At 59.4% G+C, this 57671-nt stretch carries 47 protein-coding genes and 1 pseudogene (1 of these 48 running past the window's edge); 18 read left to right on the plus strand and 30 right to left on the minus strand.

Features of this window, described 5'->3' with window-relative positions:
* Positions 1–133: pseudogene (locus MHM84_RS13630) on the minus strand (tripartite tricarboxylate transporter TctB family protein); the annotation flags it as partial.
* A complete protein-coding gene (locus MHM84_RS13635; protein WP_239266912.1) occupies positions 133–1119 on the minus strand; it encodes a tripartite tricarboxylate transporter substrate-binding protein in 987 nt (328 codons plus the stop codon). The gene MHM84_RS13635 and the pseudogene MHM84_RS13630, both read right to left, overlap by 1 nt.
* Before the next feature lie 220 nt (positions 1120–1339).
* Between MHM84_RS13635 and MHM84_RS13640 the strand changes: the two genes are divergently transcribed.
* From MHM84_RS13640 to MHM84_RS13660, 5 genes are read left to right on the plus strand one after another with little or no spacing between them, the layout of a single operon-like run.
* Entirely contained in the window at positions 1340–1936 is a 597-nt protein-coding gene (locus MHM84_RS13640) for a helix-turn-helix domain-containing protein (protein ID WP_239266913.1), read from the plus strand.
* Positions 1937–1948: 12 nt separating this feature from the next.
* On the plus strand, positions 1949–2611 hold the full coding sequence (locus tag MHM84_RS13645) for a response regulator transcription factor (RefSeq protein ID WP_239266914.1): 663 nt from the start codon (positions 1949–1951) through the stop codon (positions 2609–2611).
* Positions 2608–3972: a sensor histidine kinase gene (locus MHM84_RS13650; protein WP_239266915.1), complete on the plus strand. Its 1365-nt coding sequence runs from the start codon at positions 2608–2610 to the stop codon at positions 3970–3972. The genes MHM84_RS13645 and MHM84_RS13650 overlap by 4 nt, the downstream gene beginning before the upstream one ends.
* A complete protein-coding gene (locus MHM84_RS13655) occupies positions 3969–5099 on the plus strand; it encodes an ABC transporter substrate-binding protein (RefSeq protein ID WP_239266916.1) in 1131 nt (376 codons plus the stop codon). The genes MHM84_RS13650 and MHM84_RS13655 overlap by 4 nt, the downstream gene beginning before the upstream one ends.
* Positions 5096–5872, plus strand: coding sequence for a TlyA family RNA methyltransferase (locus MHM84_RS13660; protein WP_239266917.1), 777 nt, complete (start codon positions 5096–5098; stop codon positions 5870–5872). Before MHM84_RS13655 ends, MHM84_RS13660 begins: the two co-directional genes overlap by 4 nt.
* Before the next feature lie 7 nt (positions 5873–5879).
* Here MHM84_RS13660 and mscK read toward each other — a convergent pair whose 3' ends face one another.
* A complete protein-coding gene (gene mscK, locus MHM84_RS13665) occupies positions 5880–9161 on the minus strand; it encodes a mechanosensitive channel MscK (RefSeq protein ID WP_343218290.1) in 3282 nt (1093 codons plus the stop codon).
* 186 nt (positions 9162–9347) lie between these two features.
* Here mscK and MHM84_RS13670 point away from each other — a divergent pair, with 186 nt between their 5' ends.
* Complete coding sequence (locus tag MHM84_RS13670; RefSeq protein WP_239266918.1) at positions 9348–10298, plus strand: phospholipase A; 951 nt, start codon at positions 9348–9350, stop codon at positions 10296–10298.
* 68 nt (positions 10299–10366) lie between these two features.
* Here the strand turns inward: MHM84_RS13670 and egtD are convergent, their stop codons facing one another.
* The 3 genes from egtD to MHM84_RS13685 all read right to left on the minus strand — a co-directional run bounded on the left by egtD (position 10367) and on the right by MHM84_RS13685 (position 13241).
* A complete protein-coding gene (gene egtD / locus MHM84_RS13675; RefSeq protein ID WP_239266919.1) occupies positions 10367–11347 on the minus strand; it encodes an L-histidine N(alpha)-methyltransferase in 981 nt (326 codons plus the stop codon).
* Position 11348: 1 nt separating this feature from the next.
* Complete coding sequence (egtB, locus tag MHM84_RS13680; protein WP_239266920.1) at positions 11349–12647, minus strand: ergothioneine biosynthesis protein EgtB; 1299 nt, start codon at positions 12645–12647, stop codon at positions 11349–11351.
* A 123-nt stretch (positions 12648–12770) separates the two neighbouring features.
* On the minus strand, positions 12771–13241 hold the full coding sequence (locus MHM84_RS13685) for a tetratricopeptide repeat protein (RefSeq protein WP_239266921.1): 471 nt from the start codon (positions 13239–13241) through the stop codon (positions 12771–12773).
* Between the two features lie 239 nt (positions 13242–13480).
* On the opposite strand from MHM84_RS13685, the gene MHM84_RS13690 reads away from it, so the two are divergent.
* The 4 genes from MHM84_RS13690 to cydC are packed head-to-tail and all read left to right on the plus strand — an operon-like array spanning position 13481 to position 19469.
* Positions 13481–14887, plus strand: a complete 1407-nt coding sequence (locus tag MHM84_RS13690; RefSeq protein ID WP_239266922.1) for a cytochrome ubiquinol oxidase subunit I — start codon at positions 13481–13483, stop codon at positions 14885–14887.
* A gap of 49 nt (positions 14888–14936) precedes the next feature.
* Positions 14937–15935 carry a cytochrome d ubiquinol oxidase subunit II gene (gene cydB / locus MHM84_RS13695; protein ID WP_239266923.1) on the plus strand — a complete coding sequence of 333 codons (999 nt, stop codon included), beginning with the start codon at positions 14937–14939 and terminating at the stop codon, positions 15933–15935.
* Positions 15932–17707, plus strand: a complete 1776-nt coding sequence (cydD, locus tag MHM84_RS13700) for a thiol reductant ABC exporter subunit CydD (protein WP_239266924.1) — start codon at positions 15932–15934, stop codon at positions 17705–17707. Before cydB ends, cydD begins: the two co-directional genes overlap by 4 nt.
* Positions 17700–19469: a thiol reductant ABC exporter subunit CydC gene (gene cydC / locus MHM84_RS13705; RefSeq protein ID WP_239266925.1), complete on the plus strand. Its 1770-nt coding sequence runs from the start codon at positions 17700–17702 to the stop codon at positions 19467–19469. The genes cydD and cydC overlap by 8 nt, the downstream gene beginning before the upstream one ends.
* Positions 19470–19527: 58 nt before the next feature.
* On the opposite strand, the gene MHM84_RS13710 is transcribed toward cydC, so the two are convergent.
* The 3 genes from MHM84_RS13710 to MHM84_RS13720 form a co-directional block, all read right to left on the minus strand.
* Positions 19528–19983 (minus strand): fasciclin domain-containing protein, encoded by a 456-nt coding sequence (locus MHM84_RS13710; protein WP_239266926.1) that lies wholly within the window; start codon positions 19981–19983, stop codon positions 19528–19530.
* 224 nt (positions 19984–20207) lie between these two features.
* A complete protein-coding gene (locus MHM84_RS13715; RefSeq protein ID WP_239266927.1) occupies positions 20208–21140 on the minus strand; it encodes a manganese catalase family protein in 933 nt (310 codons plus the stop codon).
* 302 nt (positions 21141–21442) lie between these two features.
* A complete protein-coding gene (locus tag MHM84_RS13720) occupies positions 21443–22624 on the minus strand; it encodes an NAD(P)/FAD-dependent oxidoreductase (RefSeq protein ID WP_239266928.1) in 1182 nt (393 codons plus the stop codon).
* Positions 22625–22799: 175 nt separating this feature from the next.
* Between MHM84_RS13720 and MHM84_RS13725 the strand changes: the two genes are divergently transcribed.
* From MHM84_RS13725 to MHM84_RS13735, 3 genes are all read left to right on the plus strand, one after another.
* Positions 22800–23912 (plus strand): efflux RND transporter periplasmic adaptor subunit, encoded by a 1113-nt coding sequence (locus MHM84_RS13725; RefSeq protein ID WP_239266929.1) that lies wholly within the window; start codon positions 22800–22802, stop codon positions 23910–23912.
* On the plus strand, positions 23912–27052 hold the full coding sequence (locus MHM84_RS13730) for an efflux RND transporter permease subunit (protein ID WP_239266930.1): 3141 nt from the start codon (positions 23912–23914) through the stop codon (positions 27050–27052). The genes MHM84_RS13725 and MHM84_RS13730 overlap by 1 nt, the downstream gene beginning before the upstream one ends.
* Before the next feature lie 193 nt (positions 27053–27245).
* Positions 27246–28919 carry a BCCT family transporter gene (locus MHM84_RS13735; RefSeq protein WP_239266931.1) on the plus strand — a complete coding sequence of 558 codons (1674 nt, stop codon included), beginning with the start codon at positions 27246–27248 and terminating at the stop codon, positions 28917–28919.
* A 70-nt stretch (positions 28920–28989) separates the two neighbouring features.
* On the opposite strand, the gene MHM84_RS13740 is transcribed toward MHM84_RS13735, so the two are convergent.
* From MHM84_RS13740 to MHM84_RS13770, 7 genes are all read right to left on the minus strand, one after another.
* Entirely contained in the window at positions 28990–29712 is a 723-nt protein-coding gene (locus MHM84_RS13740; protein ID WP_239266932.1) for a 3'-5' exonuclease, read from the minus strand.
* 5 nt (positions 29713–29717) lie between these two features.
* Positions 29718–31631 (minus strand): DUF294 nucleotidyltransferase-like domain-containing protein, encoded by a 1914-nt coding sequence (locus MHM84_RS13745; protein ID WP_239266933.1) that lies wholly within the window; start codon positions 31629–31631, stop codon positions 29718–29720.
* A gap of 85 nt (positions 31632–31716) precedes the next feature.
* On the minus strand, positions 31717–32094 hold the full coding sequence (locus MHM84_RS13750; RefSeq protein ID WP_239266934.1) for a sensory rhodopsin transducer: 378 nt from the start codon (positions 32092–32094) through the stop codon (positions 31717–31719).
* A gap of 22 nt (positions 32095–32116) precedes the next feature.
* Positions 32117–33166 carry an SDR family oxidoreductase gene (locus MHM84_RS13755; protein WP_239266935.1) on the minus strand — a complete coding sequence of 350 codons (1050 nt, stop codon included), beginning with the start codon at positions 33164–33166 and terminating at the stop codon, positions 32117–32119.
* A 29-nt stretch (positions 33167–33195) separates the two neighbouring features.
* A complete protein-coding gene (locus tag MHM84_RS13760) occupies positions 33196–36309 on the minus strand; it encodes an FAD-binding and (Fe-S)-binding domain-containing protein (protein WP_239266936.1) in 3114 nt (1037 codons plus the stop codon).
* Between the two features lie 59 nt (positions 36310–36368).
* A complete protein-coding gene (locus MHM84_RS13765) occupies positions 36369–37463 on the minus strand; it encodes an enolase C-terminal domain-like protein (RefSeq protein ID WP_239266937.1) in 1095 nt (364 codons plus the stop codon).
* A gap of 12 nt (positions 37464–37475) precedes the next feature.
* Positions 37476–39272 (minus strand): thiamine pyrophosphate-requiring protein, encoded by a 1797-nt coding sequence (locus tag MHM84_RS13770; RefSeq protein WP_239266938.1) that lies wholly within the window; start codon positions 39270–39272, stop codon positions 37476–37478.
* A gap of 404 nt (positions 39273–39676) precedes the next feature.
* Here MHM84_RS13770 and MHM84_RS13775 point away from each other — a divergent pair, with 404 nt between their 5' ends.
* The 3 genes from MHM84_RS13775 to MHM84_RS13785 all read left to right on the plus strand — a co-directional run bounded on the left by MHM84_RS13775 (position 39677) and on the right by MHM84_RS13785 (position 43183).
* Complete coding sequence (locus MHM84_RS13775; RefSeq protein ID WP_239266939.1) at positions 39677–41497, plus strand: glycoside hydrolase family 15 protein; 1821 nt, start codon at positions 39677–39679, stop codon at positions 41495–41497.
* 65 nt (positions 41498–41562) lie between these two features.
* The gene (locus MHM84_RS13780; protein ID WP_239266940.1) at positions 41563–42000 is read left to right on the plus strand and encodes an STAS/SEC14 domain-containing protein; all 438 of its coding nucleotides are present in this window, start codon (positions 41563–41565) and stop codon (positions 41998–42000) included.
* A 301-nt stretch (positions 42001–42301) separates the two neighbouring features.
* The gene (locus MHM84_RS13785; protein WP_239266941.1) at positions 42302–43183 is read left to right on the plus strand and encodes a DMT family transporter; all 882 of its coding nucleotides are present in this window, start codon (positions 42302–42304) and stop codon (positions 43181–43183) included.
* 68 nt (positions 43184–43251) lie between these two features.
* On the opposite strand, the gene MHM84_RS13790 is transcribed toward MHM84_RS13785, so the two are convergent.
* Positions 43252–44973, minus strand: a complete 1722-nt coding sequence (locus tag MHM84_RS13790) for a catalase (protein WP_275445777.1) — start codon at positions 44971–44973, stop codon at positions 43252–43254.
* Positions 44974–45560: 587 nt separating this feature from the next.
* On the opposite strand from MHM84_RS13790, the gene MHM84_RS13795 reads away from it, so the two are divergent.
* Together MHM84_RS13795 and MHM84_RS13800 are read left to right on the plus strand one after the other, a co-directional pair.
* On the plus strand, positions 45561–45866 hold the full coding sequence (locus tag MHM84_RS13795; RefSeq protein ID WP_239266942.1) for a hypothetical protein: 306 nt from the start codon (positions 45561–45563) through the stop codon (positions 45864–45866).
* A gap of 164 nt (positions 45867–46030) precedes the next feature.
* The gene (locus tag MHM84_RS13800) at positions 46031–46564 is read left to right on the plus strand and encodes a hypothetical protein (RefSeq protein WP_239266943.1); all 534 of its coding nucleotides are present in this window, start codon (positions 46031–46033) and stop codon (positions 46562–46564) included.
* A gap of 988 nt (positions 46565–47552) precedes the next feature.
* Here the strand turns inward: MHM84_RS13800 and MHM84_RS13805 are convergent.
* The 13 genes from MHM84_RS13805 to MHM84_RS13870 all read right to left on the minus strand — a co-directional run.
* The gene (locus tag MHM84_RS13805; RefSeq protein ID WP_239266944.1) at positions 47553–48296 is read right to left on the minus strand and encodes a Crp/Fnr family transcriptional regulator; all 744 of its coding nucleotides are present in this window, start codon (positions 48294–48296) and stop codon (positions 47553–47555) included.
* A 192-nt stretch (positions 48297–48488) separates the two neighbouring features.
* Positions 48489–49145 (minus strand): SOS response-associated peptidase, encoded by a 657-nt coding sequence (locus MHM84_RS13810; RefSeq protein ID WP_239266945.1) that lies wholly within the window; start codon positions 49143–49145, stop codon positions 48489–48491.
* A 312-nt stretch (positions 49146–49457) separates the two neighbouring features.
* Positions 49458–49712, minus strand: a complete 255-nt coding sequence (locus MHM84_RS13815; protein ID WP_239266946.1) for a hypothetical protein — start codon at positions 49710–49712, stop codon at positions 49458–49460.
* Complete coding sequence (locus MHM84_RS13820) at positions 49661–50179, minus strand: LysR substrate-binding domain-containing protein (RefSeq protein WP_275445778.1); 519 nt, start codon at positions 50177–50179, stop codon at positions 49661–49663. Before MHM84_RS13820 ends, MHM84_RS13815 begins: the two co-directional genes overlap by 52 nt.
* Positions 50180–50352: 173 nt before the next feature.
* Positions 50353–51255: a DMT family transporter gene (locus MHM84_RS13830; protein ID WP_343218289.1), complete on the minus strand. Its 903-nt coding sequence runs from the start codon at positions 51253–51255 to the stop codon at positions 50353–50355.
* A 183-nt stretch (positions 51256–51438) separates the two neighbouring features.
* Positions 51439–51852 carry a DUF6691 family protein gene (locus MHM84_RS13835; protein ID WP_239266947.1) on the minus strand — a complete coding sequence of 138 codons (414 nt, stop codon included), beginning with the start codon at positions 51850–51852 and terminating at the stop codon, positions 51439–51441.
* Positions 51849–52310, minus strand: a complete 462-nt coding sequence (locus tag MHM84_RS13840; RefSeq protein ID WP_239266948.1) for a YeeE/YedE family protein — start codon at positions 52308–52310, stop codon at positions 51849–51851. Before MHM84_RS13840 ends, MHM84_RS13835 begins: the two co-directional genes overlap by 4 nt.
* A gap of 335 nt (positions 52311–52645) precedes the next feature.
* On the minus strand, positions 52646–52903 hold the full coding sequence (locus MHM84_RS13845) for a sulfur transferase domain-containing protein (protein ID WP_239266949.1): 258 nt from the start codon (positions 52901–52903) through the stop codon (positions 52646–52648).
* A 23-nt stretch (positions 52904–52926) separates the two neighbouring features.
* Positions 52927–53076 carry a sulfur transferase domain-containing protein gene (locus MHM84_RS13850; protein ID WP_239266950.1) on the minus strand — a complete coding sequence of 50 codons (150 nt, stop codon included), beginning with the start codon at positions 53074–53076 and terminating at the stop codon, positions 52927–52929.
* Positions 53077–53097: 21 nt separating this feature from the next.
* The gene (locus tag MHM84_RS13855) at positions 53098–54009 is read right to left on the minus strand and encodes an MBL fold metallo-hydrolase (RefSeq protein ID WP_239266951.1); all 912 of its coding nucleotides are present in this window, start codon (positions 54007–54009) and stop codon (positions 53098–53100) included.
* A 334-nt stretch (positions 54010–54343) separates the two neighbouring features.
* On the minus strand, positions 54344–55744 hold the full coding sequence (locus MHM84_RS13860; protein ID WP_239266952.1) for an MBL fold metallo-hydrolase: 1401 nt from the start codon (positions 55742–55744) through the stop codon (positions 54344–54346).
* A gap of 103 nt (positions 55745–55847) precedes the next feature.
* Entirely contained in the window at positions 55848–56564 is a 717-nt protein-coding gene (locus MHM84_RS13865; protein WP_239266953.1) for a DUF2238 domain-containing protein, read from the minus strand.
* A 14-nt stretch (positions 56565–56578) separates the two neighbouring features.
* Positions 56579–57671, minus strand: partial view of a cation-transporting P-type ATPase gene (locus tag MHM84_RS13870; RefSeq protein ID WP_239266954.1) — the 3' portion only. It continues 1643 nt past the right edge of the window; 1093 of the gene's 2736 nt are visible here — the last part of the coding sequence; the start codon falls outside the window, past its right edge — the gene reads right to left on this strand; it ends in the stop codon at positions 56579–56581.

Here is a 57671-nt window from a genome sequence, read left to right on the forward strand (position 1 = left end):
TTACCTTGGGAAAGGTTTCGGGGCCGACCGACTCGGCCCCACCGAACGGTTCCGGGAACTGAGTGGCGCCCCAGCCGTACGCGACGGCCAGGACGAGCATCAGTATGCCGAAGATGCGGTCGTTGAGTGTCATTACTTGATCAACCCGATTTCTTTGGACAGCGACTCGATATCATTGATCTGCGTCTTGACGAACTCTTCGAACTCGGCACCGCTGACATGGAAGGGCATCAGACCGTTGCTTTGCATAACGTTCTTCCACTCTTCGCTCTGGTAGACGGTATCCATGGCATTGATCCAGTACTGCTTGGCATCGTCGGAGATATCCGCCGGCATGTAGAAGCCGCGCCAGTTGGGACCTACGGCATCGATGCCCTGCTCCTTGGCGGTGGGGATATCGCTGAACTCGCCGGGCAGACGCTCGTCGGCGAGTACCGCCAACACGCGCAGGTCACCGGATTCCATGAAGCCCTGGGCTTCGGTGATATCGCCGGTGAAGGCATCGACGTGGCCGCCGACGACCTGGGTCATGGCCTCGCCGCCGTTGTTGTACGACAGGTAGGGAATGCGCGGCAGGTTATCGACACCAGCGGACTTGGCAGCGATCAGGACTTTCAGATGGTCCCAGCCACCCTTGGCGCTGCCGCCGGCAAACTTGACGCTACGCGGATCCTCCTCCAGTGCGCTCATCAGCGACGGCAGATCCTGGTATTCGGAATCCTTGGACACGGCGATGATGCCGTAGTCGGCACCCAGCGCACCGACCCAGTTGACCATGTCGGCATCCAGACCCTGGAACTGGCCCTGAGCAAGACGCGTGGTGGTCGCGGTGGAGGCCGCGATCAACAGCTGCTCGGCCCCCGCACGCTTGCTGACGGTGTGAGCATAGGCGACACCGCCACCGGCACCGGCCATGTTGATGGTCTGGACACTGCCCGGAACCAGATCGAGCTCTTCCAGCACGTTGCCCACACTACGGCAGGTGAAATCCCAGCCGCCACCCGGATCGGACGGAGCGATACATTCGACCTTGCCTTCCGGCTCGAAAGCCATGGCCATGCTGGTGCCGAGCGTCAAGGTCGCTGCGGCCAGGAATTTGAGTGGCGTTTTCATTGACATTGTCGTTCCCCGATTTGCGAAGTGTGTTGCAACGAAACGATGGCAAAACGCTTGGCTTGCCAGGAACTGGCAGCAACCTTACAATTCTGTAAGGCAGAACTCCGTTCCTTGGAGTGGAAACTAGGCATGTTGCCTACCGGCGTCAACGCCTAATAAGTCCGCTTAGACCAAAGTTGAATGACGTTACCGCCCCGTCTTTTTCGTTACTGAGGCCCTAAAAATGGCGCAGGATCGCGTGGAATCCGTGGAGCGTGCACTCACCGTCCTCGACGTTTTCGATTCGCCGCAGGATCGTTTTACGCTAGCTGAACTGGCCAATGCGACGGGCTACTACAAGAGCACCCTGCTGCGTTTGCTGAGTTCGCTGGAACGCTTCGACTATGTGCAGCGTGGCCAGGATGGCCGTTTTCGTCTGGGGCACGCCCCGGTGCGCCTGGCTCGCAGACACTTGCCCAGTCGTCAGCTCGAGGTCTGGATCCAGCCGGTGCTGGAGTCGCTGACGCTGGCCAGCGGGGAGACCGCCGCTCTGATCGAAGTCACGGGCAAGTATGCCGAATGCCGGCTGGCCTCGGTGCCCGACAGCTCGCTGCGCCACGAGTTGCGTCCCGGTGAACGCTGGCGGATCGAACATGCAGGCTCTCCTGCTCGGGACTTCCCGGGTGGTATCATGGTGTGCCGTCAGATCACCTACCCCGAAGAGACGTCACTGCGTTGGCTAGCTCTTTCGGGGCCGAGTAGCCGGCTCACGACGGCCCTGGCCGACAAGCACTTGGATGCTGCCCAGGCCGAACTGGAGCGGCGCCCGACCGAGCGCTAAACGAGGTCCCCCATGCGACTGCTACTCGTCGAAGACGATACGCTGCTTGCCGAAACCCTGTCCGACGTCCTGCGTCTGGATAATCATCACGTTACGGCGATCGCCGAGGGCGACGAGGCACGCCGGCTGTTGAGCGCGCCCGATCACGGCCAGGACCTGGTCCTGCTCGATCTCAATCTACCTGGGTGCAACGGCCTGGAAGTGCTTGCCGCGTTACGCCAGCACGACAAGGAAACGCCGGTATTGATCCTGACGGCGCGCGGCGCCATCGAGGATCGGGTGCAGGGCCTCGACCTCGGCGCCGACGATTATCTGGCCAAACCGTTCGCGCTGGACGAGCTCGAAGCGCGCGTGCGCGCCCTGCTACGCCGGCATACACGCAGCACGGCCCTGCAAGTCGGCAATCTGGATTTCGACAGCCTGTCCCAACGCTTCACTTTGGTGGGTGAGACGCTCAATCTCCCGCCCCGCGAACAGCGCCTGCTCGGCTATTTGATGCGCCACGCAGGCGAGCCCATCGACAAGACACGTCTCGCGGAGGAAGCCTTTGCCGGCGAAGCCCTGGGCGACAATGCCATCGAGGTCTACGTGCACCGGTTGCGCCGTCGCCTGAGCGGCAGCGGCGTCGAATTGCGCACGATTCGCGGCCTGGGTTATCTGCTGGAGTCGGTGTGAACGCCCAGGACAGCCTCTATCGACGCTTGCTGGCCTGGTTGTTCCTGCCGCTATTAGGCCTGGGTGCATTGATGCTGGTCCAAGCCTACCTGGGCGCCCGCGATACCGCCGACCGTGCGTTCGATCGCCTGTTGGAAGCCTCATCGTTGGCGATCGCCGAACAGGTCAAATGGCAGGACGAAAAACTGTGGCTCGACCTGGCACCTGCAGCGCTCGAAATGCTGGCGACCGATGCTCAGGAGCGCGTCTTCTACGCACTGTACAACGCCCAGGGTGACTTCATTACCGGCAATGCCGACCTACCCGGCTTGAACGCCGGCGAGAAACGCTCGCTGTATTACGACGATGTGACCTGGAATGGCCAGCGCTTGCGCGTCGGCGTCCGCGAAACCCGCCTCGAGGGCTGGAGCCAGCGGGAGCGCTTCGAGGTTCGCGTTGCGCATACCCGCGAAGGCCGTGAACACCTGACCCGGAGTCTCTTCCAGGGCAGCCTGGTACGCATTGCCATCATGGTCCTATTGGCCGCCTGCATCCTCGTGCTGACCATTCGCTCCGCCTTGTCGCCCCTGACCCGGCTACGGCGTGCCATCCGCGAGCGCGACCCGCGCACCCTGGCGCCGCTGGAACTGGACCTGCCACGCGAACTCGCCGAGTTGCGCGAGACCCTGAACGATCTCCTGGCCCGCATGCGCCGGGTACGCGCCAACCAGGAACGCTTCATCGGCGATGCCTCACACCAGCTGCGCACGCCGCTGGCCGGGCTTTCGGCCCGCGCCGAACTCGCCCTGCGCCAGGAAAATCCGCGCCTCTGGCGCGATGCCCTGCAGGCCATGCAGACCACCAGTGCGAGTACGGCCCGCCTGGCAGTACAGTTGCTATCGATGACGCGTCTCAACAATCCCGAGGCAAGCCCCGAGCTCGTCCCTCTGGACCTGAACCAAGTGGCACGCACCGCTACGCTGGGAGCGCTGGGCGCCTGTCACCGCGACGGCATTGACCTCGGCGTGGAAACGCCCGATGAGGCAACCTGCGTCGATGGCGTCGGCTGGCAGTTGGAAGAGTGTCTGGTCAACCTGATCGACAATGCACGCCGCTATGGGGCCAGCCAAATCACCGTCCGCGTGCTGGCCGATCCTCCCACGCTGGAAGTGGAGGACAATGGCCCGGGCATCGCTCCCGATCTGCGCTTGATGGTGCTGCGTCCTTTCTTTCGAGGCCAGGATAGCGGCGAAGGGTCGGGCCTGGGCCTGGCCATCGTCGACAGCATTGCACGTGCCCATCATGCCCGCCTGTCGCTGCACGATGCCCGCAACGGGCACGGCCTGCGCGTGGCGATGCGCTTCATGGGAGATCGTTCATGATACTGATACTGAGACGTCTACTCACGCTGAGCGTCGCACTCGGCTTGGTCTTTGCACTGCAGCAAACGGTCCTGGCGGCCCAACTGCTGCACTACCCTGCCCAGCCCGGCGCCACGGACGTTTCTCAGCTGGATATTTCCGGAGCCCTGGATACGCCACTCATTGCCCCCGTGCTCGAGGACTTCCATCGACGGAACCCCGACATAGCCCTCACCTACCGTAATCTCACCACGTTGGAAGTCTACCGGACCTTCATCGCCGGCAATGAAAATCCACAGGCCGATGTCGTCATGTCATCGGCCATGCCCTGGCAGTATCAGTTGGCCAACAATGGCTACGCCCGTTCCCTCGACCTGGCTAACGCCGAGCGTTGGCCGGCCTGGGCCCGCTGGCGCCAGGAACTGTTCGGCATCACCTTCGAGCCGGTGGTCATCGTCTATCGCAAGGCGCTGGCCGAACGCTATGGCGACATCGGCAGCCATGCCGAACTATTGTCGCTACTCGAACGCGAACGCGAGGCTCTGCGAGGGCGCGTGGTGACCTACGATCCGGCCCGTAGCGGCGCTGGCTACACGTATGCGGTCGAAGAAGCGCGACTCTCTCCCCGATACTGGGAACTGGTCGCCGCCTTGGGTGGTGTCGAAGCCGATCTGGTGGGCACGACCCAGGAAATGCTCGATGGCCTGGCCGAGGGACGTTACCTGATTGGCTACAATCTGCTGGGTAGCTACGCCCAAGGCTTCGCAGAAGATCACCCGGAGCTGGAAGTCGTCATACCGAGCGATTACGCCTTGGTGATGCAACGCCTGGCGTTTTTGCCACGTTCGGCAGACAACCCCGAGGCGGCGCGGCGCTTTTTCGATTATCTGCTCAGCGAACAGGGCCAACGCGTCATCAGCGAACGGACTCCGCTCGGTGCCGTTCACCCGGCGCTGGAAGGGCCCGGCAGTGCGAGCGCCTTGCGCAATCGGCTAGGCGAGGCGTTACGTCCGATCCGCCTGGGCCCGGGGTTGCTGGCGACACTCGACAGGCTAAAGCGCGAAGCGCTGCTAGCCCGCTGGAACCGTGAGTTTCGGCGCCCCACGACACCCGCCGATTCATCGACACCAGAAGAGACAATGCCATGATGCGACTCGACCAACTGCTGGTCGCCCGGGGCCTGGTACGGTCGCGGACCCGCGCCCAGCGACTCATCCGCCATGGCCGGGTGAGTCTGGCCGATGCCCCGAGCCACAGGCTGACCAAGCCTGGAGAGAAACTCCCCCAGGACGCACCGCTTATCGTTGCCGACGATGCCGAAGAGCGCTATGTGTCACGGGCAGGGCTCAAGCTGGAAGCGTTACTCGACACCCTCCAGTTGCGGCTGGATGACCGGCTGGTGCTCGACGTAGGGCAGTCCACCGGCGGCTTTACCGATTGCGCGCTACGCTATGGTGCGGCCCACGTCATCGGCATCGAGGTCGGGCATGGCCAACTCGATGCCGAGCTGCGCCAGGACCCGCGGGTTACCTGCCTGGAAGGGCTCAATGCACGCGCCATGGCCGACGATCCGCATCTGCAGGCGGCAATCGGCGCTCACATGCCAACCCCGGTTTCGGTGGCGGTCATGGACGTCTCGTTCATTTCCCAAACCCTGATCCTGCCCGAACTGGGCCGCCTGCTTGCCCCGGGCGCCGAGCTGCTATCGTTGGTCAAACCCCAGTTCGAGGTGGGGCCCGGCAAGGTGGACCCACGCGGGATCGTCAGCGACCCGAGCCTTTATCGCGACGTGGAGCGACGTATCCGCACGCGCTGTGTCGAATGTGGCTTCGAGGTCCTGGCCTGGCAAGACAGCCCGATCCTGGGCGGCGACGGCAACCACGAATTTCTGCTCTTTGCGCGCAAACGTTCGGGCGGTTAGCGGGCGGCTAGGTAGCGCCGCCCATCGACTTGTTCCCGGCCTGCGACAGCACCTTCGTTGCCTGACCATCGGCGTTGTGTAGCCAAACGTCCATCTGATTGAAGGCGATACGAATGCCATGCTCGCGAAACAGCGCATCGAGTCGCCGGTTGATCTCATCGGCGGCATACAATCGATCGAGCAAGTCGTTGACGAAGATACGTAGCTCGAAGTTGAAGGCTGTCGCCCCGTAGCTGGTGCAGAAGACTTGCGGTTCGGGGTCCTTGAGCACCCGCGGGTTGCTTTCGGCGGCATCGCGCAAGAGCCGGTGCACGGCATCCAGGTCGGAGCCATGGGACACGCCATAGTTGAGCACGACCCGCGTGATATTGTCCGACAGCGACCAGTTGATGAGTTGATCGGTGACGAAGGTCTTGTTGGGAATGATGATTTCCTTGCGGTCGAAGTCGGTCACGGTCGTGGCGCGAATGCGGATGCGGCTGACGGTGCCGTGCAAATTGCCAAGCGTGATGGTGTCACCGATGCGTATCGGACGCTCGAACAGGATGATCAGGCCCGAAATGAAGTTGGCAAAGATTTCCTGAAGACCGAAGCCCAGCCCCACACCCAATGCCGCCACGAGCCACTGCAATTTGCCCCACGAGACCCCTAGCGTGCCCAGCGATACCACGATGCCGACTCCCACGATGGTGTACGACAACAAAGAAGAAATGGCATAGGCGCTCCCCTGCTTGAGCGACAGCCTCGACAGCACCATGACCTCGAGTAGCCCCGGCAGGTTGCGGGCCATCACGAATGTCAGCACCACGATAGCCAGGCCCGTCATGAGATCGGCGACGGTGATCGGTGCCTGGGTCAGGCTCTCGCCCTCGCCCCGGGTAATCGACCATACCTTGACGTTATCGAGATACGAGAGCACCGCCAGCAGGTCCGCCCAGACCAGGTACAGAACCAGCGAGAAACCCAAAAACAGAATCAGCTTGGAAAGGCGCAACGATTGCTGGTTGACCTGGTCGAGATCCAGCGGCGGCTCCTCGACGACCTCCAGCCCGCCTTCCGCGCCTTCCTGTACCTGGGCACGGCGCCGTGCAACGGCACGCCGATAGGCCAGGCGCCGGGCAGCCACTGCCAGTCCACGTACGACCGCGGCCTCGATGAGTATCCACGCGCCGAAGATATACAGGCTGATCACGAAACGATTGATCAGTTGCAGGGCGGTATATTCATAGCCCACCACGATCAATACGCTCAACGTCAGCGTTGCCGCCGACAAGGCCAGACCCAGTGCCAAACGGAAGGGATTGGTTCCGAAATGCGGAATGTGCGCCATGATCAGACGGGCGATGAGCACACTCATCGACAGCAGGCCGCCCAGCAACAGCAATAGCGAAAGCGGTCGTTCCGCCAGGGAGGGGCCGTCACCTCGCGCAATGGTGCCGATCGTCAGGACAGGTATCAGAGCGATCCCCAACCACCACAGCAGTTGACGTAACCGCATGGCGTAGGCTGTCGGCCAATGAAAATGCCGAATTGCCACACCATCGGGCACCAGCAGGCGCCGGGCCAACGCCACCACGCCCCAGGCCAGCGCCAGCTGCAGCAATGCCCCGCCGAAAATGGCCACAAGGCCCTGCCATCCCATCGACAAGGCCATGCCCGCCGCCGTCAGAACCAACGGACCGGGCGCTGCCAATAGCGCATTGAGCAGAATGGCACGTGGCGTATGCATCTGGGTATCGCGCTTGAGGCGGCCGATCTGCTCATGCAGGATGAGCAGATGCGCTTTGATGCGCCGGCGGCGTAACAGCAGCCCCGAGGCCAGCAGCAACGGCAATAGCGACCACAGCGCGGCTGGCTGGGGCGTCTGCCCCAGACCGGTGGCGATCCGGCGCCATTCGCCCTCGGTAAGTTGCGTCATGGTCAGAGAAGGCAGCTGGCGTAACCACGCCAGGTCCAGTGGGCGCCGATTGGCGACCCAGAACAGCTGCTCCTCGATGGTAGCGCGCAGGCTCTTGCTGATATCCAGCAATTGCTGCTGGTTGAGCTGAAGATCGATGGCCGTCGTGAGTAGCTCACCGTACTCCTGCTCCAGTTGGTCCACCTGGTCCCGGCGTGAGCGATATAGACGAGTCAGCGAGTCGAGCAAGGCCGGTGTCGCCTCGACATCGGCCTCGGCGAGTCGAGACGTGGCCAACTGATCGAGATCGCGCAGATCTTCACGCTGACGCCCCAGGTCGAACTGCTTGAGCCGGAGGTCGGCAATCTCTTCCTGGAGTCCCTTGACTGCGTCGACCTTGGGTAGCGCACTGCGCTGCTCGCGAAGAATCCGTGAAAGCAGTAGGCTGCCACGTATCGCCTCGATCTGCTCGTTGAGGGTACGCTGGACCTGACGCACCCGGTCCAGTTGCGTACGCACCTTGATGCCTTCGCGTTCCAGGGCATTGTTACGGTCGATGATACGCAGCAACTCGGAGTTCAGCTCACGGTTGATGGACTGCGCACGCGCCACCACCGGATGGCCGGAAGCCATGGCGTCCTGGCGTGTCGAGTCGTTGACGGCATCCTCGAGCTTTTCGCGACGTTTCTGGTCGAGTACCGCCTGCATCAGGGTCAGCCGATCCTGAACGTTGTCGATTCGACCGGTCAAAACATCGCGTTCCAGTTTGGCTAGTTCATACAGGCGCGTATTGGTCGCCAACTGACGACGCTTCAGAGCCAGCCGGCTCTCGGCCAGTTGCAGTTGGCTGAGCAACTCCCAGTAGGCCGGGGCATCCTCGGCACCGGAATAATCATCCAAGGCGGCGCGCAGCTCCTCGATACGCGTCAACGCTTGCGTGATATCCGCCTGAGCCCGCTCGGGTAACGTCTGCGCTTCGATCAGTTGCGAGTTGGTCGCTGCGAGACGATCCTGGAGCGACTTCAACTCATTGAGCGCTTCGCTCACCCGTTCTTCGAGTTCGTCCTGACCGATGTTCTCGAGCGTCGCTGCACTGGGAATTTCGTCGCCTTCGGCGTACTGGCGCGCTTGTCGCTCGAAGCGCTGCATCTCCTCGGGTGCCTGCTCGAGACGCTGTTCCAGTTCGCTACGCTGTTTTTCGATCCCGGCCAGTTTCTCGATCGTCTCGAGCGTGGCGCGGAGCGTATCGATTTCCTCTTTCTGGCTGGCGTCGGGCTTCTCGATGGATGTCAACGTCTCCAGGCGCTGACTGAGTGAGTCCTTGTCGGGTAGCGATTCCTGTGCCAGGGCCGGCATGGCAGCCATCGTTATCCACAGCCATACCAACGTGATCGACCACCAGGCTTTCCCTGTTCGTGCCACTGCCACCACCCTCGTACCGTTCCGTTTACACAGCGCAACTTAGCCGCGCATTGTGGGCCTGGCCCGCCGCGTTGGCAATCTCCGCCCAGAGACGATTTGACTTAGCCGGGCGGCATGGTAGAAAGACACGTTTGCGGCCCTCTATAGGATGCTGATATGGCATTGCCCACCCCCTTGCGTGTGATGCGTTTAAGTCTCTGTTCATTGGCGCTGGTCGCCGTCCAGGCCCAGGCCCAGGATGAAAGTCTCGGCCTGACCGCCCGTGACGAGGCGGCGCAGGCAGCCGTCGAGCAGGCCGATACACGGCGCGAACTGGAACGAGACTCGGAAAGCAATCCACTGGCGATAACGGTATACCGTCGCAACTACCTGTTGCCCTGGACCTACAACACCAACCCCAACCAGGCGGATTTCGACGGCATCACCAACGATGGCGATGCCGACAAGGCAGAGCTCAAGTTCCAGATCAGTCTCAAGGTCAACGTCCTCGACAATCTGGTGGGTAACAACGGTGACCTGTATTTCGCCTATACCCAGCGCAGTTGGTGGCAGGCTTACAATTCCGAAGCGTCATCGCCGTTTCGCGAGACCAACTACGAACCCGAGGCCTTCATCAGCTTCGATAACCGTTACACCTTCCTCGGCTGGACCAATACCCAGAACCGTATTGGCTATGCCCACCAGTCCAACGGACAGTCCGAACCGTTATCGCGCAGTTGGAACCGGCTCTATGCCGATTTTCTGTTCCAGCGTGGCGACTGGGCCGTCAGTATCGCGCCGCACTGGCGCATTCCCGAAAGCGATGAAGACGACGACAACCCCGACCTGGAAGACTATATCGGCTACGGCGATGTCACGGTCGTTCATGCCTTCGGCGATCAGGAGCTTTCGCTATTGGTACGGGGCAACCCGGGCAAACATCACTATGGCGCCCAGCTCGACTACACTTTCCCGCTGGTCGGCAAGGTTCGCGGTCATGTCCAATACTACGATGGGTATGGAGAGAGCCTGATCGATCATGATCAGGACGTGCAGCGTCTGGGCATCGGCTTCAGTCTCAACACCTTCCTGTCCGGCGTCCCGGGAACCGAGTCACTGGTACGCTGATTGCAGCCAGACAGACGATACGAGAACGCCGGCTTGCGCCGGCGTCTTTCGTTGAGATCCCGTCTTGTTCAGGCCCTTAGTAAATAATGGATGCTGAACAGCCGGTCCGGGTCGGTCCATAGGGCCCGCGATTCGAAGCCCGCACGTGCAGCCAGCGTCCGAAAGCCGTCGGCACTGTATTTGTAGGAATTTTCGGTATGCAGGGTCTCGCCCCGCTCGAAGTGAAATATCTCGCCAGCCACCCGAATATCCTGATCGACGTTACTGACCAAGTGCATCTCGATGCGCGAGTGCGCCGTGTCGTAGAACGCATGGTGGCTAAACGTCGCCGGGTCAAGGTCGCCTTCGAACTCGTCACGCAGTCGCTCGAGCAGATTGAGGTTGAATGCGGCGGTCACACCGGCGGCATCATTGTAGGCAGCGTTGAGGATCGCCTCGTCCTTGATCAGGTCGACGCCAATGAGCAGCCCACTCCCGGAGGGCAGCAGAGAATGCAGACCACGTAGGAAGGACTCCGCTTCTTCCGGGGCGAAGTTACCGATGCTCGAGCCCGGAAAGAAGGCTACGGGATGCTCGCATGCCATCCCTGTCGGCAGCGTCATACGCTGGGAAAAATCGGCACAAGCTGCATGCACGTCCAACCAGGGATAGTCGGCTGCGAGGCGACGCGTACTGTTCAGCAAAAAGTCGCGGGAAATATCGATCCCCAGATAACTGGTCGGCCGTACCGCCTCGAGCAGCAGACGCACCTTGCGACTGGCACCGCTGCCCAGCTCGATCAACGTGGCGTCCTTGCCCACCACGTCGGCGATATCGCCAGCGGCATCGCGAAGAATGGCTTCTTCCGTACGCGTCGGGTAATACTCGGGCTGCACACATATCAGGTCGAACAGCTCCGAGCCACGCAAGTCGTAGAAGAACTTGGGCGAAGACGTCTTGGGCGACGCTCGCAAGCCTTGTAGCAGTTCGTCCCGCAGCGACAGCGAGGTGGCGGGTGGCTGGTGGTCATGGAAGCGCACGGCCGCTGCCGCGTTCGGCATCATCGTCATGTCACGCCCCCCGTGCCAGACGGAATCCCGAGAACGCCCAACGCGCATGCGGAGGAAAGAAGTTGCGATAAGTCGCCCGAATATGGTCGGCCGGTGTGGCGCAGCATCCGCCTCGCAACACCATCTGACCGGACATGAACTTGCCGTTGTACTCACCCAAGCTTCCCGGCAACTTGCGAAACCCCGGATAAGGTCGATAAGCACTGCCGGTCCACTCCCAGACATCACCGAACATCTGCCCTGGGAATTCCATGGCAGGTACGGCCGAGACCGGCTGCAGGTGGTCCTGTTCGACGAAGTTACCCGTCACGGGCACGTCTCGTGCCACCGTCTCCCACTCGGCCTCGGTAGGTAGACGCGCCCCGGCCCACTGGGCATAGGCATCGGCTTCGTAGAAGCTGACATGGCATACCGGCGCATTCATATCGACCGGGACCAGGCCACCCAAGGTATAGTGATGCCAGACACCCTCCCGCTCGACCCAGTAGAGAGGCGACTTCCAGCCCTCCGCCTTGACCGTGGCCCAGCCATCCGACAGCCAATGATCGGGCTTGTCGTAGCCCCCCGCCTGCATGAACTCGAGGAACTCGCCATTGGTCACCGGCCGGTCGGCGAGCTGGAAAGCCTCGACGAACTGACGATGGCGCCCCATCTCATTGTCATAGGCAAAGCCCTTCTCGGCCTCGTCATGGCCGATGTACCGTACCCCGGCCGGATAGGCATGCCAGCCGAGCTCGCCGACTTCATGCGCAGGCGCTGGCGTCAGATCGTCCCGATAGGCTGGACACAGTGGATTCTGGGCCAGGATGTGCTTGATATCCATGAACAGCAGCTCCTGATGCTGCTGTTCATGGGGCAACCCCAGTTCCAGACGGTGGAGAATCTCCTGGAGGTGTTCCTGAGGCGGGTCGCTGAGCAGTTCAGCCATGGCCCGGTCGATATGCGCACGGTAGCGATACACATCGTCCACGGTGGGCCGCGAGATCATGCCACGCTCGGGACGCGGAAACGGCGTACCGTGGGTGACATAATAGGAATTGAAGAGATGATCGTATGCGGGGTCGAGGGTCTGGTAGGAGGGATGGTACGGCTTGAGGATAAATGCTTCGAAAAACCAGCTGACATGGGCAATGTGCCATTTTGGGGGGCTGACGTCCGGCATGCTCTGCACCATATAATCTTCCTTGTGCAAGGGGGCGCAGATTGCCTCGGTGGCTGCACGGACCCGCTGATAGTAGCGAAGCCATTCCTTGGTGTGCGACGTGTCCGGCGTATCGAGTCGCTGGGCTAGCGGGGGCATAAGAGGACTCCTTGCTCGTACATTGGCATCCATGACGGTATCGATAAGCGTAGCAGCCCCCCTCGAAAGAACAGGTAACGGAAGGTAAAACTACTGCTTTATGCGGGACGTCGCTGCACCTGCTTACTCGGCGTGCCCCTGACGCGCCTGTTCGAGCTGCGCCTCGGTCATGAGGTTCGCGTAGGACTGCATGGCAGCCTTGGCCTTTTTCTCGCCGTTTTGAGCCGCCCTCTGCATCCATTGATAGGCGCGAACATAATCCTGCGGCACACCCTCCCCGGCACCATACGCCTCGCCCAAATGATACTGAGCCTCGGCCAAGCCCTGCTCGGCTGCCTTGCGGTACCACGTTACCGCCGTCACCATGTCTCGCTCGACGCCTTGCCCGAAGGCGTACATCCGCCCCAGGCTATACTGGGCTTGCGGCACGCCCTGCCTGGCTTGCGTCTCAACCTGCTGAAAAGCCTCGGCGTACTTGCCGTTTTGCTCGGCACCGGCAAGGTCATTCGCATCTGTCTGTGACATGGCGGGGCCTGCCAGGCATGCCGACAGGACGAGCAACAACGGGAAGATTACGTTTCGCGTAGCTTCCATGGCGCATTCCCTCCTTGACCATCCATGCGATCCTCGTGAAACCGTAGCCAGCTCCGCGGGATCGGACAAGCCGTCGCCCATAATCCCCGTTTCGGTTAGAACGGCCCATGAAGGACTGTCATCACGATCATGGGGTACGCTTCATGCTTGCCCTGCTACATTGACAGGCCAATGTAGCGATCCAGGGGCCAGCAGGTCTCGTCGCCGCTGCCTGATATCCGGACAAGGAGAGTCCAGCCATGCTGGGGTTAGATACCGTCGACCTCGCCCGCCTTCAGTTCGCTACTACCGTGATGTACCACATCATTTTCCTGGCGCTGAGTATCGGCCTGGCCACCTACCTGGCCTTTCTCGAAGCGATGTGGCTCAAGACGGGAAACCGGATTTACTTGGGCATCTATCACTATTGGACACCTCACTTCGCCGTGAATTATGCCGCCGGTGTAGTATCCGGCGTCATAATGGCCTTCGAGTTCGGCACCAACTGGAGCGTGTTTTCAGCCAAAGCGGGCGGCATCAGTGGTGTATTGCTGACCTATGAGGTGGTCACGGCGTTCTTTCTGGAGGCCGGTTTCTTCGGCATCATGATGTTCGGTGAGGGCCGGGTCAGTCGCAAGGTGCACTTCTTCGCCACCTGCATGGTGGCGCTTGGTGCGTACATCTCGACGTTCTGGATCCTGTCCTCGAACAGTTGGATGCAGACCCCGGCAGGCTACGCTATCGAACACGGCCGGTTCATTCCCGAGAACTGGTGGCACGTCATTTTCAACCCTTCCCAGCCTTTCCGCTTCGTTCACATGTCGCTGGCGGCCCTGATCGCTACGGCCTTTATGGTGGCAGGCATCGCCGCCTGGCACTTGTATCGCAACGATCGCGATGCGGTGGCTCGCAAGATGCTCTCGATGGCGCTTTGGATGCTGACCTTCGTCGTGCCGCTGCAGATCGTCGCGGGTGACGTGCATGGCCTGAACACGCTCGAACATCAACCTGCCAAGGTGGCGGCCATGGAAGCCTACTGGGAGATCGAGCCCGAGCGTGACGGAATGCCCATGGTGGTGTTTGCCTGGCCGGACCCGGAACAGGAAAAGAACCGTTTCACTGTGGAAATTCCCCATCTGAGCAGCCTGTACCTGACGCACTCGCTGACCGGCAAGATTCAGGGACTGGAACAATGGCCCGAGGATGAACGCCCCTATGTGCCGCTGGTGTTCTACGCCTTTCGGCTGATGGTCTACCTGGGCTTCGCCATGCTCGGGGTGGTCGCACTCTCGCTATGGCTGCGCAAGCGCAAGCGGCTCTACGATTCGCGCTGGTTCCTGGTACTGATGATGCTGGCGACGCCAGCCGGGGTTGTCGCCATCGAGGCCGGCTGGGTCACGACCGAAGCCGGGCGTCAGCCCTGGATCATCTATGGCCTGTTGCGCACTGCCGATGGCGTCTCGCCGTTTAGCGTATCCACGCTGGTCACCAGCCTGGCAGGGCTATGGGGAATCTACACGCTGATCTTTTTCATCGGTGCCTACTTTTTCTTCAAGCTGGTGCGCGACACGCCCGAAAGCAAGCTGCCTGACGAGGAGCAGCATGACGACGCTCATGACAGTACGCCCAAGCAGCCTTTCAGCCGACGATCCAAGCGCAAGTCATGAGCTTTTTCGGCGTGTTAACGGATGGATAGGCCAAGGATAGGAAACCCGCATGGATAGTGAACTCTTTCCGGTCATCTGGTTCGGGCTTATCGGTTTCGCCCTGATTCTCTACGTGATTCTGGATGGCTATAGCCTGGGTATCGGGATTCTGTTCCCCTTCGTCAGAGACGATGAGCAACGCGGCATCATGCTCACGTCCGCCTCGCCCTTCTGGGATGGTAACCAGACCTGGCTGGTACTCAGTGCCGCAGGCCTGTATGGGGCTTTCCCGTTGGTCTATTCCTCGTTGCTGCCCGCCATGTACCTACCGCTGATTTTAATGCTGATGTGTCTGTTCTTTCGCGGCATGACGTTCGAGTTTCGCTCCGAGGCGGACTCCCACAAAACCTTCGATACCGGCTTTTGCCTGGTGACCATTGCTGTCGCCTTCATTCAGGGCATGATCGTGGGCAGCGTGATTGCCGGTCTGGACACCGATGACGGCAACTTCGCCGAGAATGCGCTGAGCGGGTTCTCATGGTTCGGGCTATGTACCGGCATCGCCTTGGTGCTCGGCTACGCATTGCTGGGGGCCGCCTGGCTGATCGTCAAGACCGACGGTCGTCTTCAGCGCCGCTTCTACCACCTGATACGACCGCTGACGATTCTCTTCATGCTTGCCATGCTTGCCGTCGTGGTCTGGACGCCTTGCGTCAACGAGCGTATCGCCGCACGCTGGTCGATGTCTCCCAACCTGCTCTGGCTGGGGCTCATCGCGGCCATCATGCTGGCCTTGGCCATCGCTACCGTGCGCGGCGCCACCCGGCGATACGAAAAGCGCCTCTTCGCACAGGTCGTCGCCATGTTCGTGCTCGGCCTGGTCGGATTGGTAGCCAGCCTCTACCCGGTGATGCTGCCACCGGACATCACCTTGTGGGATGCGGCCTCGAGCCGCTCCAGCCAACAATTCCTGCTTGTGGGTTATGGCATCCTGCTACCCATCATCCTCGGTTACACCGCCTACAGCTACTGGGTGTTCCGAGGCAAGGTACGCGAGAGCGAAGAATGACGCAGGATACGCAGACATCGCGGCGCTGGCTGGCTTCCCAGGCCCGGCATGGCGGGCACTGGCCGTATGTTGCCGTCATTGCCGGCAGCGCCTCCACGCTCTTGCTCTTCGTGCAGGCCTGGGCAATCGCCAGCATTGCGCAGCGCATGGTAATGACTCAGGCAACGTTTGCCGACCTACTGGTTCCCCTGCTCGTCCTGCCGCTGGCCTTTTGTGGTCGCGGCGCGTTGGCTTGGTTGAAAACCGAAGCCGGCACCCGCGCTGCCGTACGCATTCGCCAAACCCTCCGGGGCGAACTGCTCCAGCGCATCGGCGAACTCGGTCCGCTGTGGGCCCGTCGACAACACAGTGCGACGCTCGGCAATCGTGTCTGGGATCAGGTCGATGCATTGCACGGCTACTATGCGGACTATCGACCCCAGCGCGTGCTGTGCCTGGCCACCCCCCTGCTGATCCTGCTCACCGTGTTTCCTCTGAACTGGGCAGCTGGCCTGATTCTGCTGGTTACCGCGCCGTTCATTCCGCTCAACATGGCCATGGTCGGCATCGGCGCCAAGCAGCGGCACCAGGCACAATTTCAGGAAATGTCGCGGATGAATCGGCATTTTCTCGATGCCCTGCGCGGCCTGTCGACCCTCAAGCTGTTCGGGGTCAGCCGCGCCCAGGCCGAGGTGGTGCATGAAGTCGCGGAGAATTTTCGCGCGCGGAGCATGCGTGTGCTGCGCTTGGCGTTCCTGTCGTCCACGCTGCTCGAATTCTTCAGCTCGCTATCGATTGCGTTATTGGCGATCTACATCGGCTTCGTTTACCTGGGGCATTTCGATTTCGGCACTTGGGGAGGCAACCTGGACCTGTTCGCCGGTATGTTCATCCTGGTCCTCGCCCCGGACTTCTACCAGCCCTTGCGAGACTTGGGGGCGCACTATCACGCCAAGGCCGAAGCGGAGGCCGCCGCAGATGACCTGATGCCTCTACTCGCCGCGCGCCCCCCGGTTACGAAACGCCGCCACGGCTGGCCGGTTCCCGAGCGCCTGGGCATCACACTGGAGAACGTCACCTGCCGTTACGCGGAACAGTCGGCTCCCGCCCTCGACGACATTAGCCTGACCATTCGACCGGGCGAGACCATCGGAGTGGTCGGCCCGAGCGGCGCAGGCAAGTCCACGTTGTTCAATCTGTTGATGGGCTTTCTGCCGCCCGAGTCAGGCATGCTGAAGACACACGACGGAACGCATATCGACACGCTGGCCCCCGAGGCTTGGCAATCCGCCATTGGCTGGCTGGGTCAGCGTCCGGCAATCGTTTCCGGTACGCTGGCTGACAACCTACGCCTGGCCGATCCGGACGCTGACGATGTTGCCCTCCGCCAAGCGCTACGGGAAGTCGCTCTGACCGACTGGGTCGGCGCGTTGCCGTTGGGACTGGCGACGCCGTTGGGCGATGGCGGCCAGCCGGTATCCGGCGGTGAGGCGCGACGCATCGCCCTGGCCCGGACCTTCCTGCGTCGCGCGCCACTGCTTCTGCTCGATGAGCCCGTCGCCAGCCTGGATCGCGCTAGCGAGGCACACGTCATGCGCACCCTTGCCCGGCTCAAGCAGGAGCGCACCCTGGTGATGCTGACCCATCGCCTCGATCTGCTGGCGTTGGCCGATCGTATCCTGGTGCTCGATCATGGCCGGGTTCGCGCCATCGATACGTTGGCGGGCCTGCATGCCGCCCACCCCGGACTGCTCGACGCTGCATGGCGTCACGCGGAGAACAGCCATGCCTGAGCGTTATCGTGCGACATCTCATGCCGGCATACTCGGTCCCTACCTGAAGCAGATGCGGCCATTTTCCCTGTGGTTGGGGTTTGGCATGCTGTTCAGCTTGGTCACTTTACTCTCCAGCATCGGCATGATCGCCCTGTCCGGCTGGTTCCTGAGCGCTTCTGCGCTGGCCGGGCTGTCGGCCGGCACGGCTGCGGCCTTCAACTATTTTTTGCCCTCGGCGGGCATCCGCTTGTGCGTGCTCACCCGCACCGCCGGTCGCTACGGCGAGCGCGTCACCTCCCACGAAGGCACGTTGCGGTTGCTGTCGCAGTTACGCCGGCACGTTTACGAAGCCATCGAGCCACTATCGCCCACGGCGTTGCAGCGCTACGGCAGCGGCGAGTTACTAAGCCGACTCACTGCCGACGTCGATGCTCTGGACAGCTTGTATCTGCGGGTCATAGCGCCATCGCTGGTCGCCCTGCTTGCCATCGTCGGCTGCGGCGTGGTGGTTGGCGTCTTCTCTCTCGGCATCGGTCTGTTCGTTACTTCCGCCTTGCTACTCTCCGGCATCGTCGGCCCGTGGCTTGCCTGGCGGTTGGGCCACCGCCATACGGCGCGGTGGCAGGAACTCAATGGCCGTTTACGCACACAGCTGATCGGACGCCTGTCCGCCTTGCCGGAGCTTCTACTGTACGGACGCTGGGAAAGCGAAACCGACGCCCTTACCGAAGCGCAGCAACAGCGCGACGCCGAAGAATGTTACGCGGCCAGGCTATGGGGGTTATCGCAGTGGCTTTCACAGACGCTACTCGGCCTGACCTTAACGGCGGCGCTGGCCATGGCTGCCTGGCTGGCCAGCCGACAATCGCTCGACCCGACTCTGATCGCACTGACGGGCCTGGCGGTACTCGCCGCCTTCGAGGCTATCGCCCTGCTACCTCAAGCCTGGCAGAACCTGGGTAAGGTGCGGTACGCCGCCCAACGGCTCGAAGCCGTGCGCACACACGTTCCGGCGATAACGTACCCGCTGAATGACCGCCATTCCCCTCGCGATGCCAGCCTCGCCATTAGCAATCTGCATGCCGTCTTTGCCGATGGCACCCAGGCGCTGAGTGGTGTTTCGCTGATAATGAGAGACGGGGAGCACCTCGCTCTGCTGGGACCGTCAGGCAGCGGCAAGACGACCCTGCTCAATGCCCTGGTGCGTTTCGTCGAGCCGCAACGCGGCAATCTGCTCTTGGGTCAGGTTGCGTTACGCGACTTGAGCGAAACCACCCTGCGCGAGTCGTTTGCGGTCGCGCCGCAGGATATTCATCTTTTCGTGGCCAGTTACCGCGAGAATCTGCAACTGGCCGCTCCCGAGGCCAACGATGAAGAAATGACCGACCTGCTGGTGGCACTGGGTCTTGGCGAATGGTTGAAGGCACAGCCCAAGGGGCTCGATAGCTACCCCGATGAGGACGGCAGTTCATTATCAGGCGGCCAATTGCGCCGTTTCGGGGTGGCCCGTGCCTTGCTGTCTCCGGCTCGTGTCGTCCTGCTCGACGAGCCCACCGAAGGTCTCGACGATGGCACTGCGGCCCAAGTGCTGAACGAGATACGCCGGTACTGCCAAGGACGTACGCTACTGCTGGTCACGCACCGCCCCGCAGGTCTCGAACAACTGGACCGGGCGGCGATTCTCGATGCCGGGCGCCTTCAGGAAATCGACACACCGCAGGCGCTGCTGGCGAGGCCTGAAAGCCGTTTTTCCACACTCAACCGACGAATCGTTCTTTAGCTTTTCAGGCCTCTACGCTGTGTTGGGGCAGTGTATGGGGCATGTTGGAAATGCATTCTTAGGGAGCACCGGGCAGGAACAGGTTCTGGTAATGAGGAACCAGCACCTCGTCGATACCATACAGAATACCGTTACTCGTGTGCATGGCTGGCACCACGACATTGACCTCGTTGGCCATCAACTGGCCATCCTTACGTTCGATATAAATCTGCTGCGTCAGCGCCTGGACATGGCTGGCCTGACCCGCTTCGTCCTTAGGGATCCGTCCGGGCACGATATGGTAGCGAAGCAGCTTTTTCAGTTCGGCGACATGCCCCGGCCCGAACAGGATGTCCCGCTTGTCCCTAGGCATACGGGCAAAGGCCTCGTCGGTAGGCGCAAAGATCGTAAAGGGGCCCGTCCCCTCTATCTCGGCAAGCACGTCGGTATTTTCCAATGCCTCCAGGTAGACCTCGAAGCGCTCGGACTGCCGGAGGGAAGCGACCAAGTCATCGTTCTTGGCGTTTGCCTGCATGGCCATCACGCAGCAAGGGAGCAGCAGGAATAATGGCGTTATCTTTCGCAACAACAGCACCGTTTCATGGCTTTTCGAAGCGCGGGTCGCTCAACCGGAACACTGGCAGACTGTCAGTGCAATCCCGTTGCGGATTCGATCCGAACTCAAGGTTCAGGATAGCCCTCTGGGCGAGAATCCTGCACGGACGTGACGTCGCAACCAGAGGCCTACCTATACACCGTTTAGTCGTACTTGCTCCACTGGTTACTGCCCTTGGGTACAGCGCCCTTGACTTCCTTGCTACGCATACTGCTAACTTCCTGACTCTTCTTTTCCGCCTCTTCCATGCTCATGGCCGTTTGCTGCGGCTGTTGATCGCGAAGTCCGTTAGTCTCCCTCACGGCCTGTTTCGGGTCGTCGATGTACTGCCAGGGCTCGCCTAGCAACGGGCTAGCGCCTTCATTCCAAGGGCCACGCGCATCTTCGCCCTGGGACATGTTGAAATAGAGGTTGGTATAGCGCGGATCGCCCTGAACCACGCCCGGTGGGAAATTGGGTTCCAGAGTCGCTAGTGCCGCTTCGAACATCTGATGGTGAGCCACTTCGCGAGTCATCAGGAATTTGAGAGTCTCCTTGACCTCTGGATCGTCGGTAAACTGCATGAGGTACTCGTAAGTGATCTTGGCGCGGGACTCCGCGGCAATGTCCGAGCGTAGATCGACGGTCAGCTCACCATTGGCATCGACATAGTAACCGCTCCATGGCACGCCCTGGCTATTGGTAACGGCCGGGCTGCCGCCGCTGACACCCAGGAACAGTGGATTGGTCATTGCATCGTGGATCAGGTTTTCCTTGCCCGCCTTGCCCGTGACCATCTGCATGATTTCCGATTTCTCGGAGATGTCCTTGAGTTCGCCATTCACGCCATTCATCAGCATTTGGATTGTGGCGCCGACGATTTCCAAATGACTGAATTCCTCAGTCGCAATATCCATCAGCATGTCATACTTTTCCGGATAAGGCTGACGGGCTGCGAATGCTTGTGTAAAGTACTGCATGGCGGCTTTCAGTTCACCATTGACTCCCCCGAATTGCTCTAGAAGAAGGCTGGCAAACTTAGGATCGGGCTTTGATACGCGCGCGTTAAACTGCAGTTCCTTCGCATGGTAGAACATGGTCATCTCCTTAGTTATATATAGCCGGGCACTACATTGACCTGCCCAGCCCCACCAACATAGGCAGCCAAAGCGAGCAACTCAAAGTTTTTATTGTTACGACCACGAAGTGCTTAACAAAAAAATAGTATAACTAACAAAGGCGCTTATACCCAATTCCGTTAAACTGACCATTACTTATTTAACGAAAACTCACCAACTGTCGCCCAACGCGAACAAAGAACACAACGACAACCATCCTTGAACTACAAAAATTACCATACGCATACGTTGTTAAATCATATATCTAACGTTCAATGAAACTATAACGCTTGACCGCACGCCACCCCCGACGACCAGGCCCACTGAAAATTGTGCCCGCCCAACTCTCCCGTGACGTCGAGCACTTCCCCGATGAAGCGAAGCTGCGGCAGCGTCTTGACTTCAAAGGTCCGCGAAGAAATGGCCGCCGTGTCGACCCCGCCCAGGGTCACTTCGGCCGTGCGCCAGCCTTCGGTACCTGCTGGCTTGACACGCCATTGGCCGAGTCGCTCGCTCCATGCCTCGAGCTGCCTGTTGGATTGCTCGGCAAGGACGCCGTCATTGCCGTGCCATTCGATCAGGGCCTGGACCAGACGCTTGGGCAGCCGCTCCGCCAACCACGTGGAGAGCTGACGTTTGGGCGTGTCGTGACGCGCTTGTGTCAACGCAGCATAGACATCGATGCCGGGCAGCAGATCGATGACGAGTTCATCGCCGGGTAGCCAGTGGCTGGATGCCTGCAGCATTGCCGGTCCCGAAAGCCCCCGGTGGGTAAACAGCATCGGCTCACGATAACGCCCTGCATTACAGCCGACCTCCACCGGACAGGCGACGCCGGAAAGCGCCGCGGCGCGCGCTTTCCACTGCGACGTCAGGGTGAACGGCACCAGCGCCGCCCGGGTCTCGGTCACGCTCAGGCCGAACTGACGGGCAATGTCGTAACCGAAGCCGGTAGCGCCCATGGTGGGGATGGACAGCCCGCCCGTGGCCACGACCACGACACCGGCATCGATGCGTCCGCCCGTGGTTGTCAGGCGCATGCCTTCGCCCTGACGCTCGATCCGCTCGATCCGCGTATCGAGACGGATCTCGACACCTGCCCAGTCGCACTCGGTCAACAGCATATCGAGAATCGGGCGTGACGAATCGGCGCAGAACAACTGGCCGGGCGCCTTTTCCACCGGTTCGACTCCGTGGCGTTCGACCAGCTCGAGAAAATGCTCCGGGCGGTAACGCTTGAGCGCGGAGATACAGAAATGCGGATTGGCGGAAAAGAAATTGCCCGGCCCGGTGTTCATGTTGGTGAAGTTGCAGCGACCGCCACCGGACATGAGGATCTTTCTGCCGGGCTTGCTGGCATGGTCGAGCACCAGCGTGCGCCGCCCGGCGTAGCCGGCCGTCAGTGCGCACATCAAGCCGGCCGCGCCAGCACCAATAATCACCACGTCGGGGTTGCGAGTCATTGCCTGTTCCGGATTCGATCTCATCGGCCGGGCATTCTACCAGCCATCGCCCGGGCGGGAATGCTTCCACCACGTTTCGCCAGCAAGACTGAGAAAGTTGGCATTTTACGCTATCAACCAACGTCCCAGAGGCCGATAATCGGGCCATTGAACGCCTCCCGACCAAGAAGACGCCATGACCGGACGACTCCGCTTTACAGCGCCGCGCCTACCGGGTGCCATGGGACTGCTGCTCCTGTCCTTTCTGCTTGTGCAAACCAGCCAGGCGGCCGAGCCGACGCCGGTCATCGCCGCTAACGCCGAGCAGCGCAACTGGAGCACACCACTGGAGGCGCTGGGCACGCTGCGCGCCGACGAAAGCGTGACATTGTCGGCGACCGTCACGGAAATCGTCTCGGCGATCAATTTCGAGGACAACGAACGCGTCGAGGCTGGCGAGTTGCTCATACGTCTCGACGATAACGAAGTCCAGGCGGAGCTACGTGCCGCCCAGGCAACACGGCTCGAACGCAATAACGTGCTGCAACGTTCTACCCAATTGCAATCGCGCAACATGGCGCCGCGTGCCGATGTCGAGGATAACCGGGCGCGCCTGCAACAGATCGACGCCCAAATAGAAGCCATTCGCGCCCAACTGGCCGATTACCATATCAAGGCCCCCTTCGACGGCGTGGTCGGCTTTCGCGATATCAGCCAAGGCGCCCTGGTCACGCCGGGCATGGACCTGGTCACACTCGACAAGCTGGACACGATGAAACTCGACTTCAGCGTGCCTGCCGTTTACCTGTCCGCCTTGCGCAAGGGGCTACCACTAACGGCAACCACAGCCAGCTATCCCGAGACGACCTTCATGGGTCACATCAGTAGCCTCGGGACCCGTGTCGACCCGGTGACCCGTACGATCGCGGTGCGAGCCAGCCTGCCCAATCCGGAGCTGCTCCTGCGTCCCGGCATGCTCATGGAAGTCACGCTCGAGCGTGAGCCTCGCCAGGCCCTGGTATTGCCCGAGGAAGCGTTGATCGCCAGCGGCAACCAGCAATACGTATTGACCATCGACGCAACCAACGGCAACCTCGTGCAGCGTCGCCAGGTGACGCTGGGAGAGCGCCGCGCGGGGGTCGTGGAAATTACCGCTGGACTTGACCCAGGCGATCTGGTGGTTAGCCACGGCGTGCAGCAGGTGCGCGAAGGCGATCGTGTCAGCATCTTGGGTATCGACGACGGCAGTGTCGATGTCTCCGAATTGCTCCGGCGCAGCCGCACTGCCCCGCCAGAGGCAGACGCCTGATGCGCTTGTCCGACATTTCGATCCAGCGCCCGGTGCTTGCCACGGTCTTTTCGCTGTTGTTGATCGCCTTCGGTCTACTCGCCCTGGAGCGCCTTCCGCTGCAGGAATACCCCGCCATCGATCCGCCCATCGTCAGTATCGACACCAACTATCCTGGCGCCTCGGCCAGTGTGGTGGAGACCCGCGTCACTCAGGTCATCGAGGATCGCATTGCCGGCGTCGAGGGGATCCAGGTCATCGAGTCCTCCAGCGAAGACGGCCGCTCGAGCATCAATGTCGAATTTGCGTTATCGCGCGATATCGAGGCGGCTGCCAACGATATCCGTGATCGGATTTCCGGTTCGGCGGACAATCTGCCCGACGAGGCGGATCCGCCGGAAATCGAAAAGGCCGACAGCAGCGAAGACGTGGTGCTGTGGCTCAGCCTGTCGGGAGAACGCTATTCGATCTCCGAGCTGACCGACTACGCCAACCGCTATCTGGTCGATCGCTTTTCGGTACAGCCCGGTGTAGCTCGGGTTCGGGTCGGTGGCGACCAGGAATACGCCATGCGCATCTGGCTGGATCGCAATGCCCTGGCGGCGCGCAACCTCACCGTCGGCGATGTCGAGGATGCCCTGCGTGCCGAAAACGTCGAATTGCCTGCCGGTGCCATCGAATCCGAAGAGCGTCAGTTCGTGGCCCGCCTGCCGCGCAGTTTCGCCAATCCCGCGGATTTTAGCGCCCTGGCCATCGCCCAGGGCGATGACGGCTACTTGGTGCGACTTGCCGATGTCGCTGTCGTCGAGGTTGGCGCCGTAGAAACTCGGACTCTGTTTCGCGGCAATGGGACTCCCATGGTCGGGCTGGGAATGATGCGTCAATCTACCGCCAACGTGCTGGAAATCTCCCAGGCCATCAACGCCGAACTGGAACGCGTACAGCCCACGCTCCCTGATGGCATGACGCTGACCCTGCATTTCGATTCATCGGTGTTCGTCGCCGGCGCCGTGCGCGAAGTCATTACCACGCTGTTCGTGGCCATGGGACTGGTGGTCGTGGTGATCTTCCTGTTTCTCGGCAACCTGCGCACCACCCTGATTCCCGCCGTCACCGTACCGATCTCGATCATCGCCACCTTCATTGCCCTGGCGGTGTTCGGCTTCACGCTCAACCTGCTGACACTCCTTGCCCTGGTGTTGGCCATCGGGCTGATCGTCGACGATGCCATCGTGGTGCTAGAAAACATCCATCGTCGCATGCACGTGCATGGCGAGACGCCACTGGTCGCTGCCTATCGCGGCACACGACAGATCGGCTTCGCGGTCATCGCTACCACGCTGGTACTGATAGCCGTGTTCGTGCCACTGAGTTTCCTCCAGGGCGACATCGGCCGGCTGTTTTCCGAGTTCGCGCTGACCCTGGCCGCCGCCGTGGCGTTTTCCAGCCTGATCGCGCTGACCCTCGCGCCCATGCTGGCCTCCAAGCTGCTTTCCCGGCGCATGCAGGAGGGACGCCTGGCCCAAGTCGTCAATGCCCTGCTCGGCGTCAGCCAGCGAGGCTATCGTGCGCTCCTGCTTCGTGTGCTCAAGTTACGCCTGATCGTGGCGATCCTGTTTCTCGCCTTGGCCGGTGCCAGCGTCTGGTTCGCCGACCAGTTGCCCAACGAATACACCCCACGCGAGGATCGCGGCAATTTCTTCATTCTGGTCAACGGCCCGGAGGGAGCCACATTCGACTATATGCAGGATTACATGGACGAGATCGAGGCGCGCCTGTTGCCCATGCGCGAATCCGGGGAAGTCGACCGTATCCTGGTTCGCGCGCCACGCGGGTACGGCAACCTGGAAACGTTCAGCAGCGGTTTTGCCATCATCAACCTGACCGACTGGAGCGAACGCCGCGCTGCCTGGCCGATCATGGACGAGGTGCGCGATCGCCTGTCCGGTCTCCCCGGCGTTCGTACCATTCCGATCATGCGCCAAGGCTTCGGCGGTAACGTGGAAAAGCCCGTGCAGTTCGTGCTGGGAGGTGGCACCTACGAAGAGCTGGCCGAGTGGCGGGATGTCATGTTCGCGCACATCCGTGAGCACAATCCGCGCCTGACCGATCTCGACAGCGACTATCAGGAAACCCAGCCGCAGCTACGTATCGACATCGATTACGATCGCGCCGCCAGCCTGGGCGTCACCGTCACCGAGATCGGCCGAACGCTCGAAACCCTACTGGGAGGACGCAACGTCACGCGCTATGTCGATGACGGCGAAGAGTATGACGTCATCGTCGAAGGCGCTCGCACGGACCAGCGTAGCCCGAGGTCGCTCGAAAACATCCAGGTACGCTCGGCACGCAGCGGGGAGTTGATTCCTTTGGCCAGCCTGGTCACCCTCAGCGACTATGCCGGCGCCAGCGAGCTCAACCGTTTCAATCGCGTACGTGCCATCACGCTCGAAGCCGATCTGGCGGATGGCTACCCGCTAGGCGAGGCATTGAACTACCTGGAGCGTACCGCCGACGAAATTCTGCCTGCCGAGGCCCAGACCGACGTCAAGGGAGCATCACGAGACTACCGGGAGGCCAGCGGGGCGACGACCTTCCTGCTGATTCTGGGCGCGGTGGTCGTATTTCTGGTGCTGGCGGCTCAATTCGAGAGCTTCATTCACCCCTTCGTCATCATGCTGACGGTGCCGCTGGCCATGTGCGGCGCACTGTTCGGCCTTTGGCTGACGGGACAATCACTGAATATCTACAGTCAGGTTGGGCTGGTCATGCTGGTGGGGTTGGCCGCCAAGAACGGCATACTCATCGTTGAATTCGCCAATCAGTTGCGGGACCAGGGCCGGACCTTCCATGATGCGCTGGTAGAGGCTTCGGTGGCCCGCTTGCGTCCGATCCTGATGACCGCAGTCACGACCATGGCCGGGGCCGTCCCGTTGATCGTTTCGACCGGCGCCGGCGCGGAGACCCGTGCCGTCATCGGCCTGGTCATCCTGTTCGGTGTCGCCGCAGCGACGCTGTTCACCCTGATCGTAGTGCCGGTCGCCTATGACCTGCTGGCCCGCCACACCGGGTCGCCGGGCGATGTCAGCCGCCGCTTGGCCCAGGAAATGGAACCGCCGGGCAACGCCTCCGACCCGCAAAGCGGGCTGTCTCCACGTTAGCCAATCCGTAGCCTAATCGGGCGTTTATCGAAATGACACCGCATTATCGCCTACAATTGTCGTGGTTAGGTGACATCTAGACACTCGGCCTATCATCATGCCGCCATCTCGCGGACTATCGCGAGGCAACAGCCACCATTGCCGCTGTGCGTCTAGATGCGACAAAATTCACGGTCCACAAGGAGAACTCCACGTGGCAGAAAACTCACCCCACGACAACGACTCGTCACGCAGCGAAGAAAATAACGAGGGCATTCCCGCCCCTGAAGGGCCGGCCAATCTGATCGATACCGATTACGTGATCGGTCAGGACAACATCAGCTCCAGCAAGTTCGGCCTGGATTTCGACCTGCACGGCAAGGTCTTCACGATTTCGTCGCTGGTCATCCTGTTCTTCGTCATCATTACCCTGGCCCTGCAGGACCAGGTGGACCCGTTCTTCACCGGGCTGAGAAGTTGGCTGACGGGAAATCTGACCTGGTTCTTCCTGCTGGCTGCCAATATCTTCGTGATTCTGTCCGTCGTACTGATTTTCACTCCGTTGAGCAAGGTACGCCTGGGTGGCGCCCATGCCCGACCAGATTTCAGCTATGCGGGCTGGTTCGCGATGCTATTCGCCGCCGGCATGGGGATTGGTCTGATGTTCTATGGCGTCTCGGAGCCGCTGACGCATTTCGGTACGGCCCTGGGCGGCACCGAAATGGGCGAAAACGGGTTGCGCACCGACTGGGCGCCGCTGGGTGCCGCCGCCGGTAACGAAGAAGGCGCCATCTCGCTGGCCATGGCTGCAACCATTTTCCACTGGGGTCTGCACCCATGGGGCATCTACGCCGTCGTCGCTCTTGCCCTGGCGCTGTTCTCGTTCAACAAGGGCCTGCCGCTGACCATGCGCTCGATCTTCTACCCGGTACTGGGTGAGCGCATCTGGGGGTGGCCCGGCCATGTCATCGACATTCTCGCAGTGTTCGCCACCCTGTTCGGTCTGGCCACCTCGCTGGGTCTGGGCGCGTCACAGGCCTCCGCCGGACTCGGCTACCTGTTCGGCATCCCCAACAACACCGTTACCATGGTCGTGCTGATCATGGGCATCACCGCCGTGGCCCTGTTATCGGTCGTGGCCGGTGTCGACAAGGGCGTGCAGCGCCTGTCGCAGCTCAATATGGTGCTGGCTTTCCTGCTGCTGCTGTTCGTGATCGTCGTGGGTCCGACCCTGATGATCGCCACCGGCTTCTTCGAGTACCTGTGGTCGTACATCATCCATCTGCCGGCACTCTCCAATCCCTTCGGTCGCGAAGACGTCAACTTCAGCCAAGGCTGGACGGCCTTCTACTGGGCCTGGTGGGTCAGCTGGTCACCGTTCGTCGGCATGTTCATCGCCCGTGTCAGCCGCGGGCGCACGGTACGCGAATTCCTGATTGCCGTGCTGCTGGTACCGTCACTGGTATCGGTGCTGTGGATGACGGCGTTCGGCGGTACCGCCATCGAGCAGCTCCAGGGTGGCTTTGAGGAAGTCAGCAATGCGGCCCTTGAGCTACAACTGTTCGAGATGCTGGGGCAACTGCCCTGGACCGCGGTCACCTCTTTCGTGGGCATCATTCTGGTGATGGTGTTCTTCATCACCTCCTCGGACTCCGGCTCGCTGGTCATCGATGCCATCACCGCCGGTGGCAAGGTGGACGCTCCCAAGCCGCAGCGCGTCTTCTGGGCGCTGATCGAAGGGGCCATCGCCATTGCTTTGCTGTTGGGTGGCGGTTTGACCGGTCTGCAGGCCGCGGTCATCTCGACGGGGCTTCCCTTCACGCTAGTATTGCTATTTGCCTGCTATGCCATCATCCAGGGGCTGCGGAGCGAGCCCCGTACCGGTTAAGCTGGTTAGTTCCAATGCATGCGAAGGCGGCCTGAGGGCCGCCTTCTTCGTTTGCGCTCAAGCAATGGGTTTACACCCAGAGCGATTCGATAGGCGTCTGTGGGGAATGGTGATGGGCGATCTGCGCCTGCAGGAGTTCTGCCGTGGCCAACGCATCGGTCAGCGCATGATGCGAGGTGTACGCCGGCAGGCCATAACGGTCGCGACTGTCCTGCAAGCGAATCGAGGCCGGCGTCTTGCCCACCCAGGATGCCAGCTTGGCACGCCACGAATGGCGGTAGCGCTTCGCCTCCAGCGCCATGGTGTCGAGTATGGGGAAACGCAGCCCCTCTCCCAGCCTAGCCTCGAAGGCCGAGTCGATAAATGCCCGCTCCAGGCGATGGTAATGGGCCACGACCAGCCTGCCTGCCATCATCTCCAGCAGTTCATCGACAATGTCGTTCAGGTCGGGAGCCTGCTCGACTTCCGAGTGGGTAATGTGATGGTAGGTGATCGAGCTTTCGGTCAACGGCCGGGGCGGTTTCACTATCCAGTAGCGGCCGGCACCAGGCGTGATGCGCTGCAGGGTGAACGGCACCAGACCGATACTGACGATGGCATGCCGGCTGGCATCGAGTCCGGTGGTTTCCATATCCAGGGCCAGCAGTGGTGCATCGTCGATTGACGACCCCGGGGCTGGGCAGCCGGCCGAGAAGTAGCGCTGCAGACGCGGATCGCGCGCCGTTGCGGCGCGCTCGGCCAAGTAATCCGGCCAATTGCGATGTGGCGAGTTATCAAGACGAAACGACAGCATAGGGACTAGCGTGACCGGGACATGGGATAACGGAACCCCAGGAATTTCTGCGCATTGCTCAGTACGAGAAAGGCCTCCTTGAGATTGTGCCGTTCTTCGGACGAGACGTTTTCCGGCTCGATATTGTTGTCGGGGGTGCGTTCCGCTTCGATATCCAACGCCTGGTGGCGAATGCGCACCATGGAAATGAACTCCAAGGCATAGCGTATACGCTCCCCGCTTCCCTCCGGCAATAGCTGGGTCTCGGCGATATCGTCGAGGCGCGCGAAGGAATTCTGCGCACGCGATCCGCACGCCAGGGCATGGACGCGGATCAAATCGACCATCGGTGCGGTACCGCGTCGCTTGAGGTTGATGGAGTTCTTCTGCTCTCCCGTATTCTCCATCACGAAACCGCGAAAGAAGCCCAGCGGCGGCTTGCGATTGAGCGCATTACGCGCCATGGCCGCCAAGAACGTGGGGCTTTGCGCCGCCTGTTCCGCCACAAGATCCTGCAACTGTTCGACGAATGCTTCTTCGCCATGCACAGCGTCCAGGTCGAAAAAGATGGAGCTGTCGAGCAGCGCCTGTGGATCGGGACGGGCAATCCAGTCGCTGAAATAGCCTTTCCACACGGCCAAGGGCTGGCGCCAACGCGGATTGGTGGCCATGATATTGCCCTTGCAATAGCTATAACCACAGGCCGCCAACCCGTCACTGACGTGCTTCGCCAGCGCGGCGAAATAGTCATCGTGACGCTCGGCATCGAAGCGATCGTCAAGCACCAGTGCATTGTCCTGGTCGCTGACGATGACTTGTTCGTTACGCGCCATGGAGCCGAGTGCCATGAAGCAATAAGGCACCGGTGGCGGGCCCAACGCCTCTTCGGCGAGTTCCAGCAGCCGGCGGGTAAAACTGCGGCCAATGGTGGATAGTGCACTGCCGATCATTCGCGAGTCGGCGCCCTCGCTCACCATGCGCACGAAGGCTGCGCGCACGTCTGCACTCAGCTGGGCCAGCCCCTTGTCGTTCGTCTGGTTGAAGATGTTATTGACCAGATAGAGGCTGCTGTTGGTTTCGTAACGCACGATATCCGATAGGTGAAGTACGCCGATGGGGTAACGACGATGCAACACCGGCAGGTGATGAATGTTGTTGCGCAGCATGCACAACATGGCCTCGTGAATCGACTCATCGGACTGAATGGTGCGTGGCGGGCGACTGACGATCTCGACGACGGGAAGCTCTGCCGGCAAACCGGCTGCCAACACTCGATTGCGAAAATCGACATCGGTGAGGATGCCTATCAGCGTCCAGTTCATCCCCTGGCTGTCGGTAAACGTGTGCCGCGCCTCGACATCATCGGCGTTCGTAGAAGCTTCGTAGATCAGCGCCGAGGTGACGTTCTCCTCACGCATGCGACGCGCCGCTTCCTGGACCGAGGCCGTGGCTTCGATCATCACTGGACGTCGGGTGATGAGCTTGCGCACCCGAGTGATCATCATGTCGTTGCTCTGGCGATACTGCTCGACGGTAGCTTCTAGCCGCGGACGCTCCAGCTCGACGAAATCGGCGAAGTTGTCGTCCTGTTCGCACAGGCGCCGGAATACCTCGGCGGGTATGAAGTAGAGCAGCGTATCTTCGATGGCCCGCGACGGGAACCGCACCGGATGATTGCGCAATAGACTGAACTGCCCGAAGATATCGCCTTCGCCCAGCCGGTTGTAGAGTTCCCCATTACGCCGATAGATTTCTACCGCCCCTTGGCGGATGTAGCACAGCTCATCGATCGCCTGGCCATAGTGATAGATGTCGGCTCCCGCCTTGAAATAGGCAATCTCGACATGCTGTGCCACGTCGTCGAGCAGTTCGTCCGAGAGCGTATCAAAGGGCGCAAAACGGCCCATGTGTTCACGCACTTCCAGTAATTCGACACTCATGCCCAGGGCGCCCTCTCGCTACCTGTTCCTTTGGATATTGCTTTTTCGATAGCGCCCCGACTCACGGCTCTTGCACATCTCGTCTTCAATTCACCGGAAACGCTACCGTACTCAACAATGCCAGTTCACTCTGTCGCGAGTCGAGCCGCGAATGTTGCACGACGATAGGTACGTTCGACTCGATGACGCTGGCAAAGTCGGTATCGCGCGGTACCGGCTCGGGATCGTCCAGATCATTGAAACGCACATGACGCGTGCGCCGTGCCGGCACGTCGATGCTATAAGGGCCGACCGGATCGCGATCGGCGAAGTACAACGTAATCTGCACCTTGGCCGTTTCTTGCGAGGCATTGAGGATACAGGCCGTTTCGTGACTGGTCATCTGCGGCGCAGGGCCATTGCTCTCGCCGGGGATATGGCCCTCGGCGATGGCCCAGCAGGTCCGCCCTACGGAAGAATTCATCAGTGCTTCCCTTGTGTGAGGTTTAGTGGCGCGACAGGGCCAAAGGGTCGTCGTCATAGCGGTGCCGATCGTGACGCCGCTGCTGGGTCGCACAAAACGCTACGCCGGCAAGGATTGCAGCCCCTGCCATCAGGCCCAGCTTGGTGCGATTGGTGGTCATCCACAGCTGACAGCTAGCGTCGTGGGATTCGCTGCTGAAACGCCCGCGTGCGCCCAAGTCGCCCTTGACCGTCTGCCACAGATTGTCGGCTCGATCGGGGTCTTCCCTTTCTGGCGTCTGTTGGCCGCTGACCGCCGTCTTGGCCAGGAAGCGATCCATCAATCCCGGCGCCAGCTTGTTGCCCCAAATGGTCAGCACCGAGGACATGCCGACATACACCTGACGCCGCCGCTGATGCGCTGCCCAATAGACGGCACGCGCCCCCACCTCGGGCTGGTAGACGGGGGCCACGGGGCGGGCACGCTGGGGCAGATGGCTCCTGCACCAGTCGAACTGTGGCGTATTGAGCCCGGGCATTTCGACGAGGGTGACATGCACATCGCTGCCCTCGTTCATCAGCTCACAGCGCAGCCCCTCGGTCATACCCTTGATGGCGTGCTTGGCGCCGCAATAGGCGGTCTGCAGCGGGATCGGGCGATAGGCCAGCGCCGAGCCAATCTGCACGATAGTGCCATGGTTGCGAGGCCGCATGCGTTTGAGTGCCGCCATGGTACCGTGCACGTAGCCCATATAGGTGACGTCATTCACCCGCTTGAACTCTTCCGGACTCATTTCGTGCAGCGGTGAAAATACCGTCGTCATCGCGCCATTGACCCAGATATCGATGGGACCAAGTTGTCGCTCGATGAGTTCGGCCGCCGCTTCGACCTGGTCGGCATACGCCATGTCCGCACTCACCGTGACGGCTCTGCCACCCAGGGCTTCGACTTCGCTCTTGGCCGCCTCGAGGCGGCGCTGGTTACGCGAAATCAAGCCCAGCGATGCGCCATGCCGGGCGAATTCACGAGCCACTGCGCGGGCCAGGCCGGCACCGGCGCCGGTGATCACTACGACTTCCTGACGTTTTTCCATGTCGTTCACCTCCTTCCGTGATATGTCGATTATCTGCGCTTCTGCTGACGCCGCCGATTGGCTCCCCATAGCAATACGCCGCCGGCAATCACGGCACCGGCCAGCGTGGCGGCACGCCGATTGGCCTGACGCTGTGCCCGGGCCCGACGCTGGACAATGTCGCGTTCCGGTGTTCCTTCGGCAAACGTGGCGCGAGGACGATCCATTGCCATACGCAGCACCTCGGCAATATGCAGCGCACGACGATCTGTCGTTTCGGCAATCTGTTCACGACAGCTGAAACCATCGGTAATGATCAAGGTGTCTTCATCGGCGTCGCGAACCTGGGGTAACAGCACCCGCTCGCCGGCTCCGATGGAGACAGCGTATTTTTCCCGCTCGAAGCCGAACGAGCCGGACATCCCGCAACAACCGGAATCGAGGATCTCGTAATCCAGCCCCATCTTTTGCATCAGCGCCTGCTCGGCATCCAGGTGCATGATCGCCTTGTGATGACAATGACCGTGCACCAGCGCCTTGCATTCGAATCTTGGCGGTTGGTAGTTCTCGGCCCGGTTCACCAGGAAGTCGCTGAGCATCATGCTGTTATCGTGCAGCCGCCTGGCCCGGGCATCATCGGGAAACAGGTTGGTCAATTCATCGCGGAAAACCGAGATGCACGACGGTTCGAGCCCGACGATCGGCATGTCGGCCTCGATAGCCCCGCCCAGAGTCGTCATCACCTGCTCGAGATAGGCCTTGGCATTGTCGAGCATGCCGAAATCGTAAAATGGCCGGCCGCAACACAGCCCCTCGGGAGGGATGACTACCCGATAGCCGGCGGCTTCCAGTACCTCGGTCGCCGCCTGGGCGGTGTCCGGATAGAAATGGTTGCTGAACGTGTCCGCCCATAGCATGACCGGTGAGGCATGCTCGTTGACGATGGGGCGCTCGGCAAACCAGGCCTTGAAGGTCTGCGGCGCATAGACCGGCGCCTTGCGCTGCTGGGGCATGGACACTACCTGCTTGGTGACGTTGCGCAGCAGCGGCGTCTGGGTCACGAAGTTGGTCAGCGCCGGCACCTTCGATGCCAATCGAGACCAGCGGTCGATGAAGCCGAAGGCATAGTGGAACAGCGGCCGGCGATGCGCTCCCTTGCCGTAATAATGCGACAGGAACTCCGCCTTGTAGGTGGCCATGTCGACGTTGACCGGACAGTCGTTCTTGCAGCCCTTGCAGGCCAGGCACAGGTCCAGCGACTCGCGGACTTCCTCCGATTGCCAGCCATCCTTGATGACGTCGCCGTTCATCATTTCGAACAGCAGGCGCGCACGGCCGCGCGTGGTGTGTTTCTCCTCTCGGGTAACCATATAGCTCGGGCACATGGTGCCGTCGTCGCTGCGGCACTTGCCGACACCGACGCAACGGAACGCCACCCGGGCGAAACTGCGCTTGTCATCGGGGAACTTGAACGTGGTCTCGACCTGGTGCGGCTCGTAATGGATCAGGCGCAGATTCTCGTCGAGCCGGTAAGGGTCGATGACCTTACCCGGGTTCATCTTCCACTGCGGATCCCAGATGCGCTTGAACTCGCGAAACGCCTCGATCAGTTCCGGCCCGTACATGCGCTCCAGCAGCTCGCCCCGCGCCTGGCCATCACCATGCTCGCCGGATAGCGAACCGCCATAGGAAACCACCAGGTCGGCGGCCTCCTCGGCGAAGCGGCGATACTTTTCGACGCCCTCCTCCGATTGCAGATCGAAATTGATGCGTGAATGGATGCAGCCCTGGCCGAAGTGGCCATACATGGAACCCACATAGCCATACTTCTGGTACAGATCCTTCAGATCGCGAACGTAGTCGCCCACCTTGTCGGGCGGTACCGCGGAGTCCTCCCACCCCGGCCAGTGGGGATCCTGCTCCGGGGGCGGAAACGCCGTTGCCCCCAGGCCCGCCTTGCGTACCGCCCAGATACTCCCGGCTTTTTCCTTGTCATCGACGATCTGATAGTCGACGATTTTGCTGGAAGCCTTCTTGAGCTTGCCGATCAAGTGTCGGGCCTGAGCACAGGTATCCTCGGAATCCTCGCCACCGAACTCTACTATCAGGTAGGCGCCCCCATCGGGCAATTGGCCCAGGGTTTCTTCATGCATGTGCTGCTTGGCTTCATTTTCATACAAACGCTCGTCGATGGCTTCCAGGCCAATGGGCCCCGACTCGATGATCAACGGGACGTGATCGCCCGCCTCTTCGATATTGTTGAACCCCACCACCATCAGCGTGCGATGCTTGACGTTATCGGTCAGCTTGAGCGTGGCATGCAGCACGGTCATGCAGGTGCCTTCGGTCCCGCATAACGCACTGGCCAGATTGAAGCCCCGCTCCGGCAACAGGTCGTCCAGGTTGTAGCCGGACACCCGGCGCGGCATATGTTCGTTCTGCGGATAGTACTGCCGAATACGCTCGGCATATGTGTCGCGCAGGTTCTTCAGCTTGAGGAATATCTCGCCCTGGCGCCCGCCCGCCGCAATGATCTCGTCGATTTCCCGCTCGCTGTAGCCATCCTTGAGCGTCATGCGCACCCCATCGTAGGTCAGGATGTCCAGCGCATGAACATTGTCGCAAGTCCGCGGGCCGTGCCCATAGCACTGTGCTTGCACGGAATGGATACCGCAGGAGTTGTTGCCGACGTTACCGCCGATGGTGCACCACTCGTGGGTCGACGGGTCGGGAGGGAACACCAGGTCGTACTTGCCCAGCGCCTGGTTGACCTTGTCGTTGATCGCCCCACCCTGCACGGTGACGCGCTTGTTGGCAGTATCGATGTCGACGATGCTATCGAGGTACTTGGAGTGGTCAATGACCACGGCATGGTTGACCGTTTCCCCCGATAGACTGGTGCCCCCGCCGCGGGACAGGATCGGTACGCCATGGGCATGACAGATGCGGTGAATGGCGAGGATGTCATCCACCGTTCGAGGTATCGTCACACCGATGGGTGGTTGCCGATAGTTGGAAGCATCGTTGGCGTATAGAGCGCGACTACCGGCATCGAAACGAACCTCTCCCTCGATGGCCTCCTCGAGTTCACGAACCAGGTTACGGTAATCCGCCAGATCGTCCTGGGACGATACGTGCGATGTGCTAGTCGTCAGATCGTTCATCGCCGTTTCCTTGCGATTGCGTCCGTCTTCCTTTCGATAAGTGACAGGCTTGCTGCCTGTCATAACCGGTAGCGCTCTGCCTCCTGTCGCCTGAATGTCAGCCCCAGGCCGGGCAGGGAGAGGTCGGGCTCGAGCATGCCAGCGACTGGCACGACCGGCCCGTCGAAGAACATCGCTTCGATACGGGCATGGTCATGGAAATACTCCAGATGGCGCAGCGGCGTGACGCAGCACCCCGGATGCATGTGCAGCGCCGGCGCCGTGTGCGACGACAGAGGTACCTGATGAGCGTCGCAAAGCACGGCAACGTCCATGAACCCGGTGATACCGCCACAGCGGGTCAGATCGGCCTGCAGTACGTCTACGGCACCGGCCTCGAGCATGCGGCGGAAGTACGGCAGGTCGAAACCGTACTCGCCGGCCGATATCTCGATACTACTCGGAGCGCGATCGCGCAGCAGACGCAGTCCGTCCAGATCGTCCGAGGTCACGGGCTCCTCGTACCAGGTCACGTCATACGCCTGGAAGGCCTCGGCCATGGCCAAGGCCTGCTTGCGTGCATAGGCGCCATTGGCATCGACGTATAGTTCGCTGGCGGGGCCGATCGCATCACGGGCCAGACGTATCCTTTCAAGGTCACGTTCGGGCTCGCGGCCAATTTTCATTTTGGCCCGTGGGATACCTTCATCGACCCAACGCATCAACTGATCGGTAAGCTGCTCGTTAGCGTAGGACGTGAAGCCCCCGCTACCATAAACCGGCGCTGCCGGGCGCATCGCGCCCAACAGCGACACCAAGGGCAAATCCATCAGTCGCGCCTTGAGGTCCCACATCGCCACATCGACGGCCGAAATGGCCATCGAAGCGATGCCGGGCCGCCCCAGGTTGCGGATCGCCTCGACCATTGCCAACCACCCTCCGCGCACCGCCAACGCGTCGCGCCCTTCGACGATGCCGGCGAGCTTGTCCCGAATCAGCGTGGCACAGGCCTGATGGGCATAAGTGTAACCAAGCCCGGTCTTGCCGCCGGCCTGGAGTTCGACCAACACCAGCGTGGTGGAATCCCAAGCCAGCGTGCCATCCGATTCCGGTGCATCGGTAGGCACCTCATAGGCCGACACGCTGACAGCCTCGATCGGAATGCGCTCGTCCATCGCTCCCCCTCGTCATTGCTTGCGGACCTTGGGAATGAATTCCCGCGCAAACTGCTTGAACGAGGCCTTGATGGTGCCCAGCGCATCCGGGTCGCCATGCAATAGCGCCGACATGTAGGCCTGAGCCTGCTCGCGCTTGATATGCGGCGGAATCGGCGGGATGTTGGGGTCGGTCTTCACTTCCAGCACCACCGGCCGGTCGGCATTCAAGGCGCGATCCCAGGCACCGGCCAACGCTTCGGACTCGGTGACCTTGATGCCCTTCAGGCCGATCAGCTCGGCATAGTCGGCATAAGGAAAGTCGGGGATATCCTGCGAGGCCTCGTACTTCGGATCGCCTTCCATGACGCGCATTTCCCAAGTCACCTGATTGAGGTCCTGGTTGTTGAGCACCATGATGATCAGGCGCGGATCGGACCAGCGTTGCCAGTACTTGGCGATAGTCACCAACTCGCTGTTGCCGTTCATCTGCATCGCGCCGTCGCCCACCATGGCAATCGCGACACGCTCGGGATAGGCGAACTTGGCGGCAATTGCGTAGGGAACGCCATTGCCCATGGTCGCCAGGCCACCAGATAGCGAGGCCATCATGCCGCGACGCAGCTTGAGATCTCGCGCATACCAATTGGCCGCCGAGCCGGAGTCGCTGGTCAGGATGCAGTTGTCGGGCAGCTTGGGCGAAAGCTCCCAGAACACGCGCTGGGGATTGACCGGATCGGCATCCGCCATGGCGCGTTCTTCGAGCACCTCCCACCACTGTGCCACGCTCTTCTCGATATGTTCGCGCCAGGAACGATCGGTCTTCTGCTTGAGATGCGGCAGCAGCGCCTGCAGGGTGGCGGCACTGTCTCCCACCAGGTTGACCTCCATGGGATAGCGCATGCTCACCTGGCGCCCGTCGATGTCGATCTGCACGCCGCGGGCTTGCCCTTCTTCAGGCAGGAACTCCGAATAGGGAAAGCCGGAACCGATCATCAGCAACGTGTCGCAGTTCGACATCATCTCCCAACTCGGATTGGTGCCGAGCAACCCGATGGAACCGGTGACGAAGGGCAGGTCGTCGGGTAACGCCGCACGTCCCAGCAGTGCCTTGGCCACCCCAGCACCCAGCTTTTCGGCAACCTGAATCACTTCGTCCGTGGCATTGAGTGCCCCGGCCCCAACCAGAATGGCTACACGCTCGCCTTCATTGAGCGTTTGAGCCGCGCGCCTCAGATCTTCTTCATGAGGTACCGTACGCGGCCGAGAGTAACCGACCCCGGAGTGGACCGTGCCATGCGCATGCGGTGGCTTTTCGACGGCAGGCTGAGACTGCAGATCGTTGGGAATGATGATTGCCGTCACGGTACGTTCGGACAACGCGATCCGAATGGCCCTGTCCACCAAATGGCGAATCTGTCCCGGACTGGTCGCCATATGCACGTACTCATGGGCCACGTCCTTGAACAGCGAGACCAAGTCGACTTCCTGCTGATACTCGCCACCCATGGCAGCACGTGCCTGCTGCCCGACGATGGCCACGACCGGCTGATGGTCCTTCTTGGCATCGTACAGGCCGTTGAGCAGGTGGATCGCGCCTGGACCGGAAGTGGCCGTACATATCCCCACTTCCCCCGTGAACTTGGCATGGGCGCAGGCCATGAAAGCGGCCATTTCCTCATGCCGCGTCTGAATGAACTCGAATTGATCGTCCGCCCGGTTCAATGCCCCCATGATGCCGTTGCTGCCGTCACCGGGGTAACCGTAAATACGCTTTATATTCCACTCGGATAACCGCTTGAGCAAAAAGTCACCGACTAGCTCGCTCATATCAAGCCTCCATGCCAGAACGCGGTCAGGCTGCAATTGCCTTAACCGATGTTATTAAATGAGGAACCCGTCAAAGGTATAGACCCCCAAAAGGAAGGTGGTCAATCGAGACCATGCTGCGCTTCGCTCATGTCTCGCTTGCCCTCCAGCTTGAATATCATTCTTGTAAAACATCGTTTGAACGAAACTTGTGCTTCCACAACGCCACTCAGGCTACATGGACGCCCAACGGCAGGCCGGTAAAAGTTTGTCTACGCTCTTGTTATTGGCATGATTGACCCATCGCCATAACTCGTAAACAACATTTAATTTACTTTTGTAAGCGTAATAATCCAGTAACAGGCAAATTATTCATCCTGTCATAGAGTGCGCTTAGTTTATGTCATCGGGACAAGGATAGTTGCATGCCGCACCATAAACGGATCGAAGACTATGGTTTTATTGGCAACATGCGTACTGCCGCCCTCGTCGATCGGGATGCGTCAATCGACTGGCTATGCCTGCCACGCTTCGACTCGGACGCCTGCTGTGCTGCACTAGTGGGTGAGCATGAGAACGGTTACTGGAAGATATGGCCCAGCCAATCCATCTGTGCCATTCGGCGGCGCTACGTGGGAGAAAGCCTGATTCTCGAAACCGAAGTCGAGACGCCGTCAGGGCGCGCTGCCATCATCGATTTCATGCCCCTTTCCCGGGAAAACGACAGTGTGGTGGATGTCATCCGTATCGTCGAAGGTCGCGAGGGCTGTGTCGACATGCGTATGGATGCAGCGTTCCGTTTCGGTTATGGACGCATCGCCCCTTGGGTGCGCATCCGCGAGCAAGGCATCACAGGCGTGGCCGGCCCCGACGGGATACGCCTGGAAACGCCAGTGCCGCTCGTCGAAGAAGATAACGATGTGCATGGCTCATTCACGGTCAGTGACGGTGAGCGCATTCCCTTCGTTCTGACCTGGTACCGTTCGTTCTGCGAGGAGCCTCCCACCCGCGATGCAGAGCAAGCCTTGAAAGACACGGCAGACTGGTGGACTGAGTGGAGTAGCCATTGCGAGATCGAAGACAAGTACCGCGAGCCCGTCGTACGGTCGTTGATCACGCTCAAGGCGCTTACCCATGTGGAAACGGGAGGCATGGTAGGCGCAGCGACGACCTCGCTTCCCGAGGAGGCAGGCGGCGGAAAGAACTGGGACTACCGTTTCACCTGGCTGCGTGATGCAACCTTTACCCTGTATGCCCTGCTCTCTTCAGGTTACCGGAGCGAAGCCTGTGCCTGGCGGGAATGGCTGCTACGCGCCGTTGCCGGTGACCCCAGCAAGCTACAGCCCATCTATGGCCTGGCCGGAGAGAGACGACTCTATGAACATGCGCTCGAGTGGCTGAACGGCTTCAACGGCAGCCAGCCGGTACGCATTGGCAACGATGCCTACCAGCAGCTTCAGTTGGATATCTTCGGCGAAGTGATGGATGGCCTGCATTTTGGCCGCGTCCACAATATCGAGCCCAACGAGGATATCTGGGCCATCCAATGCAAGCTGCTCGAATTCCTGGAGACCCACTGGCAAGAAAAAGGCATGAGCCTCTGGGAGCACCGCGGCCCGGCCCGCCATTACACGCATTCCAAGGTCATGTCATGGGTCGCAGTGGACCGTGCCATCAAGAGTGTCGAGGAGTTCGGTTTGGAGGGGGACATCGAACGTTGGCGTCAGCTTCGCCAGCAGATTCATGACGAAGTCTGCGCAAAAGGCTTCAACCCGGAGCGCAACGCTTTCGTACAGTATTACGGTGCCGAGGCCTTGGATGCGTCCCTGTTATTGATTCCCCAGGTCGGCTTTCTGCCCGCTGATGATCCTCGAATGGTAGGCACCATAGACGCTATCCAGCAGGAGCTCGTACACGATGGATTCGTGTATCGTTTTCAGAGTGAAAAGAAAGCGAAATGCGGGCTGACTGACGGTGAAGGGGCGTTCATGGTCTGCGGCTTCTGGCTCGTCGATGCCCTCGTCATGCTTGGCCGACAGGAAGAGGCGGAACAGATGTTCGACAAGCTTCTGGCGGTGAGAAACGACTTGGGACTGCTGGCCGAAGAGTATGATCCGATCCAGAAATGCCAGCTCGGCAACTTCCCTCAAGCCTTTTCACACGTGGGATTGATCAACAGCGCACATAACCTGAGCTGCTGCCAGAGAGGGGTCAAGGGACCGGCCGAGGAGCGCGGCGAGGAGTGACCCCCTCTCGTTTCCTCGTCGCCGATGCTACGCTTAAGCAAGCGTTCTACTGAGAGGCCGCTGCCATGCTTGAGTTGATTGTCGTCCCCTCACCGCACGTGGTCGCCTTCCGTGCCGCGGGCCGTGTCACGGCCGATGAGTTGCAGGTGGTCATCGATGCTATCGAAGACGCCAAGCGTCAGCATCCCAAGGTCAGCCTGTATGCCGAGATCGATGCCATGCGCTGGATGACCGCCACTGCTCTCATCCGCGATATTGGCTACGGCTTGACACAGATTGGCCAATTGGAGCATTTCCATCGCGTGGCGATCACTTCCAACCGTCTTTGGGTACGCCCTATCGCCATGCTGGAAAACCAGCTCTTCCACCCAGTCAAGATTCGGGTCTTCTCCAACCGGGAAAAGCAGGACGCCATGACGTGGATCTGTCAGCTTCCCGAGGCATTCGCAGGTCCGACTGCCAATCGTCCGAACGGCGATGGCGATGTACGCAAGACCGGATAACGCAACGGTCACTGACAGGAGGCGGCCGACCACGGAATCAGACCCCATTTTCCTATCGGGGCGTATCACAACGATCCCGCCCGAACGTGGAAGGGCATCGGCCAATGCCGTTACATTGGCCTGATGCGTCATCAATAATCGTGTCTCGTCCGCCTCCATCTCGAGTAGTTGCCGTTTGACGGACTGGGTCGGTCTCCTCGGCTTCTAGATCGGGCGACGAAAAAAGAGCTCAAGGCTGGCAGAGGTTCGATGTTTCCCCTGTACCATTCAGCCTGCTTTCGACTCGATGCCTGGAGCGTAAATGCCGTCGCTGCTTCGTCCTTATCTGTTCCTGCTACTCACGGTTCTGATCTTCTCCGGCAATATTCTCGTCGGCAAGGCACTGGCTGACCTGCCGGCACTGACCATTTCATGGGCACGGGTGCTCATTGCTCTGGTTCTATTGGCGCCACTGGGCCTGCCTCAGATGCTGCGGGCCATCCCCACGTTTCGCACACACTGGCGTCCACTTCTGGGTCTGTCCCTGACCGGCGTCGCCTTCTTCAATGCCCTGATCTATGCTGCGTTAAAGACTACGTCTTCGACCAACGTTGCGATTCTGGAAGCCACGATACCGGTAGTCACGATACTGGTCAGTTTCGTGCTTCTCGGAGAACGCTACCGTTGGCTGCAGTGGCTCGGCGTTGCGCTCTCGTTGAGCGGTGCCGTTGCGGTCATCACCCAGGGTGACTCTGGCCAGGCCACCGGCATTTCCCCAGGCGATGGCGTCATGGCCTTGGCCATTCTGGTCTGGGTCGGCTATTCGCTCCTGATCAAATCACATATCGCCAAGTTTCCCCGCTACGGCGGGCTGCTTGCCATGCTGATCATTGCCAATCTGTTACTGGCGCCACTGGCCATGCTGGAGTGGATCTGGCGAGGCGATATTCCCAGTATCGATGCAGCGCAGGCATTGGGCCTGGCCTACCTCGGTATCTTTCCCTCGGTCATTGCCCTGCTGCTCTACAGTAGCGCCATTGGCGACGTCGGCCCTACCCGGGCTGCGGTATTTCTGAATCTCTTGCCTGTATTCACCATGCTGGGTGCCTGGCTGCTGCTGGGCGAAGTCATCACCTGGATTCAGGTAACAGGCAGCCTGGTGGTGATTGGTGGCGTCATGCTGACACTACGTGGTCGACCCTGAGTTCAGGCAAAGAAAAACCCGAGCATGTCACCATGCCCGGGTTCGATACCCTACCTATGCAGTAGGTGTTACTTGCTCATCTCGGTTTCGCGCGCGGTCATACCGCCGGAGAGATGATCGTCCAGTTTGCCCATGAGAACCTGTTCCGCAGCGGCCTGGCGATTGACGACCGAGCTGGTCCACTGACCCCACACGGTGTTATCGATCTTGTCGCCATTGTTGCCCAGATTCTCCAAGCGACGCTTGTCCTCGTCGGTCAGGACTTGCTTGGGCAACGGTTGCAGGTGACGGACGTCATCCGCGGTCATGTCGATCATCTGGCCGACCCGGTTTCCATAATCGTCATGGACCAGGTACAGATGCCACAGCATGCGTTCCTGCACATCACGCTCGCAGCTCTGCATCATGCCACCAAGGACATTGATGAGTTCGTCGCGTTCCCAGTCCATCATGGTGTTGAAGCGGGCACGCGCCTGGATGTAGTCATTGCGGCGCTCGATAACGCTGCGCGTCAGGCGCCCGTTGACCTCGGGCGGATTGTTGGGCTCCTCGCGCTGCGCTTCCTGCAGACCGTTGTGAATCGACGGCTCGTAGTTCACGTGTGGGTTCTGGCCCGGCGCGAGATCGACGCCATAGGACATCTCCCCCCCGCGCTGGTTGGTGTAGACCTTGCCCTTGACGCCCTTAGGCTGGTTGACCGGCAACTGCAGGTAGTTGGGACCGACGCGATAGCGCTGCGTATCGGAGTAGGAGAACGTGCGCCCGATCAGCATCTTGTCGTCGGAAAAATCGAGACCGTCGACCAGCACGCCAGTACCCATGGCGATCTGCTCGTTCTCGTTGTGGAAGTCTTGCACATTGCGATTGAGCGTCATGACGCCAACGTGACGCAGCGGGAATTGATCTTCCGGCCAGATTTTGGTGTCGTCGAGCGGGTCCCACTCGAGTTCCGGGTGATCGTGATCATCCATGATCTGGACGAACATGTCCCACTGCGGATAATCGCCGCGCTCGATGGACTCGTACAGGTCCTTCGAGGCCGAGCCGAGATCCTGCCCCTGAACCTTGGCGGCCTCTTCCTCTGTCAGGCTGGCAATGCCACAGCGCGGGTGGAAGTGGTACTTGACCAGGAAAGTCTCGCCTTGGGCGTTGACCATCTTGTAAGTGTTGACACCGAAACCTTCCATGTGACGATAGCTCGCCGGAATGCCACGCGGACTGAACAGGTGAGTCAGCATGTGCATGGATTCGGGCGTCTGGCTCATGAAATCGAGAATACGATTCGGCTCCTGACGGAAGGTCACGGGATCCGGCTTCAGTGAGTGGATGACATCGGGAAACTTGATGGCATCGCGAATGAAGAACACCGCCAAGTTGTTACCGACCAGGTCCCAGTTGCCATCTTCGGTATAGAATTTGACCGCGAAGCCACGCGGATCGCGAGCGGCTTCAGATGAATCGCGGCCACCGATGACCGTCGAGAAGCGAATCGCCAGCTCGGTCTTCTTGCCGGCGTCCTGGAACAGTTTGGCACGCGTATACTTGGAGGCCGGCTCGTCGCCGATCTTGCCGGTGGCTTCGAAGTCACCATAGGCCACGAAACCGCGCGCGTGGACGACACGCTCAGGAATTCTTTCACGATCGAAGTGGCTGATCTTTTCCAGGAACTGATAGTTCTCCAGCGTCGCCGGCCCACGGCTACCGATCGTGCGCTGAGACTGGTTGTTGGTGATCGGATGTCCCTGGCGGTTCGTCAGCTGACGTCCGGTATCCTGATGTTCGTTGCTCATATAGCGTCCTCCTCGAATAAGCTGCCAAACGGTCCCTGCACAGAGTAGCAGGCCTATGCGATAGGTAGAGACAAAGCAATTCTATCGCTATGAAAACCAAAACTAATTAGACTGGGCTGGTAAAGGCACCGTGGAAGGAACCACCGTAGCGGTCGCTGGCATCGGCGTAAGCAAGGTTTCGAACAGGACTTGGTGACGGCGTTCAATGAGGACGAAGCCGTAAGCAAGGCACAGAAACAGATGAACGACAAGCAGCGCTCATGACAGACCCTCACAGGTGCAGCGCTTCCCGCGCTGCGTCAACGCATAAGATATTTGTTGCTGAACTGTGAGCGTATAAACAAGTATAACAGCCTGTAAAGTTTTACATCAGCTATTTTCGATATGAATGAACGATCATAATATTTCAAACAGCATGGTTACCCCAATGCTCGCTTGGCTCACCCTTATTTATTGAATGACTCCTCGCTATGGGTCAGGGTATTAATTTTTTCAATATAGACTTTCACCAGCTTCGATTCGTACCTTCGCTGCACATGGTCGATTCTATCTTCCGTTAGGGCACATTCCTTCGAGAGGTTAAGACCATGAAATTCGGTAAAATAGCAGCGCTGTTGCTGCCAGCTCTGCTGACCACCCCTGCACTGGCAAGCGATGCAACGGATAGAGCCTATCAGGCGTTGAAGCAGCCGCTTTCCCAGAATTTCCACCAGCATGGCTCAAGAATGGGAGACGAGACTACCGTTGCTTCAGTCAGGAGCGCCAACCGTGTGGATGGCAGTGATGCGATGATCAAGGCACGCTATGCCAATCAGCAGCCCATCAACCAGATGGTACCGTATCATCCTTGGCAGCGAGAAAAGAGCCCGCTGATGAGACCCAGAGACTGGTAACGGTTCAACGCTTGGCAAGCATTACTATAGACACGCCCTGCTATAGCCTGGGCGTGTTCCATTCTTCCCTACGGGAATGGCTCAATGGCTTTGCATAGCAGCATGGTTTACCGCTACTGTCTGGTAAACCATTTTTAACAGAGCATTTTGTAGCGATGAAGCAAATGACACGCACCTATGAAGGACGTGTACCGGCCAAGGCCGTGGTAGAAAATGGCGCACTCTGGGTACCGATCGAACATCATATAGAAGGGGTCTTCGAGAACCGCGAGACGTATACGACGATTACTTTCGCCCAAGCCGAAGGAACCTTGGCCGAGTCCACTCTGGCCTTGGCAGAGGAGTACCGAGAGTTGCAGCAACAGGTTGACCAAGCACCTGAGCCTAGCGAATTTTTTTCATTGCAGGAAATCACTTCACCACCTTCAACGGTAGACTCCCCCATAGAACGTGGCGAATGGCAATTCTATTGGCATGACAATGAGCTGATGGCCAGCCGCATTCCTTCAGCAAGTGAACCTCGACCTGCCTTCTATCGCCTATCTGCTCAGTTCGACGAGACGACACTGCAAGAAACCCTCGATCGTTTCGAGCGCGCTGTCGTCAATCATGGGCATATGCGTATCAGGCTGAAAGAAATCAACTCAAAAATAAGAAACAATATCTCAGCCATAAAAACATCGCTGCGTAACACATAGATAGCAGCCAAAGCGGCAACAAGGTCGCGGCGAAGGAGTGGGCACTTAGAAAGCAAGAAATAATAAAGCCCGGCCTGTTAAGGCCGGGCTTTGCGTGGCGTAGTGCTTCCTGCCGCCCACTCATGAGCCATCCTGCTCATGCATCCTTGGTTCATCAGGCATCCTTGCCCGGGTTCCATCGCGACATATCCCTGTCTACGTCCGTCACTATACCGATGCAGGACTGCAAAGGATGTAACCTGTGTTATGAAGCAATGTAAGAGATCAGTGACAAAGAACGTATGAGATGAACATAAACTCCTAAATTTGCCGAAAGTGATAACTCTGGCACCGGGACTCGGCGACGCAATGAACAGCGGCACGTTCAAGCGTGGGACCGATTCTTCCTCGATCAGCTCTTGACTCAACAAGCAAAAACCCCAGCACCTCGCTGGGGTTCTACTGGGCTTCCCTGCCCTGGTTTTACCTTTACCATTCCCTGCTCTTGTTATCCTTGGCTGAGCCATCCTGGCCGTTTAATCCTTGGCGAGCTGTCCTTGGCTCGCTGGAACGTATTCTGCCCCATAAACTGACGGCGTCGGATCAGTCGATGACGCCTTAGAGCGTAAGCGCCTGCAGATAGCGGTGTAGGCTTTGTTTCTACGAAAAATCTCATCATGAAAAGCGTGTCTTGCCATGTTGGACAGGTTTTTCGTCGGCAGGAAGCCATAAACACGTTAGAAAGCTTCACAAAAAGGAAACGCCTCAGTCGCGCTTGCCTCATGCATCTGGTAGTGCGGTACGAGACGAAGCCAATGTGTCATGTAAGACATTGGCTATTTAGAGCGTGAGATCAAAGGAAAGGCCAAGCCAAAAGGAAATGCCTCCAGTGACTCTGCAGAGCTGAGCCCGGCCTCAATAGACCGGGCTCAGTAGCATGACCCAGCGCCTGCAACTTGCCTATCTCTATGGATGTCTGGATCAAGTGCCCCTGGTTCCTTGGGTGTTCTCAAGCGGCATCGTCCACCTTTAAATGAAGGTAGTGTGGGTCGAAATCGCCCGCCTCCTTCATTTTCTCCCAATTAGGTATGAATATGCGTTTACCCTTGGTCTGGATCAGGCCATCGGCGCGCAGTGCCTGGAAGACCCGGTTCATGTGGACCGAACTGAGACCAGTTGCATCCGCCAACTCAGCTTGGGTAATTGGCAGATCGAAGTTGCCGTCCTCGACTAGCTCCACCGCCCTCAGGCGCGCTAGGATCTCGCAGAGAAGATGGGCGATACGGGTATAGGCTTCGCGCCGTCCTACGTTAAGCAACCACTCCCGGAAGATCGAGGCGTCTATCAGTGTACTGCGCCAGAAGGCTGCTGTAAGGCGGGGATAGCGCTCGCATACCTGATGCACATCCCGATGCTGGACGAACGCTACTGTGCAAGGGGTCAATGTGGCAATGTTATGGTCCATGACAGGCAAATGCAGACTTTGCAAGTCTGGTATATCCCCAGCAACATGCAGGGCCATGAGTTGGCGCTTTCCATCAGAGGTCAGCTTGTAGACGCTGGTATAGCCTTCCAGAATCAAGCAGCATTGGAATGGGCGGTCTCCCAGGCGGACAATGTCCTGATCGGCTCTGAGCTTCATCACCTGCACTGGTAAATCATGGAGCGCCTGCTTCTCCTCAGCGGAAAGGGGGAAGATGCTTTCCAGCTTGCGAACCATCAATGTATAGGGAGGATGAGAACCTACGGTCATGCCTGCGCTCCTAGCAGGAATGCAGCCTTGGCCACAGTGTCTCTGCTCGTTAAGTTGGAATCATATATCTGTCTCGGGCACTACCTATCGGTCATGCATGACCTGTTGCCCAGGGGGCAGTACCGCTAACCGCTGACAATGCCTCAGTGCCGACCCAGTGTTGTGGCGCTGGTTGCATTTGGCGTCTTGCCGTTACGCAGGATTGATCAGCGATTCATCCCCCGCCCCACTCGGCCGGTTCACCTTGGTGCTGACCGGCCAGTGCGTAATTAGCTTGGCGTCGATGTGGTGCACCACATTGCGTAGAGTCTCTCGATCCGTCAGGTCAGGGTCCAGCCATGGCTCCAGACTCTCGTCGTCCAGAATTAGCGGCATGCGGTCATGTACATCTTTGGCGGCGCCTCGGGCCGGCTCGGTGAGGATGGCACAGCCCAGGGTGCCATCTTCTCGTTCCGTGTATATCCCCGCGAAGTAGATCGGCCTGCGATCCTCGCGGCAGAAAAAGTGTGGCTGCTTGGGTGTGGTGGCTTTGTCCCACTCGTACCAACCATCAGCGGGAATCAGACAACGGTGTTTTTGAAAGGCGGACTTGAAATAACTCGACGTGGCCACTGTCTCGGCTCTGGCATTGATCGGCTGGCTGGCCTTGCCCTTCGCCCACTTGGGTTTGTAGCCCCACCACAGCTCATCCACGCGCGACGGCTCATCTGCCGAGAGCCGACGTATCGCTGTGATCCAGGTACCAGGCGCCACGTTAAAGCGCGGTGTCGGTTCTTCCTCGATGCTGGACACGCCAGCCTTTGTCGCGAACTTCGAATAGGCGCTGTAGAGAGCAAAACGGCCGCACATGGGCGACTCCTGACGAGAGTTTCCCTAAGCGTGGGCAGTAACACTCATCTCGGCAAGCCTAGCAGCCGGGAAGCCCTGGCATCCTGCGTTTGGCAAGGCCATTATCATGGCCGAACTAGTGTCGACACACTTATGCCAGCCGTTGCTGAGTTCAGATGACACCTCCCAGTCAACCGTACCGGAAAACGTAGCATCTTTGTATGCAGCCATGCCCGCTTTGGGTCGTTAGTCGCCACGCTCCCCCTATGCAGGATAAGCGTACAACAACTCCTTGCCATAGGCCCGGATGAACTCCAAAGCCTTGGTATACTTCTAGTCCTCCCGGTAGACGAGGCCAAAACTGAAGTCGATCTGCGGGCTGAAGGGTCGCATTGCCACCTCGTCCCGCTTGTGCAACTGATCGTAGGCGGTGATGGGGTTCATGATGCTGACTCCGGCCCGATTCGCAACCAATGACGCGATGGCGCCGATGTTGGCTTCGGTCTTGCCGGCGATATGTGTGCCGTGGCTGGCGATCAGGCTAAGCAGCGGATCGGCCCCGACATTCGGCTGGTTGCGGATGACCAAAAGTACTGGTCCTTGAGATCCTCGACGGTGACTTCTTCCAGCTCGCTCAACGGATGCCCTTGTGGGACCAGGCACAACGCATGGGTGGTCAGCCACTCCTCGATCCGCAGCATCCGGGAACTCACGGGCAGCGTCACGAAGCCCACATCGGCATGACCTGACTCCACTTCCCGCAGCACATCGTGGCTCGACATCATGACAAAGCTGATGTTGAAGCTGCGGTTCTTCTCCAGCAAGGCGGCGATCAGGCTCGGCACGAACCTGAAGGCCAAGCCCGGAATCGCGGCGATACGCAGCCCCATGCCGTCACCATCGGGAAGACCGAGATCCAGAATAACGACATCGCTGAAAACGGAAGCCATCGTCATGCGTGCCTCAACTAACGTCGAGGCTTGGTCAACCACGAAGTCATGGGACTCGAGCCCCGCCTGGATGCCCGATGCCACCAAATCATCGTCTTCGATCAATAGAACATGCATATGGGCTTCCTATGAATGGGACAACTATCGCCTCGCTACATTAAGTCAGTATTAATTCCCGCTTGGCACAGCGACTTGGTAGGCCATGGTGAAGCGAAGAAAGACACTTTTTTCACAGCGAGAGGCGGGTCTTGAGCCGTACCTGCCGGTTCAAAACCGCCCTACTGCCCTGCTGCATCGCTGCGCGAAGGATGGCTCTGCAGAATACTCAAACCGGTAACGGCACCCAGAATCAGTACCATACCCCCCACCTGCGGTAGATTTAGTGCCTCGTCCAGTATGAGCAGGCCGAAGAGAGAGGCGGTGACGGGCTCCACCATGGCGACAATCGAGGCCGTGGTAGGCGGTGTGTGCCGAAGGCCCGTGAGATAGCAGTAAAACGACAGACCGGCACCCAGCAGACCAAGCAGGATGAACCAGGCCACATCGGCGGACACGGGTACAGTCAACGCCTGGCTATGGTCGATCAATGGCAACAGCACTAGCGAAGCGATGGCAAAAGCGATCACCAGCACGCTCGGGGCAGGACCGTAGTTGCCAGCGTACTTGAAGCCAAAGATGAACAGCGCGTAGGAGAGGCCTGCCAGCAGGCCACTGATGATACCCAGAATGGTGACCGCGCCCGCCTCCGCACGGTAGATGCCGGTCAACAGCACAATACCCACCATCACTAGCGCGATGGCGGATAAATTCACCGGGGTGGGACGCTCCACGCCGCCAATAAAAGAGACCAGGTAAACGAAAACCGGCGCGCTATACATCAGCGTAGCGGCCACCGCCACGCTTCCCTCGCCGATGCTGATGAAATAGAACGTGAAGTTGCCTGCGACGCCCATCCCCGCTATCAGAGACCAGAGCACCAACCGGCGATTCAGTGAGAAACGCCGCCCTTGGAGGTAGATGACCGCCAGCCAGATCACCATGCAGCCCAGCCCCACCAAGGCACGCCAGAAAGAGATCACTTCGGGTGCCCAACCCCAACCGATGAGCAAACTGCCAAGCCCGCCGGCCAGGCCCCATTGGAGAGCGGCTGCTATGACGAGCACGGTAGATGGAAGCAACACTGCAGCTCCTGACAAATATTGGGTGAGAAAATTGTTCTAACTGTGATGACGAACTATTGATCGCCTGCTATTTCTTAATCGTGCACAGCTTGGCTCAAGCTGTGGAATACGACCTACGGACAGAAACCTCAGCTTCCTGAACGCCGTTTGCCTTCTCGTCATATCAACGGTCGATGACCACCCTTAGTGCCCACGTGAGAAGCGCCGGGCCAGCCACCAGCCTATTATCATCGCCACTAACATGGCGACGAGGGGAGCAGTTAAGCCGGCGATAGAGGCAAACGCCGGCCCTGGGCAATAACCGGATAATCCCCAGCCGACACCGAACAATGCTGCCCCGCCAATCAAGCGTCCATCCAGGTCTCGTCGTGTTGGCAACTGAAATACCTGTGCAAACAGGGGATGAGAACGACGTAACACCAGTCGGTAGCCAATAAATGTTGTGGCAACGGCGCCACCCAGCACGAACATCAAGGTCGGGTCCCAATGACCGAACACATCAAGGAAATTCAGCACCCGAGTCGGATCAGTCATGCCTCCGACCGCTAGACCCAGACCAAACAACAATCCGGCGAGATAGCCCATTAGTGTTTTCATGAACCACCCCCGAGGACATGGCGCATGACGTAGACCGTCACCATAGCCACCCCTAGAAAAGTCAAGGTTGCGACTAAGGAGCGTGGCGACAGTCTTGCCAAGCCACAGACACCGTGGCCACTAGTACAGCCACTTCCGACACCCGTACCAATACCCACCAGTAGCCCCGCGATAAGCATCAGGCCGACGCCACCCACCGGATCGCCGATGACTTCGCTCGGTGCACCGGTGACATTACCCAGCTCTCCTCCTAGCAGCATGAGTAGCAAAGGGCCACTGACCAGGCCCAGCAGGAAGGCTAGTCGCCAGGCCGAATCTCCCTGAGGTCGATCCAATAATAGGCCTGACAGAATTCCACTAACGCCTGCGATACGCCCCAGCGTTGCCATTAGCCAGACGGCAGAAAGGCCGATCATTACACCGCCGACCAAGCCGTAAAGACTTGCCGCTGCGTCCACGTTGTATCTCCTAAGGTTATCAACGTTGCGAAAAATGACGGACGAAGCTTCTTGCCGCATCGTCTCTCTCGGGATTGCTCATTATCGTGGGCGATGCCCCATGCAGGGCTTGCCAAGCATCGTAGGTGCTCAAGTACACGTTCCCACTGAGATGGCGAAGAAAGCTCGTATTCTGCAGCTGATCCATTACCGGCCCCTTGACCTAACTGAGACGTAGCTCGCCTCTTGCATAACACAAGCGAGCACTGGCCGCCTCAGGCTATCAAGTACCGAGGAATCAATCAGATTGGCTGCTTGGTAGTCCTGGACTATGCTGCGCAAGCGAAACATACCGGCTACTGCTCTAAGTTCGCCTGCTGCTCGAGACGCTCGCGCAAGGGCTCTAAGTCATAGCCGGCAGATTGAGCCGCCTCAACGAGCTCCGACACAGGACGATACGGGGCCTGTGACAAGGCCCAGAGATGCGCCACGCGTTTGCCGGTACGGCAGAAGCCAAGAACGGGGCCAGGGGAGCCATTCAGGACGTGGGCGAAGTTCTCGATATCAGTTTGGGTATATTCACCCGGCTTGACCGGAACTTCATGCCAGGCCATGCTCAGAGATTCCGCCTTGGCTTTCAAGGCATCAGGATCTGGCTGACCTCGCTCTCGCCCCGTAGACGATTGGAGAGGATTGTGCGGAATCCCTTGGCTGCGAGTTGTTCAAGCTCATCGAGCCGCGGCTGTTCAGTGACGCTCAAACGGTCATCAAGTCGTTTGATGTCCATGTTGTTCTCCTTATCGCTTATTTAGCTACGTGCTTCGTCCCATGCAGCACCCGGCAGTGCATCGAGTGGAATCTTGAGATAGCGCCGGCCGTTATCCTCCGGCTCCGGCAAGGCTCCACCACGAATATTGATTTGCAGTGATTGGAGAAGCAGCTTCGGCATGGGGAGTCCAGCATCTCGTGCGTTGCGCATGGACACGTAGCCCTCGGCCGTCTGGCCATTACACAAATGAATATTGGTCTCGCGCTGTTGGCGTACGGTGCTTTCCCACTCTGGCTCGCGACCACCGGGGATGTAGTCGTGGCCAGTAAAGAGCCGGGTGTCATCTGGTAGAGACAGAATCGCTTGGATGGAGTCCCAGAGCTTATGAGCATCTCCCCCCGGGAAGTCGGCACGCGCAGTGCCTCCGTCCGGCTGGAATAGCGTATCGTGGACAAAGGCAGCATCGCCGATGACATAGGTAACGGACGCTGGTGTATGCCCAGGCGAAAACATTACGCGGCCTTCAACCTCGCCGATCCGAAGCGGATCTCCTTCGGCAAGGAGGTAATCCCACTGATGCCCATCGGCCGGAAAGTCTGGCCAATTATAGATTTCCTTCCACAACGCCTGTACCTGCGTAACGTAGGCCCCTATGGCCGTTGGCGCCCCGGTCTTCTCCTTAAGATATTGGGCAGCCGAAAAATGATCAGCGTGTGGATGAGTCTCGAGAATCCAGTCAACTATGAGCCCTTCTTGTGCGACGTAATCCAGCAACCCATCAGCTTGGTGCGTTGCAGTAGCTCCCGACTTTTCATCGAAGTCCAGAACAGGATCAAGGATGGCACAGCGCCGGGTCGCAGGGTCGCTGACAATATATTGAACGCTCGAGGTCCTTGGATCATAGAAGCCGGCTACGTCCGGTACGCCTGGCGAGTGTCGGAATATACGCATGCTTTCTCGACCCCTTAGATTAGTTACAAGCTTAGTCCAGATATGAATAACTGAAAAACAATGAATTTGTTGACCACAACCTTCAAGTAAATTTTTGCTAAGGGGCTGCCCTCCCTGCTTTCAGCACACTATTGAGATATCAGCCCGTCGGACCACAGGCTGGCGGACCGCCACTCCGGTACGTTTACGAAATTGCTCCGCTGTTAGAAGCCTAATTCAGGAAGTCACGGAGAGGTGCAGTTGCACATTGTCCGCAATGGCATCAAACATAAGCTTGTCGATAGCAGTCTGGTCATTATCTGTGGTGGCTATACTATGAGGCAGCAATGCTGAGTCATAACTCAATTCTATCGCCGTAAGCAGGTATCTCTGCCTGGATGCCATTTTCGGCCAGCGCGGCCTTGAGGGCTTGCTGAGCTCCCGGCTCGCTGTGCACGAGATAAAAGCGCGGACAATTGCGGAAGGCTCCAGCCCAGCCGATCAACTGACTCTGGCCGGCATGAGCTGAAAACCCACCAAGCGTATGTACCTTGGCTCTGATTGTTAGCTCATGACCAAGCACGCGAACTTTCGCAGCACCATCGACGAGCTGGCGCCCAAGGGTACCAGCGGCCTGAAACCCGACGATAATCAAGCGTGTGCTGGACTTCTCCAAGTTATAACGGAAGTGATGGAGAATGCGCCCACCGTTGCACATGCCTGCGCCAGCGATGATGATTGCCCCACCGTAGATACGGTTGATCGCCATTGATTCTTCCACCGTCCGAGTCATGCGAAGGATTGGTAGGTAATGACTGGTATCGCCGCTAGCAGCGATATTGAGCACCTTAATATCTTCCGAGTCCAGCGCCTTGCGCGCCCGGTGGTAGAGCTCGGTGACTTTGATCGCCATTGGGCTGTCGAGGAAGACCAGTTGCTGACGCAGCCGTCCTTCGTGGTAAAGCACGCTCAGATGGTAGAGGATCTCCTGAGTGCGCCCTACCGCAAATGCGGGAATGAGCACATTGCCACCATCGGCATGGGCATCCTCGAGAATCTGAGCAAACTCTTCAAGGGTTTCGCCCAGCAACCGATGATCACGATCGCCATAAGTGCTTTCCATTAGTACCAGGTCGGATTCGTGCAGCTTCACTGCATCTTTCATCAAGACCGAACTGGGGTTGCCCAGGTCGCCAGAGAAAACCAGTCGCTTCGTTTGTCCGCCCGAGGGGATGGTCAACTCTACGATGGCCGACCCCAGGATGTGCCCGGCTTCATGAAAAATCAACAAGCCCCCACCGGGCAAGTCGATTGGCTGTCCATAGGGATGTGACTGGCAGAGTCCGAGAGTCTGATCGACATCATCCAGACCGTAGAGCGGCTCAATCACTGGCTTGCCCGCCTTGCGGCGCCACTTGTTCTCCCACTCGATGTCCTTGGCCATAACGAAGGCTGCATCGCGAAGCATGATGGCCAGCAGATCTCGCGTCCCGCGAGTACAGTGGATCGGTCCGCTGTAACCTTCTCCTACCAACTTGGGCAGTAGACCCGCATGATCGAGATGTCCGTGGGAGAGCACCACCGCTTTGAGCTCGTATGCCAGCTTCCCAAATGGCGTCACATTGGCCTCATTGGCATCATTACCGCCTTGGTGGAGACCACACTCCAGCAGCAGTTTATGCGAGCTATCCACCTCAAGGAGATAGCGGGAGCCGGTGACTTCCTCCGCCGCTCCTAGGAACGTCAAAGTCGACATAAGGGACATACACTCCTTGTCAGCGAAAGAGCCGCTAAGGTCAGCATAATGTATCGGTAATCATGGGGCTCACCCGACTTGCATCACCCCTGAGTGCCATTATTCAGCCTAACGACCGCGCAGATTTATTTTTCCCTTTATGCTTTTTCGATAACCGGTATGTCTTCGCCGCGTTCGCCTTGCCTATGATAAGGGTAAGAATACTGGCCAAAAGCGCCCCCAAAAGCGCCAAAAACATATCTTTCTGCGCATCCCAAACGTCCCCCTGTGTACCTAAATATGTTTGACCTAACTCTCCCCCAAACACTTCTGCAGCAAACCATTCGATGAGTTCATAGAGCGCTGCGTGGGACATGATCATCAACACCGGAATAAACCGACGCAGGAAGGAATCGAGGGGGAAAAGTCTTTCCATGAGCTCTGCCACGAGTGGCAACAGCAATAGCCCATACAAGAAATGAACCCAGCGATCATATTGGTTACGTTCGAAGCCGAGACTGCGATCCAGGGAGAATCCGAACAAGGCTTGCCACCATTGGTCATATGGCACATCAGAATAAGTGTAGTGGGCACCAACTGCATGAAAGGCTAAGAAAAGAAAAGTACTACCCCATGCTAGACGCGACACACCCCCTCGATACCAAATCCAGCCCAGCACCGGAATCGCTGCAAACACCAGCACATTCTCAAGCAGCCAATCTGACCGGTAGTGGGGCGCGATCGCTAGCCACACCCAGAAGGTCGCAAAGCCAGAAAATAGCCAGAGAGGATAAGGGTCATGTTTCAGTAACCGATATTCTGTTTGCCTTTTCCTAGACACTACCCTCTCCCTGCTCAGTGTCTTAGCCAACCCGCTCGCCGCCTCAGTACCTTTTCGAGCTCCAGCACAATCATAAGGGCGATGCCTGTAACGAGGATCAGTATCCCATCAGCAAGAGCAACCGGCCGGGTATCGAACAACCCTTGCATGAGCGGCAGGTAGGTGAATGCACACTGAGCAATAACAACAACAGTGACCGCTGTCAGCACCGCGGGGGTACCCAGCACACCGCGCCAATGGAACGAGGTCATGTGCAGGAAGCGTACGTTGAAGAGATAGAATATCTCCAGCACCACGATCGTGTTGACCACCAGGGTGCGGGCCATGGCCAGCTCGTCTCCCCGGCCAAGCGAGTAAAAGAAAACGCCCAGCGCCGCAGCCAGGAACAGGAACGACACGAGCACGACACGCCAGATAAGGAAGGGGGTGAGCAGTCCCTGATCGACCGGCCTGGGCCGGCGGCGCATGACATTGGGCTCTGCCGGCTCGAACGCCAGGGCCAGGCCGAGCGTGGCCGCCGTGACGAGGTTGATCCATAGGATCTGAACGGCCGACATCGGCATTGCAAAGTTGAAGAGGATCGCGGCAATGACGGCCAGCACCTCGCCGCCATTGGTCGGCAGTGTCCATGCCGCCACCTTGCGAATATTGTCATAGACTACGCGGCCTTCATTCACGGCGGACACGATGGACGCGAAGTTGTCGTCGAGCAGAACCATCTGCGATGCTTCCTTCGCCGCATCGGTTCCCTTGTGCCCCATGCCGATCCCGACATCCGCCTGCTTCAGCGATGGCGCATCATTGACCCCATCCCCTGTCATCGCCACGATGGCGCCACTCGCTTGCAGTGCCCGGACGATGCGCAGCTTATGCTCGGGGTTGGTTCGGGCAAAGACACTGGTCTCGGCCACAAGGCCAGGCAGGTCGCCATCCGGAATGGCGTCGAGCTCACGCCCGGTGAGCACGCGCGGATTCTCACCGAGCCCCAGTTGGCGAGCTATGGCCGCTGCCGTCGTAGCATGGTCGCCGGTGATCATCTTCACCGCGATCCCGGCGGAATGACACTCCTCGATAGCGGCTATGGCCTCGTCACGTGGTGGATCGATG

The organism is Halomonas sp. McH1-25 (assembly GCF_022348165.1).
Classification (GTDB): Bacteria; Pseudomonadota; Gammaproteobacteria; order Pseudomonadales; family Halomonadaceae; genus Modicisalibacter.

Excerpts from the sequence above, each read along its gene's own strand:
- MHM84_RS13720 (WP_239266928.1), bottom strand. The coding sequence starts at position 22,624 with ATGACTCGCAACCCCGACGTGGTGATTATTGGTGCTGGCGCGGCCGGC.
- MHM84_RS13740 (WP_239266932.1), bottom strand. The coding sequence starts at position 29,712 with ATGCTGTCGTTTCGTCTTGATAACTCGCCACATCGCAATTGGCCGGAT.
- cydB (WP_239266923.1), top strand. The coding sequence starts at position 14,937 with ATGGATAGTGAACTCTTTCCGGTCATCTGGTTCGGGCTTATCGGTTTC.
- MHM84_RS13795 (WP_239266942.1), top strand. The coding sequence starts at position 45,561 with ATGAAATTCGGTAAAATAGCAGCGCTGTTGCTGCCAGCTCTGCTGACC.
- MHM84_RS13835 (WP_239266947.1), bottom strand. The coding sequence starts at position 51,852 with ATGAAAACACTAATGGGCTATCTCGCCGGATTGTTGTTTGGTCTGGGT.
- MHM84_RS13645 (WP_239266914.1), top strand. The coding sequence starts at position 1,949 with ATGCGACTGCTACTCGTCGAAGACGATACGCTGCTTGCCGAAACCCTG.
- MHM84_RS13640 (WP_239266913.1), top strand. The coding sequence starts at position 1,340 with ATGGCGCAGGATCGCGTGGAATCCGTGGAGCGTGCACTCACCGTCCTC.
- MHM84_RS13810 (WP_239266945.1), bottom strand. The coding sequence starts at position 49,145 with ATGTGCGGCCGTTTTGCTCTCTACAGCGCCTATTCGAAGTTCGCGACA.
- MHM84_RS13755 (WP_239266935.1), bottom strand. The coding sequence starts at position 33,166 with ATGGAAAAACGTCAGGAAGTCGTAGTGATCACCGGCGCCGGTGCCGGC.
- MHM84_RS13715 (WP_239266927.1), bottom strand. The coding sequence starts at position 21,140 with ATGTTCTACCATGCGAAGGAACTGCAGTTTAACGCGCGCGTATCAAAG.
- MHM84_RS13670 (WP_239266918.1), top strand. The coding sequence starts at position 9,348 with ATGGCATTGCCCACCCCCTTGCGTGTGATGCGTTTAAGTCTCTGTTCA.
- cydD (WP_239266924.1), top strand. The coding sequence starts at position 15,932 with ATGACGCAGGATACGCAGACATCGCGGCGCTGGCTGGCTTCCCAGGCC.
- MHM84_RS13725 (WP_239266929.1), top strand. The coding sequence starts at position 22,800 with ATGACCGGACGACTCCGCTTTACAGCGCCGCGCCTACCGGGTGCCATG.
- MHM84_RS13775 (WP_239266939.1), top strand. The coding sequence starts at position 39,677 with ATGCCGCACCATAAACGGATCGAAGACTATGGTTTTATTGGCAACATG.
- MHM84_RS13750 (WP_239266934.1), bottom strand. The coding sequence starts at position 32,094 with ATGAATTCTTCCGTAGGGCGGACCTGCTGGGCCATCGCCGAGGGCCAT.
- MHM84_RS13860 (WP_239266952.1), bottom strand. The coding sequence starts at position 55,744 with ATGTCGACTTTGACGTTCCTAGGAGCGGCGGAGGAAGTCACCGGCTCC.
- MHM84_RS13805 (WP_239266944.1), bottom strand. The coding sequence starts at position 48,296 with ATGACCGTAGGTTCTCATCCTCCCTATACATTGATGGTTCGCAAGCTG.
- MHM84_RS13635 (WP_239266912.1), bottom strand. The coding sequence starts at position 1,119 with ATGTCAATGAAAACGCCACTCAAATTCCTGGCCGCAGCGACCTTGACG.
- MHM84_RS13745 (WP_239266933.1), bottom strand. The coding sequence starts at position 31,631 with ATGAGTGTCGAATTACTGGAAGTGCGTGAACACATGGGCCGTTTTGCG.
- MHM84_RS13770 (WP_239266938.1), bottom strand. The coding sequence starts at position 39,272 with ATGAGCGAGCTAGTCGGTGACTTTTTGCTCAAGCGGTTATCCGAGTGG.
- MHM84_RS13690 (WP_239266922.1), top strand. The coding sequence starts at position 13,481 with ATGCTGGGGTTAGATACCGTCGACCTCGCCCGCCTTCAGTTCGCTACT.
- MHM84_RS13785 (WP_239266941.1), top strand. The coding sequence starts at position 42,302 with ATGCCGTCGCTGCTTCGTCCTTATCTGTTCCTGCTACTCACGGTTCTG.
- MHM84_RS13800 (WP_239266943.1), top strand. The coding sequence starts at position 46,031 with ATGACACGCACCTATGAAGGACGTGTACCGGCCAAGGCCGTGGTAGAA.
- MHM84_RS13845 (WP_239266949.1), bottom strand. The coding sequence starts at position 52,903 with ATGGCCTGGCATGAAGTTCCGGTCAAGCCGGGTGAATATACCCAAACT.
- egtB (WP_239266920.1), bottom strand. The coding sequence starts at position 12,647 with ATGCCCCCGCTAGCCCAGCGACTCGATACGCCGGACACGTCGCACACC.
- MHM84_RS13855 (WP_239266951.1), bottom strand. The coding sequence starts at position 54,009 with ATGCGTATATTCCGACACTCGCCAGGCGTACCGGACGTAGCCGGCTTC.
- MHM84_RS13655 (WP_239266916.1), top strand. The coding sequence starts at position 3,969 with ATGATACTGATACTGAGACGTCTACTCACGCTGAGCGTCGCACTCGGC.
- MHM84_RS13710 (WP_239266926.1), bottom strand. The coding sequence starts at position 19,983 with ATGCAGGCAAACGCCAAGAACGATGACTTGGTCGCTTCCCTCCGGCAG.
- MHM84_RS13730 (WP_239266930.1), top strand. The coding sequence starts at position 23,912 with ATGCGCTTGTCCGACATTTCGATCCAGCGCCCGGTGCTTGCCACGGTC.
- MHM84_RS13760 (WP_239266936.1), bottom strand. The coding sequence starts at position 36,309 with ATGAACGATCTGACGACTAGCACATCGCACGTATCGTCCCAGGACGAT.
- MHM84_RS13660 (WP_239266917.1), top strand. The coding sequence starts at position 5,096 with ATGATGCGACTCGACCAACTGCTGGTCGCCCGGGGCCTGGTACGGTCG.
- MHM84_RS13685 (WP_239266921.1), bottom strand. The coding sequence starts at position 13,241 with ATGGAAGCTACGCGAAACGTAATCTTCCCGTTGTTGCTCGTCCTGTCG.
- MHM84_RS13790 (WP_275445777.1), bottom strand. The coding sequence starts at position 44,973 with ATGAGCAACGAACATCAGGATACCGGACGTCAGCTGACGAACCGCCAG.
- cydC (WP_239266925.1), top strand. The coding sequence starts at position 17,700 with ATGCCTGAGCGTTATCGTGCGACATCTCATGCCGGCATACTCGGTCCC.
- egtD (WP_239266919.1), bottom strand. The coding sequence starts at position 11,347 with ATGACGATGATGCCGAACGCGGCAGCGGCCGTGCGCTTCCATGACCAC.
- MHM84_RS13765 (WP_239266937.1), bottom strand. The coding sequence starts at position 37,463 with ATGGACGAGCGCATTCCGATCGAGGCTGTCAGCGTGTCGGCCTATGAG.
- MHM84_RS13850 (WP_239266950.1), bottom strand. The coding sequence starts at position 53,076 with ATGGACATCAAACGACTTGATGACCGTTTGAGCGTCACTGAACAGCCG.
- MHM84_RS13780 (WP_239266940.1), top strand. The coding sequence starts at position 41,563 with ATGCTTGAGTTGATTGTCGTCCCCTCACCGCACGTGGTCGCCTTCCGT.